We start from the raw sequence: 56,327 nt of genomic DNA, 5'->3' as shown, positions 1-56,327 counted from the left end.
GTCTTCCTCTACGCGGCGCCGTTCGCGCTGCTCGCCTTCCTGGTGACGCTGTTCATCAAGGAGGTCGCGCTCAAGAGCAACGCGACGGCGAAGGCGGACGTCAAGGACGCCAAGGACGCCAAGCTCGCCGAGGGCGCCAGGTAAAAGACCCCCGGCCGCGCTTCGAGCGGAGGCGCGGCCGGGTTCGGTACGGAGCGGCGGGCAGGGGACGGCCCGCCGCTCCGTCATTTCTGCGCATGCTCCGTCATTCCCGCGGGTCCTCGGCTTCTTCCGTACGGCTCCGCTCGACCATGACCTCGATGCCCGCCACCAGCACGTCGAGCGCGTAGTCGAAGTCCCGGTCCCAGATCTCGGTGACGCTGCCGTGTGACTGGCGCTCGTCGAGGATCTCGGTCATCTCCTCCAGGGCGTCCATGAAGTTCTCGTCCTCGCGGAACGCCTTCAGCGAGTCCAGGTAGTACTGGTCCTGCGACATCCCGGCCTGCTGCGCCACCCGGCTGAACTGGCCCTCGATCGTGCCGTAGCCGTAGACGAACTGGAAGACCGCCGACATCGCGCTCGGCTGGCGCGAGATCGGCAGTCCGGTCTCCCGGATCGCCTCCTGGATCCTCACGCCGACGGCGATCGCGTTCGGGCCGATGTTGAGGTACTGGCCGGCGATCGCCGACATCCAGGGGTGGCGCACCAGCATCCGCCGGTATTCGAGCGCGAGCGCCCGGATCCGCTCCCGCCAGCCGCCGGCGCCGGCCACCACGGCCAGGTCGATCTCGCCGTACACCGTGTCGATGGCGTACTCGATGATGTCGTCCTTGGTGTCCACGTACCAGTAGAGGGACATCGCGGTGACGTTCAGCTCGGTCGCGAGCCTGCGCATCGACAGCTTGGCCAGGCCCTCCTCGTCGAGCATCCGGATCGAGGTGGCGACGATCCGGTCCCGGTCGAGCCCGGCCGGGCCGCCGCCGCTGCGGGCGGCCCGGTTCTCCAGCCAGACGCTGGAACGCGCCGGGTTCTTGGCCCTGTCCGCTGCCTTCACCATGGTCGCGTTCCTCCGTCTGCTCAGTGCTTCCCGACCATGCTAGGCAGCCATCTCGTGCTGCTTCGCCCGCTCCTCCGCCCGCTCGGCCCGCTTGAGCAGGGCCGCGGCGACCAGACCGCCGGCGAAGACGGCGACCGCGCCGACCAGCTGGCTGGTCTGGAGACCGGACGCGAAGGCGTCGTGGATCTGGGCGCGCTCGACGTCGCTGCCCGCCGCGGCCAGGGCGGCCGGGAGGGAGGTCGCGGTGACGGTGACGAGCGCGGCGAAGCGGGCGTTGAGGACGGCGCCGAGGATGGCGACGCCGAGGCCGTTGCCGAACTCGGCGAGGGTGCCGTTGACGCCGGCGCCGACGCCGGCCTTCTCCGGCGGGATGGCGCTCATGATGGCGTTGGCCATGGCCGGGTTGGAGAGCGCGATGCCCGCGCCCATCAGGACCAGGCCGAGCAGCATGCCGCCGTACGAGCCGTCGGTGCCGCCGCCGAGCACGGCGATCGAGGTCAGACCGGCGGCGACGAGCGACAGACCGAGCGCCACGGCCGGCGGCGTACCGATCTTCATGACGAGCTTCGGGCCGATGCCGGAGAGGTTGAGCACGACGATGGTGAGCGCGAGCGGCGCCATCCGCAGACCGGCTTCCAGCGGCTCGTAACCGAGCACGAACTGCAGGTGCTGGGTGAGCAGGAAGAGCGAACCGCCCATGCCGAGCATCACCAGGATCGCGCCGGCGACCGCGCCCACGAACTTCTGGTTGCGGAAGAAGTGCATGTCCAGCATCGGGTACGGGATGCGCAGCTCCCACCACGCGAAGGCGGCGAGCACGGCGACGCCGATCGCGGCCGGGACGAGGACCTGCGCGGAGGTCCAGCCGTGGGTCGGGCCGGAGATGATCGCGTAGACGACCGAGGCCATGCCGATGGTGGAGAGCAGCGCGCCGAGCAGGTCCGGGCGCTCGCCCTGCGGGTTCTTCGACTCCGGGACCAGCTTGAGCACGGCGACCAGGCCGATGACCGCGACCGGCAGGTTGACGAGGAAGATCGCGCCCCACCAGAAGTGGTTGAGGATCGCGCCGCCGATCAGCGGGCCTGCGGCGAAGCCGAGGGAGCCGATGGTGGCCCAGACGGCGATGGCCTTGACCCGCTGCGAGTCGTCGAAGATCTGCATGACGACCGCGAGCGTGGTGGTCATCAACAGCGCCCCGCCGACGCCCATTCCGGCGCGCGCGGCGATCAACTGGGCGGTGGATCCGGCCAGTCCGGCGGTGAGCGAGCCGAGACCGAAGAGCGCGAGGCCGAGGGCCAGGAGCTTCTTGCGGCCGTAGCGGTCGGCGGCGTTGCCGGCGGTGAGCAGCAGGCCGGACTGGACGAGCGAGTACGCGTTGATCATCCACTGGATGTCGCTGGTGGACGCGTGGAGTTCGGCGGTGAGGGAGGGGATGGCGACGCTGAGGACGGTGTTGTCGAGCAGCACGGTGAGCTGGGCGAGGCAGATGACGCCGAGAATCAGCCAGCGCTGCGGGTGGCCGCCGGTGGCGGCCGGTTCGTTCGCGGCGGTCGACGCCGTCATGGCAACTCCTTATACGGTGTACGAGGCGAGTTCTCGTACACCGTATAGGAATCTCTCTTACGCTGTATAGGGGTTATTTTTTCGCGAGCTGCTTCCTGCTGGTCAGGTCGTAGAAGGTGGCGCTGCCGACGGTGACCTTCTCGAAGGTCGCCTCCACCCAGGAGGTGATCGCGCTCCCGCCGCCCATGCCGCCGCCGAAGCCGCCGCCGGACGCGATGAAGTAGTGGATCCTGCCCTCCGCCACGTACTGCTCGAACTGCGCGAGGGTCGGCGACGGGTCGCTGCCGTTGAAGCCGCCGATCGCCATCACCGGTTTCTCCGTGGCGAGTTGGTAACTGGCGGCGTTCTGGGAGCCGATGGCGGCGGCGACCCAGGTGTAGGAGTCGGCGTCGGCCATGAGCTTCCGCCTGGCCTCGGCGCTGACGGTCGAGCCGTTGAGGAGACCGTTCATTCCGCCGGGGGCGGTGTCACGGCCTACGGGAGCCTGGCCGCCGGCGCCTCCGGGCCCGCCGGGAGCCTGGCCGCCCACGGGCGGCTGCCCCATGCCCTGGCCGCCCGTCGGAGGCTGCCCCGCGCCCTGACCGCCCGCGCCCTGACCGCCGCCCGGGCCCGGCCCGTACGTGACGAACATGCGGCCCCTGCCCTTCATCCCGGCACCGACCGGGCCGCGCAGGCCGCCCGGGCCCGCCGTCACGATCGAGCCCTGGTGCCCCTCCGCGAGCGTGGTGAGGGTGTACGCGAAGGGGCCCGCGAGACCGGCCGCGACGGCGAGGCCCGCCGCCGCGAAGCCGAGGCGACGGTCGGTCCGGCCCGCGAAGAGCAGCCCGAGGGCCGCCACGCAGCCGCCGACGAGCACCGGCAGGCGCAGCCACGGCTGCCAGTCGGGCGTACGACCGAGGAGCACCCAGCCCCACACCGCCGTCACCGCGACCGCCGCCGCCAGGGTCGCGGAGGCGAGGAACCGGTTCCGCTCCTCCCACAGGACCGCCGCGCCCATGCCGATGAGAGCGGCCACGTACGGGGCCATGGCCACCGTGTAGTACTCGTGGAAGATGCCCGCCATGAAGCTGAACACGCCCGTCGTGAGCAGCAGCGAGCCGCCCCACACCAGGAACGCCGAGCGGGCCGTGTCCGTGCGCGCCGCGCGCCAGGTCACCACGAGCCCGGCGACGAGGAGGATCAGCGCGGCCGGGAGCAGCCAGGAGATCTGGCCGCCGAGCTGGTCGTTGAACATGCGCCCGAGGCCCGTCTCGCCCCAGCCGCCACCGGGCCCGCCCCCGGCGCCGCCACGCCCGGGCAGCTCCATGCCGGCCGGCAGGTCGACCGTCATCCGGCCGGGGCCCCCGCCCCTGCCGCCGCCGCCCACGCTGCCCACCTCGTCGCCGTTGAGCCGGCCGAGTCCGTTGTAGCCGAAGGTCAGCTCCAGGAAGCTGTTCTTCTGCGAGCCTCCGATGTACGGGCGGGAGGACGCCGGCCACAGCTCGACCAGCGCCACCCACCAGCCCGCCGACCCGAGGAGCGCGAGCCCGCCCAGGCCGAGCCGCCCGAGCCGCCGCGCCAGGCCGCCCGGCGCGAGCACCACGTACACCAGCGCGAGCGCCGGCAGGATCAGGAACGCCTGCAGGGTCTTGGTGAGGAACGCGAACCCGAGCGCCACCCCGGCCCGCACCAGCCACCGCCCCGCGCCCTCGTCGAGCTCCAGGGCGCGCAGCACGCAGTAGACGGCGACGGTCGTCAGGAGCGCGAGCAGCGCGTCCGGGTTGTTGAAGCGGAACATCAGCGCGGCGACCGGGGTGAGCGCGAGCACCACGCCCGCGAGCAGGCCGGCGCCCGCGCCGAAGCGGCGGCGGACCGCCGCGTACAGGACGGCGACCGTGGCGACGCCCATCAGCACCTCGGGGACGAGGATCTGCCAGGAGCCGAGCCCGAAGAGCCGGACGGACAGGGCCATCGGCCACAGCGCGGCGGGCGGCTTGTCGACGGTGATGGCGTTGGCCGCGTCGAGCGAGCCGAAGAAGAAGGCCTTCCAGCTCTGGCTGCCGGCCTGGACGGCCGCGGAGTAGAAGGAGTTGGCGTAGCCGCCGGCGTTCAGGTTCCAGAGGTAGAGGGCGGCGGTGGCGAGGAGCAGGCCCAGGAAGGCGGGCCGCACCCAGGGCGCGTCCTCGGGCCGGCCGCGCCAGAGGCGTCGGAGCCGTGCGTTGTCCGGCAAGTTCATCGAGTGGAGGTCCTTGCACGAGGGGAGCGCTCCGGGAAGACCCAGAGGCGGAAGAGGAGGAAGCGCACGACGGTCGCGGCGAGGTTGGCGACGATCAGCACGGCGAGTTCGGTGGAGTGCGCGGGCTCGCCGGTCGCCGCGCCGAGCGCCAGGAGCGAGCCGCTGGTCAGGGCGAGGCCGATGCCGAAGACGACGAGGCCCTGTGCCTGGTGGCGGGCGGCGCGGTCGCGGCCGCGGACGCCGAAGGTGAGGCGGCGGTTGGCGGCCGTGTTGGCCACGGCGGAGACGAGGAGGGCGGCGGCGTTGGCGAGTTGGGGGCCCGCGCCGAGCCGGAAGAGGGAGTAGAGGGCGAGGTAAAGGAGGGTGGAGAGGACGCCGACCACGCAGAAGCCGACCAGTTGGCGGGCGAGACCGCGGGGCACGCCCGTCAGTTCGCGGTCGCGCGGGTCGTCGCCGAAGGGCCGGGCCAGCCGGTCGAGCGGCAGCGACCCGGTCGCGAGCGCCCGCCCCACCCGCAGCACGCCCTTCAGGTCATCGGTGGCGGTACGGACGATGTGCACGGTCGAGTCCGGGTCGTCGACCCAGTCGACCGGCACCTCGTGGATCCGCAGCCCCGCCCGCTCGGCGAGCACCAGCATCTCGGTGTCGAAGAACCACCCCGAGTCCTCGACCATCGGCAGCAGCCGCTCGGCCACCTCCCGCCGGATCGCCTTGAAGCCGCACTGGGCGTCCGAGAAGCGGGCGGCGAGCGAGCCGCGCAGGATCAGGTTGTAGGCGCGGGAGACGAACTCCCGCTTCGGCCCGCGCACGACCCGCGAGGAGCGGGCGAGCCGGGAGCCGATCGCCAGGTCGGAGTGGCCGGAGATGAGCGGGGCGACGAGCGGCAGGAGCGCGTTGAGGTCGGTGGACAGGTCCACGTCCATGTACGCGAGGACCGGCGCGTCCGAGGCCGACCAGACCGTGCGGAGGGCCCGGCCGCGGCCCTTCTCCTCCAGCCGTACCGAGCGGACGGCGGCCGGGAGGCGGGCGGCGAGCGCCCGGGCCACGTCGGGGGTGGTGTCGGTTGAGGCGTTGTCGGCGACCGTGATGCGGAAGGCGTACGGGAAGGTGCGGGAGAGGTGGTCGTGGAGCCGCAGCACGCACGGCTCCAGGTCCTTCTCCTCGTTGTGGACGGGAATCACCACGTCGAGGACGGGCCGGCCGGCCGCGCCCACGGGGAGGTGCTCCCGCGCGGGAAGCGTTCGCATGACGGAGAGCCTCGGCGGGGCGGCTGTCATGACCGTGTGCTGAGGCTGTGGCAGGCCTGTGAGTTCAGCGGCTGCGCGGGAGCCTTACGGCCTGCTCGGGAGCTACCGCCGGCGCGGGAGCCTTACGGCGAAGACGGTGCGGCCGGGGGCGCTGTCGACGGTCACCTCGCCGCCGTGGGCGAGGGTGACGGCCCGGACGATGGCCAGGCCCAGGCCCGTACTGCCGGCGCTTCCGTCGGCCCGGGACCGTGAGGCGTCGCCGCGCGCGAACCTTTCGAAGACGGAGGGCAGGAGGCCGGCCGGGATGCCCGGTCCGTCGTCCTCGACCTCCACGACCGCGTGGCCCGGGGTCTCGCGCAGGCGGGCGGTGACGGTGGTGCCGGGCGGGGTGTGGGTGCGGGCGTTGGCGAGCAGGTTGACCAGGACCTGGTGGAGCCGGGCGCCGTCGGCGGGGATCTTCACCGCGGCGCCGCCGCCGGGGAGTTCGAGGCGCCAGTGGTGGTCGGGTCCGGCGGCGCGGGCGTCGGAGAGGGCGTCGACGACGAGCAGGGCGAGATCGGTGCTCTCGTACGAGAGCGGGCGTCCGTTGTCGAGCCGGGCGAGCAGCAGCAGGTCCTCCACCAGGCCCGTCATGCGGACGGCCTCGGACTCGATCCGCCCGAGCGCGTGCCGGGTGTCGGGCCCCTGCTCCTCCCGGCCGCGCCGGGTCAGCTCCGCGTACCCGCGGATCGAGGCCAGCGGCGTGCGCAGCTCGTGGCTGGCGTCCGCGACGAACTGGCGGACCCGGGTCTCGCTCCGCTGCCGCGCGTCGAGCGCCGCATGCACGTGGTCCAGCATGTGGTTGATCGCAGCGCCGACCTGCCCGACCTCCGTACGCGGATCCGCCTCGGCCTCCGGCACCCGGTGGTCGAGCGCCACCTCCCCGCTGTGCAGCGGCAGCCGGGCGACCTGCGCAGCCGTCGCCGCCACCCGCCGCAGCGGCCGCAGCGCGACCCGCACGAGCACCGTCCCGGCGAGCGAGGCGGCGAGCAGCCCGGCGGCGGTCACGCTCAGCTCGACGACGACGAGGGTGGAGAGGGAGTCCTGGAGGCCGGTGAGGGGGATCCCGATGAGGAAGTCGCCGTTCCTGCCGGTCCCGTACACGACCCGGTAGTCGCCGAGGCCGCCCGGCAGCGCCACGGTGTGCGGGTCGGCGTCGCGGGGCACGGCCGCGAGGGCGGCGAGCTGCCCGGCGTCGAGCTGCTGGCGTACGTACAGCGGCCCGTACACCCCTTCCGGCGGCGCCACGGAGACGTCCGCGGACGTCACCTCCCCGTCCTCCACCCGGGCGCCGACCGTCCCGAGCGGCGCGCCGGGCCCGATGACGAAGCCCAGCGGGGTCTCGGAGCGGCCGGGACCGTGACCGGGACCGGGCGCGGAGGACGGGGGGCCGGCGGCCCTGTTGGCGACCTCCTGCACCTGCCGGTCGACCTGCTCGTACAGGTACGACCGGAACGCGATCGTCGTGACCGTCCCGATGACGGCGCAGACGACCGCGATCAGGCCGACGGCGGAGAGGACGAGCCGGGTGCGCAGCGACCAGGGGCGCCGGGGGATCAGGCGCACGGCTCGCCTTACTCCGCCGCCTTGATCAGATAGCCGGCCCCGCGCCGGGTGTGGATCATCGGCTCGCGCCCGGCGTCGATCTTCCGCCGCAGGTAGGAGATGTAGAGCTCGACGACGTTCGCCTGGCCGCCGAAGTCGTACGACCACACCCGGTCCAGGATCTGCGCCTTGCTGAGCACCCGGCGCGGGTTGCGCATCAGATAGCGCAGCAGCTCGAACTCGGTGGCGGTGAGGTGGATCGAGTCGCCGCCCCGGGTCACCTCGTGGCTGTCCTCGTCCAGGGTGAGGTCGCCGACCGTGAGCAGCGACTCGCTGCGCGCCTGCGCGGCCCCGGAGCGCCGGATGAGCCCGCGCAGCCGGGCCACCACCTCCTCCAGGCTGAACGGCTTGGTGACGTAGTCGTCGCCGCCCGCCGTCAGCCCGGCGATCCGGTCCTCGACGGCGTCCTTCGCCGTCAGGAACAGCACCGGCACGTCGGGCAGCTCGCGCCGCAGCCGCCCGAGGACCGCGAGCCCGTCCATGTCGGGCAGCATCATGTCGAGCACGACGACGTCGGGCCGGAAGCTCCGCGCGGTCCGCAGCGCGCCGGCCCCGTCGCTCGCGCTGTGCACCTGCCAGCCCTCGTAGCGCAGGGCCATCGAGAGGAGCTCGGCGAGCGACGCCTCGTCGTCGACGACGAGGACGCGGACGGTGGAGGCATCGGCGGCGGTGCGCGCGGTGGTCCGCGACGTGGTGCGCGAGGTGGTCCGCGAGCGGGAAGTGGTCGCAGCAGTCATGCGACCAAGGTGTCCACGGCTAGTGAGACGTTCCTTTCGCTTCCCTGTGAATTTCCTGAGAAAGCGAGAAGAGGCGCACGGCGTTGTCGTGGCAGACCGCCCGGAGCCAGTCGTCGCCGAAGCCGAGCCGTTCGAGGGCGTGGAGCTGGTGGACGTACGGATAGGGGATGTTGGGGAAGTCGGTGCCGAGCAGGATCCGGCCGGCCTGTTCGCCGAGGACCTCCAGCCGCTTGAGTTCGCCCGCCGGGAAGGGCGCCAGCTCCTCGGCGAAGTCGGTGAAGGCCATGGTGGTGTCGAGGTGGACGCCCTCGTACCGCTCGGCGAGGTCCAGGAACTCCCCGTACTCCGGCATCCCCATGTGCGCGATGATCAGCCGCAGGCGGGGACGGCGGGCGAGGAGCGCCGCGACCGGCGCCGGGCCGGTGTACGCGCCGGGCGCGGGACCGGACCCGCAGTGGATGACGACGGGGGTCGCCGTCTCCTCGAGCAGCCCCCACACCTCGTCGAGGAGCGGGTCGCCCGGGTCGAAGCCGCCGACCTGGACGTGCACCTTGAAGACCCGGGCGCCCTCGTCGAGGGCCCGGCGGACGTAGCCGGCCGCCCCGGGCTCGGGGAAGAGGGTCGCGGTGTGCAGACAGCCGGGGGTGCGGGCGGCGAAGCCGGCGGCCCAGTCGTTGAGCCAGGCCGCCATGCCGGGCTTGTGCGGATAGACCATCGAGGTGAACGCGCTCACCCCGAACTCGCGCAGCAGCTCGACCCGGCGCTCCTCCTCCGCGCGGTAGGTGATGGGCCACGGGCGGCCGGTGAGCGGCCCGGCGGAGTCGAAGTAGGCCCACACCTTGTCGAGGACGTTCTGCGGCATGAAGTGGGTGTGGACGTCGACGAGCCCGGACAGCCCGAGGCGCCGGGCCCATGTGCGTACCTCGACGGCCTCACTCGCGGCCTCGCTCGCGGCCTCACTCGCGGACAAAGCTGTAGCTCCGCTCGACCTTCCCGATGTGCAGGCTGTACGCGTCGTACCACTCGGCGCGGCCGCGCCGCTGCGCGGCGGCGTGCTCCGGATTCTGCCGCCAGGCCATGAGGCCCTCCTCGTCGCGGAAGTAGGCGATCGTGATGCCGATGCCGCCGGGGGTGCGGGCGGACTCGTAGCCGAGGAAGCCGGGGATGTCCTTGACGATCTCGTTCAGACGGGCGGCGGTCTCGGCGTAGCCCTCGGGGGCGTCGGGCCGGATCGAGGTGAAGACAGCGGTGTAGTAAGGCGGTTCGATGCCCGCCACCAGGCTCTGGGTCATGTGATCAACCCTGCGGGGGCGGGGCGGCCGGTGTCCATGGGAGCCCGGCGAAGGGATCCAAGACTTTACGGTTCAGCGCTTCAGAACAGCGCTCCCTGGCTCTCGCCGCAGGCCAGTGGCACGGTCACGGCCTCGTCGGGCGCGGCACGGTGGAGGTCCCAGCCCGTGAGCAGCCGGGTGTCGAGGACGACGGTGCGCCCGGCGCGGTCGAGGAGATGCAGGTCGGGCCCGGCGGCGGCGAGGAGCCGGCCGGCGACGACTCCGCCGTCGACGAGTCCGGTGACCGCGGCGTCGTACGACGTGAGGGCGTCGAGCCCGAAGAGCCGCGCGTGGTCGTGGACCTCGCAGGGCAGCACCTCCAGGGTCTCCGCCCAGGCGGGGACGCCGGTCGCCCGCCCGTACAGCTCGCCGACCTCGCGCGCCCGCTCGGCGGCCGGCGGCAGGGTGTGCCGGACGGCGCGCTTGCGGGCGTACGGGACGCGGTCGGGCACGGCGAGCGCGTGCCGCAGCACCTCCTCCGTGCGCCGCGCGGCCATGAGCGGCCCGCGCCCGAGCCAGCTGAACGCGACCGCGCCCTGTTCGAGCAGCCGGGCGTCGCCGCGCTCCTCGGCGGTGATGCCGACCTTCACCATCCCGGGCCCCGACCAGGCGAGGTAGACGCGGTAGGGGCGGGGGTCGTCGGCGATCGTGTCGGCGGCCACGGAGTGGGCCCGGTCGAGCCGCGCGCACTCGGCGCACCGCCCGCCCGTACTGCGCGCGGGCACGACGGCGGCCGTCGGACAGACGTTGCCGCGGGCGCCGGCGCAGTGCCGCTCGCCCACCGCCCGGAAGGCGATCTCCCTTCCGTACGCGAGCGGGCTGACGCGACCGCCCGCCCAGCGCAGGGCGGGGGCGCCGTCGCGCCAGGAGACACCCTTGCTGCGCCACACGCCCATGCCGACCATGCGTCCAGTGTCGTACGCCCCACTGACAACGCGGAGGTTCAGGGGAGCACGTACAGCAGTCCTCCGTCGGCGCCACCGCTTCCCGCGTACCGCATGCAGCCGCGCTCGACGAGCGTGCGGACGCAGTCGCGGACGCGTTCGGCGGTGAGGCCGGTGCGGCGGGCGACCTCTTCGAGGCGGTAGCGGACGCCGCCGCGGACGAGCGCGGGGGCGAGATAGGCGGCGACGGCGTGGACGTCGGCGCCGACGACGAGGTTGCGGGCGCGCCAGGAGTCGAGGAGTTCCTGCGAGGTGAGGGCGGGGACACCGCGCTGGGCTGGGATCGACGGGATCGCGGGGAGCGGGATGCGCTGGAGCGACTCGGCGATCCGGTGGAGTTCCCGCCCGGCCTCGCGGAGGAGGGCGGTCTGCTCCTCGTCGAGCCGGAGGTTGCCCTCCTCCAGGCGCACGAGGACGTCGAGGAGGTGCTGCGGCAGGACGAACCCGGCGGCGCGGAGGGGCGAGAGCTCCAGACCGTACGAACCGTCGCGCTGCACGCCGGCGACGACTTCGGCGACCCAGGCCTTGAAGGGCGCGGCGGCGGGGCGGGCGGAGGCGTTGACGAGCTGGACGAGGCCTTCGAGGCAGACGACGCGGGTGGCGGCCTTCAGTCCGGCGTCGTCGCCGTCGCCGCCGCCGGTGGGCAGTTCGGCAACAGTGGTGTGGAGTGCGGGGGCGACATGGGCCCGGAGGGCCTGGCGGGCGCTGGCATAGCCGAGTTGGCGGGCGGCGTCCACGGCGGGGAACCAGTGCGTCCCGTCCGGCAGCGTGAGCCTGCGGAGCCGCGCTCCGGTGGCGGCGTACACGAAGTCGTCGACGTCGATGGCATCGGTGGCGTTCATCGGACTTCACCTCCGTCTGCACGTTAATCCGAAGGCATATTCAACTGACATGGGAATCAGTCCGGTTCACCCGAAGGTGTGGGAGCGATCCCAAGGATCTCCTCGGCCGACCACCGGCCCACGGCTCCCGGCAGCGCCGCGAGATAGCCGGCGATCTCGTCGGCGCTCCAGGCGCCGGCCTCCCGCAACCCGGCCACGAGCAGCCGCAGATACGCCTCCGAGGGCTCCCGGTGCTCCACCTCGTCCATCGCCCACGGCGCGGTGAACGTCAGCATCGGCAGCCCGTCGAGCTCCCCGGCGCACACCACCGTCTCGTACCGCCCGGTCCCGAACTCCACCCGCCCGCACGCCACGACCGCGGCCAGATCCAGCTCCCCGTCCCCTCCCCCTCCCGTTCCTCCTCCCACCTCCCGGTACATCTCCTGCGCGACGATGTCCGAGAACTGCCCGGCGGTCAGCAGATGCGCCCGCGCCCACACGACCCCGTCCGCCCCCGGGTCGTAGAACCCGCGCCCGCCGCCCCACACCGCCGACTCGGTCGCGAAGTACACCGCCCCCGGCACCACCACCGCCCTCGACTCCCGCGGCTCGCACCGGTCCCGGCACCTCGCCAGGTAGCGGCTGAGCCGCGCCCCGCACATGTTCGACCCGTAAGCGACGTACCAGACCTCGGCGACCATGCCGCCGGACGCTACCGCCTGGGGCGGCGGCGTCGGCGGCAGCCGTAGGAGGGTGGGCGTGGCGGCCGGTGGGCGAGCCCGCCGTCGCCGCCGACGGCAGCTCAGTCGAGGGTCATCACGCCCGGCGTGTAGCGCATGCCGTACCGCTCGCCGATGACGTTGACCTTCTCCAGGTCCATGGCGCCCTCGGCGGTGCGGACGGCGGGGCCGGCCGCGAAGAGGTCCTCCAGGAAGTGGTCCCAGCCGCCCGGCGTGGAGATCTGCAGCGTTCGCGCGGGAGGCTGGGAGGCGTTGCGCATGGCGTGCGGGACGCCGTGCGGCAGGAGCGCGCACATGCCGGGCGTCAGGCGGTACGTCGTCCCCTGGAAGTCGATCTCCATCTCGCCCTCCAGCACGTAGACGAACTCGTCCATCCTCTCGTGCACATGGGGCGGTATGTCGACGTCCAGCCGGTTCTCCAGGACGGCGAGCCGGCCCTCGCTGTCGGCGGTGCCGACCTTGATACCGAAGCCGGGCGGCAACGGGAAGCGGGTCTGCCGGGTCTCTTCGGGCTGCAGCAGGACGAAGCGGTCTGCGGACATGCGTGAGTCCTCCCTGTCGGCGCTGTCGGCGCTGTGGTGCCGATCGCGTGACCCCCACCGTACGCCTGAACCGGAGAAATTTCTCCGGTTCAGTGAGGGATGCGTGCCGCCTACGATCGTCGGATGACGACCGAGCCGCCCCTGCGAGCCGACGCCCAGCGCAACAGGGAGAAGATCCTCGCGGCCGCCCGCGCGCTCTTCCGGGAACAGGGCACCGCGGTCGCCCTCGACGACATCGCCCGCCGCGCCGGAGTGGGCCCCGGAACGCTGTACCGCCGCTTCCCCGACCGCGACGCACTGGTCCGGCAGGTCATCGTCGACGGCTTCGAGATCTGCCTGGCCGCGGTGGAGGCGGCCCGTGCGGAACCGGCCGATCCCACGGGCGCGTTGGAGCGCCTCTTCCGGCGCGTACTCGAACAGCGCGACCGTCTGGTGCTCCCGCTGATCGGCGGCCCCGTCGTGCGCGACCCCCGGGTCCAGGAACTCCAACACGCCATCCGTGACACGGTGGAGGACGTCCTGGCGACCGCCCGGTCGGCCGGCGCCGTACGGGACGACATCACACCGGAGGACCTGATCACCGCGGCCGCCATGGCCTGCCGCCCCATGCCCCATCTTCCGGACGACGTGAGCGCGGCACTCGCCGCCCGGCACGTCGCCGTCTACCTGCACGGCCTGCGCCCCGAAGGAGCCCGCCCCCTCCCCGCGGCCGCACCCACCCCCGACACCATCGGCCGCCACGTCGCCATGGAGCCGGACACGCCGTACCACCCCGCGACGGACTGAGGCCGGCGCCGCGGCCCACGCGGGTACGGGATACGCCGACAACGCGAGAGGCCCGGACTCTCGTCCGGGCCTCTCGACTCTGTGCACTCGGCAGGATTCGAACCTGCAACCTTCTGATCCGTAGTCAGATGCTCTATCCGTTAAGCTACGAGTGCTTGTTTTTAGTTTTTGTCTCCGTTTCCCGGCCCTTTCGGCCCGCTGTCCCGGCGACAGGAAGAACATTACATGAGTCCCGCCGTCATGTGAAATCCATTGGCCACACCCCCTCTGACCTGCGGAAACGCCTCACACGGCGGAGTCGCCCGGAGGGGCTGCGGGCCGAAGCGGAAGCGTCTTGCGCGGCGGAAACGGGCGGAAAGAGACCGGGGTCACACCACTGCCTCGTCCACAAGGGCAGTGCGGGAAAACGATCGAAGCCCCGGCCACAAGGGCCGGGGCTTCGATCGTTCTGCGGAGGCGGAGGGATTTGAACCCTCGATGGGCTTTAAGACCCAAACCGCATTAGCAGTGCGGCGCCATAGACCGGACTAGGCGACGCCTCCATGCACCCCGCGCGTACGCGAGTGGTGCGTGCAGATGATGACACAGACGAACCGTGTGCCACCAATCGCTTATCACCGTACTAGGCGCCGGGGGCCGAGGGCAAAGCCCTGGGCGGCCCGCGTGGCCCCGCTCGGCCGGCGCGTTCCGGTTGCGCAACGGAGCGGGGGCGGGAGCGTTAGGGAGGGAGGAACACCGCAGGGGCAGGCCGTGCCCCGCCACCCGACAGGAGTCCGCATGCTCAGCCCTCTTCTCCTCGCGACCGTCGCCGCCTCCGCCGTCGGGGTCGGGCCGTTGCCGCCTCTGCCGTTGCTCTCGGCGCCGGCCCCGGCGACCTCGCTGACGGTGAGCATCGAGCGCAGCGGGTACGCGGAGGCGGACGGGACGTTCCGGCTGGAGTGCGGGGGTAGCGAGGGGAGCGGGGGGACGGCGGCGCCGGGCGGGACGCATCCGGCGGCGGAGAACGCGTGCAAGCGGCTCGAGCAGCTGACGCGCGCCGGCGGGGGCGCGGACGATCCGTTCGCGGCGGTGCCGGAGGGGCAGATGTGCACGGAGCAGTACGGCGGCCCGGCCACCGCGCACATCACCGGGACCTGGCAGGGGCGGACCGTCGACGCCCGCTTCTCCCGCGTGAACGGCTGCGAGATCGACCGCTGGGAGAACCTCCGCCCCGTCCTTCCGCACGTCAAGGGGTGATCACCAAACCCGCACCCCGTGTCCCCAGGCGGAGGGCCGTCCTCCCTTAGACTCCCTCCGTGACAGGCCGGGGCCCCCGGCGGCAAGATAGGGGCCCGTCGGCCCCGTCACTGGCACCAGGCACCACGCACCAGGCACACGCACCAGGCAAGGGCTGCAGGCACATGCAGGCAGTGGGTTCAGGGAGGAAGCGTCTCGTGAGCAGCAGGCCATCCCGAGGCGCTGCTCGCCTCGCCGCCATACTCGACGCGCTCCCCGACGGCCTCGTCCTCGTCAACTGCAACGGCACGGTCGTCAACGCCAACACCATCGCGCTCGGCATGTTCGAGACCCCCGGCACCGCGCTCGTCGGGCGCGGGCTGCTCGATCTGCTGCCGGAGTTCGACTCGCGGCTCATCCCCGGTTCGATGCGCCGGCCCGACCCGGCCGACGACCGGGGCCGCACCCGCCCGAGCCGGATGGTCGCGCGCCGCACGGACGGCAGCGAGTTCCCGGTCGAGGTGACCAGCGCCAGCCTGGAGGACGGGCGCGAGGCGTACGACTCGTACAGCGGCTACACCGGCGACGAACTCCTCATGCTGGTCGTACGGGACCTCACCGGCACCGTCGACACCGAGGCCGAACTCGCCCGCTCCCAGCGCCAGACGGAGATGATCCTGCGCGCCGCGTCCGAGGGCGTCGTCGGCACGGACACCGAGGGCCGCGTGGTCCTCGTGAACCCGGCCTTCGCGCAGATCCTCGGCTACCGCGCCGGCGAGCTGGGCGGCGCCGAGCTGCACCCGCTGATCCTCGCCAAGCGCCCGGACGGCACCGAGTTCCCGTACGAGGAGTCCCCGCTCGCCGACACGCTCAAGTCCGGGCGCAAGCACCGCGTCCGCGGCCAGGTGCTGTGGGCGAAGAACGGCGACCGGGTGCCGGTCGACCTGACCACCGCGCCGGTACGGGACGGGGACCAGCTCGTCGGCGCCGTCATGACCTTCACCGACCGCAGGCAGTACGAGCAGCTGGTCGAGGAGCACGCCGCCGAGCTCGCCGACCGCGCCGAGCGGCACGCGACCGAGCTGGAGCAGCAGAAGGAGCGGTACGAGGCGCTCGCCGCCCGGCACGAGCAGCTGACCGCCGTGCTCGCCGAGTCGCTGCGCGGCCCCCTGGAGGAGCTGCGCACCGAGCTCGGCACGCTCGCCGCCGACGACGCCGGGCAGCTGTGGCCCGAGGCCAACCAGGTGTTGCACCATCTGGCCGCCGGCTACACCCGGATGACCACCCTCGTCGACAACGTCCTCGGCTACCAGCGCCTCGACTCCGGCGCCGAGGAGCTGGAGAAGGCCCCCGCCCTGCTCCACGCCGTCGTCACGGGCGGCATCGACGCGGCCGTCGAGCTGATCGGGCCCGGCCGGGCACAGTTCGCCGTGCACGCGCCGCCGATCGAGGCCGAGGTGGACGCGGTACGGCTCACCACCGCGCTCGCGCACCTCGTCGCGGACGTGGCCGGCGTCGACGCCACCGGCAAGAGCAAGGCCGCGCCGGGCGAGGCGTCCGGCGACTCCACGATCGTCGTCGCCGCCGCCCAGCGCGGTGACGTCGTACGGATCGAGGTCCGCGGCCCGTACCCGGGCGGCGACCCCGTCCACCAGCCCGTCGTACGCGGGATCGTCGCCGCGCACGGCGGTGTCGTGCAGACCCACGAGGTACCGGGGACGACCGGCGGCGCGTACGTCGTCGAGGTGCCCCTCGGCGCCGGACGCGGGACCGTCCCCGCGGAGCCGGCGCCGGAGCGGGAGAAGGCACGGCAGGCAGAAGGCGGCTCCGAGCAGCTCGCGCTGCCCGCCGTTGCCTCGCTGCCCGCGCAGGCGTCCTCCGACGCCACCCTCGGCAGCGGGCGCCGGCGCGCCCGCCGGGCCTCCACGGACGCGTTCCTGGAGAGCCCGCTCGCCCCGGAGAACGCCCAGCCGACCGGGCGGCGCCGCGGCCGCATGGACGACACCCCGGCCGCCGGTACGCCCCATGAGCTGATCCCCGCCCAGAACACCACCGGCACCGATCCCTCGGGGACCGGACGGCGCCGAGGCCGGCCCGCCGAGGGCGCCGTCGTGACCGCCGCCGAGGGCGCGCAGGCCCGGCCGGCGCTCGGCGCGGCCGTCCCGCCGCAGGGCGTGCCCGTCGAGACGGCGCCCGTGCCCGCCCCGGCGCTCGCGCTGCCCGCCGTCGCGTCGGCCCCGGCCGCCACCGAGGAGGGCGCGCAGCCCACCGGGCGGCGCCGCCGGGCGCTCGCGGCCGCCCAGGAACGCGCCGCCGCGCAGGAGGCCGGGCCGCGCACGCCGTTCGCGCTGGGGCCCGCCGAGGCCGACCGTGCCGCCGCGGTGCACGACGCCGTACGGACGGCGCCGGAGGACGACCACACGCCGCCGCAGCCGCACCCGCTGCCCACCGCCGCCACGACTGGCATGCCTGCCATGCCTGCCATGCCTGCCATGCCTGCCACGGCGACGGGGACGGCGACGGCGACGGCCGGCGGGACCGGTACCGGCTCGATTCCGCTCCCGCCGGAGGTTCCCGCGGCCGTCCCCGCGGCCCCCGTGACGCCCCCGGCTCCCGCTCCCGCAGCCCCGGCCGTCCCCGCGCCCAAGGACGGCACCGCCACCCAGGGACGCGCGTTCAGCGTCCGCACCCTCGGGCAGGGTGTGCCCCTCGCGCCGCCCGCGAGCCCCTCCGGCCGGCGTCGCAAGCTCGGCAACCCGGCCGAGGAGAACCGCCCCGAGCCCGCCGTGCAGGAACAGCCCAAGCCCGTACCGGCTCCGGCTCCGGTGCCGACACCGACGCCGGCTCCTGCTCCGGCTCCCACGCCCACGCCCACGCCCGCGCATGGGCCCGTTCCCGGACCTGTTCCCGGAACCGTCCCCGTACCCAAGCTGAGCCCGGCGCCCGCGCCGGAAGGCCGTGCGTACGCGATAGAGGCGCCCGCCGAGGGATCGGCGGAGGGGCCGGAGCCGCTGGACGGGCCGGGTGGGGCCGTGGAGGTGGCGAACCGGCCGCAGCCGCAGCCCGTGGACGACGAACTGCCCCCGGAGCCGCTGGACAACCCCCGCCGGCTGCTGGTCTGGCCCGCGCCGGACGTCGCCACACAGCAGGCGCTGAGCGACCGCGGCTACCGCCCCGTGATCGTGCACTCCCGCGAGGAGGTCGACGCGCAGATCGCCGCCTTCCCGGCCGCGCTCTTCGTCGACCCGCTGACCGGGCCCATCACCCGTACCGCGCTCCAGTCGCTGCGTCAGGCCGCCGTGGCGGCCGAGGTGCCGGTGCTGCTCGCGGCGGGCCTCGGGCAGGCGACGCGGGAGGCGGCGTACGGCGCCGACCCGGCCGTCCTGCTCAAGGCGCTCGCGCCCCGGGACAGCGAGCAGCACCCGTCCCGGGTCCTGCTGATCGAGGAGCACGACGACATCGCGCAGGCGCTCGCGGCGACCCTGGAGCGGCGCGGGATGCAGGTGGCGCGGGCGGCTGCCGACACGGACGCGGTCGCGCTCGCCCAGCAGCTGCGGCCGAACCTGGTGGTGATGGACCTGATGCAGGTGCGCCGCCGCCGGGCCGGGATCATCGACTGGCTGCGTGCGAACGGGCAGTTGAACCGCACCCCGCTCGTCGTCTACACGTCGTCGGACCTCGACGAGGCCGAGCTGCCGAAGCTGTCCTCGGGCGAGACGGTGCTCTTCCTCGCCGAGCGGTCGACCAGCACCGAGGTGCAGGCCCGGATCGTGGACCTGCTCGCGAAGATCGGCACCAACTGACCCTCGGGCGGGGCCTGTCGGTGCCGGTCACGCGGCGCGTCGGAGCGGGGTGTCAGAGCGGGGCGTCAGAGCTGCGCGGCGCGTCGCGTCAGAGCTGCGCGGCGCGCGGAGCTGCGCGTCAGAGCCGCGTGACGTCCAGCTCGCCGTCCGCGTACTGCTTGCGGATCACCTTCTTGTCGAACTTCCCGACGCTCGTCTTCGGAACGCTCGGCACGACCGTCCAGCGCTCCGGCAGCTGCCACTTCGCGATGCCGCCCTCGGCGGCGAGGAAGGCCCGCAGCTCCTCGTAGTCCGCGCTCGCGCCCTCCTTGAGGACGACGGTCGCGAGCGGCCGCTCGCCCCACTTCTCGTCCGGGACGGCGACGACGGCGGCCTCGGCGACGGCCGGGTGGCCCATGAGGGCGTTCTCCAGGTCGACGGAGGAGATCCACTCGCCGCCCGACTTGATGACGTCCTTGGCGCGGTCGGTGAGGGTGAGGTAGCCGTCGGCGCTGATGACGCCGACGTCGCCGGTCTTCAGCCAGCCGTCCGCGCTGAACTTGTCCTCGGGGCGGAACGGTTCGCCGTTCGCGCCGCCGTAGTAGGCGGCGGCGATCCAGTTGCCGCGGACCTCCAGCTCGCCCGCGGACTCGCCGTCCCAGGGCAGGACGTCGCCGCCGGCGCCGATCAGACGGGCCTCGACGCCGGCCGGGAAGCGGCCCTGCGTGACGCGATAGGCCCACGCCGCCTCCGGGGTGGTGGCGTCGGCCGGCGGGTGGGCCACGGTGCCGAGCGGAGAGGTCTCCGTCATGCCCCAGGCGTGGACGAGGCGGACGCCCAGCTTGTCGTACGCCTCCATGAGGGAGGGCGGACAGGCGGCGCCGCCGATGATGACGTCGGCCATCGAGCTGATGTCGCGCGGCCGGGCGGTGACCTCGGCGAGCAGCCCCTGCCAGATGGTGGGGACGGCGGCCGCCTGGGTCGGCTTCACGCGCTCGATCATCTCGGCGAGCGGGGCCGGCTGGAGGAAGCGGTCCGGCATCAGCATGTTGACGCCCGACATGAAGCTCGCGTGCGGCAGTCCCCAGGCGAGCACGTGGAACTGCGGGACGACGATGAGCGAGGTGTCCTTGGCGCTCAGGCCCATCGACTCCGTCATGTTGACCTGCATGGAGTGCAGGTAGATGGAGCGGTGGGAGTAGACGACGCCCTTCGGGTCGCCGGTGGTGCCGGAGGTGTAGCACAGGGCGGCCGCGGCGCGCTCGTCCAGCTCCGGCCAGGCGTACGTGGTCGGGCGGCCGGCGATCAGCTCCTCGTAGTCGTGGACGCGCGGCGTCACCCCGTCGAGGAGGGAGCGTTCGCCGGGGCCCGTGACGACGACGTGCTCGACGGTCGGAAGGTGCGGCAGCAGCGGGGCGAGCAGCGGCAGCAGCGAGCCGTTGACGATGACCACGCGGTCGGCGGCGTGGTTGACGATGTAGGCCAACTGCTCTGCGGGCAGGCGCAGGTTGAGGGTGTGGACGACCGCGCCCATGGCGGGGATGGCGAAGTACGCCTCGACGTGCTCGGCGTTGTTCCACATGAGGGTGGCGACCCGCTCGCCCTCGGCGACCCCGAGTTCGTCGCGCAGGGCGTTCGCCAGCTGTCCGGCGCGCGCGCCCGCCTCCGCGAAGGTGCGGCGCTGCGGCTCGGGCTCTCCCGTCCAGGTGGTGATGACGGACTTCCCGTGAATCCTCATCCCGTGATTCAGGATGCGGGTCACGGTCAGCGGTACGTCCTGCATCGTGCTCAGCACGGCGTCCTCCCGGTGGGCGCGCTACGCGGCAGTAATGAACTGGGGTGCTGCCGATTCTGCTCACGTACCTCGCGGTATGTCACTACCCGGGAGTAGGCAATTTGCCAGTGATTACTGGCGTAACTGAGGGTAACGCGGTGAACTCAAGGGTTCTCCCGTAAGGGGGACGGAGCAGGTCACCGCACCGGGGCCAGCTCCGGGTCCTCGCGCAGTTTGCCGAGCGCCCGCGAGACGGCGCTCTTGACCGTGCCCACGGACACCCCGAGCACCTCGGCGGTCTGCGCCTCGCTCAGGTCCTCGTAGTACCTGAGGACGACCATCGCCCGCTGGCGGTCCGGAAGCTTCATCACGGCGCGCCACATCGCGTCGTGCAGCACCTGCCGCTCCGCCGGATCGCCCTCCGGCAGCCCGGCCGGCTCCGGCAGCTCGTCGCCGTACGCGTACTCGTCGACCTTGCGCTTGCGCCACTGCGAGGTACGCGTGTTCAGCAGCGCGCGGCGGACGTAGCCGTCCAGGGCGCGGTGGTCCTCGATGCGCTCCCAGGCCATGAAGGTCTTGGTGAGCGCCGTCTGGAGCAGGTCCTCGGCGTCGGCCGGGTTCGCGGTCAGGGAGCGCGCCGTGCGCAGGAGGACGGGGCCGCGGGCCCGTACGTACGACGTGAACGACGGGAACGCGGCCGTGGAGGCGCCGGCGCAGACGGGGCCAGACAGTGGCGGAGTCATGCCTCCACGCTAGGAGCGGGCGGGCGTCCCGGGGATCGCCCGCAGGTCCCGAACCGCACTCCCCCTCAGGTTGTAGGGGTGGGGGCCGCCTCACCTCCTCTGGAAGGAGCCGGACCGGATCCGAGTCAGGGTCACGACGTCAGGGCCCCGGCATCAGGGGCGCGCGCCGAGCGGGGGTCGGGGGCGGGGGGCGTGGGCCGGGGCGGTTCAGAGTTGCGGGATGATGCGGGCTACCGGGGCGTCGACGACGCTGCGGTCGATCGTCATCCGCCTGCCGCCGTACGTCTCGGTGACGTTGCCCGCGTACTGGTGGATCCGCGCGTGCGGCTGCCAGGCCGAAGGGCTCAGCACGCTCTCCGTGTCGAGCGCGGGTCCGCCGCGCCAGCGCGCGAACCACATCACCGACGGCAGGTCCGCCACGCCCGCCACCCGCTGCCGCTCCATGTCGCGGACGCCGGTGTCGGCGCTGCTGTAGAAGCCGGGTACGTAGCCGAGCCGGCGCACCTCGCGGTCCCACGCCCGGACGAAGCGGAGGGTGGTCGCGAGGCAGGCGGCGTCGCCCGGGCGGTACGCCTCGATGTCCAGGTAGAGCGGGCTCGCCCGGTCGATGCCGAGGGCCCTGGCGGCGTTCACCGCGTCGCCGGCCTCCTGGGTGCCCTGCCGCCAGGGCGTGCGCCCGATCGCGTACTTCCGCTTGGCCGCGGAGTTCACGCACGGCGCCTGCGAGCCGACGAACAGCGGCAGGAGCCGGTAGCCGAGCGCGTGGACGGTGTCGACCCAGCCCCGGCTGAGTTCACGCTGGGCGGGGCAGCCCCGGCCGCGGCCGCCGAAGTACACCCCGACGGCCCGGTACGGCGAGGCCCGCCAGGCCCGCATCACGGCGGTGGACGGCGCCTCGCAGGTGTCGAAGGCGCTGCCGGAGAAGAGACGGACGGCGGGCGCGGGGGCCGGGGCGACGGGCGCCCGGGGCGGCGCCGGGATGCCATGGGCGGGGGCCGGGGCGGTGAGGAGGGCGGCGAGCACGACGACGGCGAGCGCGGCGGCAGTGGCGAGCGCGGCACGGACGGGCGGGCGCCGCCGGCCCGGCGGGCGCCGGTGACCGGGCGGACGCCCGTGGCCGGGCCGGCGCAGGTGACCCGGCCGGCGCAGGTGGCCCGGCGGGGCGCTCTTCACGGCGGTCAGGGCAGTCACGTCGGTCACGTCGGTCACCGCGGTCGAGCGACTCAAGCGGCTCAGGCGACTCAAGCGACTCAAGCGACTCCAAGGACTCAAGGGGCTCATGGCGTGAGTGAAGAGCCCTCCGCCGCGACCGGCCACCGCTCAGGCCGTCGCCTCAGCCGTCCGTGCCCAGGATCAACCCGGACGTGGGAACCCCGGTGCCGGCCGTCACCAGTGCCCGCGCGGCGCCCGGCACCTGGTTCACGGAGGTGCCGCGCAGCTGCCGTACCGCCTCCGCGATCCCGTTCATGCCGTGCAGGTACGCCTCGCCGAGCTGACCGCCGTGGGTGTTCAGAGGCAGCGCGTCCGCCGCGACGAAGTCGGCCGCCTCGCCCGGCCCGCAGAAGCCGAACTCCTCCAGCTGCATGAGGACGAAGGGGGTGAAGTGGTCGTAGAGGATGCCGACGTCGATGTCGCCGGGCGCGAGCCCCGAGCCGCGCCACAGCTGGCGGGCCACCACGCCCATCTCGGGCAGCCCGGTCAGCTCGTCCCGGTAGAAGCTGGTCATCGCCTCCTGGTTGCGGCCCGCGCCCTGGGCGGCCGACACGATCACGGCGGGCGGGCGCGCGAGGTCGCGGGCGCGCTCGGTGGACGTGACGACGATCGCCTGGCCGCCGTCCGTCTCCTGGCAGCAGTCGAGCAGCCGCAGCGGCTCGGCGATCCAGCGGGAGGCGGCGTGGTCGGCGAGGGTGATCGGCTTGCCGAAGAAGTACGCGGCCGGGTTGGTCGCGGCGTGGCGGCGGTCGGTCACGGCGACATGGCCGAAGGCGTCCGGCGTGAGCCCGTACGTGTGGAGGTAGCGCTGGGCGGTCATGGCGACCCAGGAGGCGGGGGTGAGCAGCCCGAACGGCAGCTGCCAGCCGAGCGCCGCGCCCTCGGCGGAGGGCTCGCGCCGCTCCACGCCGGAGCCGAAGCGGCGGCCCGAGCGCTCGTTGAACGCCCGGTAGCAGACGACGACCTCGGCGACGCCGGCGGCGACGGCGAGGGCGGCCTGCTGGACGGTGGCGCAGGCGGCGCCGCCGCCGTAGTGGACGCGCGAGAAGAAGGACAGCTCGCCGATGCCGGCGGCCTGGGCGACGGTGATCTCCGGGCTGGTGTCCATGGTGAAGGTGACCAGGCCGTCCACGTCGGCGGGCCGGAGCCCGGCGTCGTCGAGGGCCGCGTGCACGGCCTCCACGGCGAGGGTCAGCTCGCTGCGGCCGGAGTCCTTGGAGAACTCGGTGGCGCCGATGCCGGCGATGGCGGCGCGGCCGCCGAGCGCGTCGGGGGAGCGGAGGCTCACCGGGGGACCTCCACCGTGACCGTGCCGGTGACGTGGTGGCCGAGGCTGTTGGCCCCGACGACCTTGATCTGGACCGTGTCGCCGTCGGAAGCCGTGGCGACCTGTGTGACGGTGCCGGTCAACGTCATCGTGTCTCCGGGGTAGTTGGGGGCGCCGAGGCGGATGGCGACCTTGCGCAGGACGGCGCGGGGGCCGAAGTGGTCGGTGATGTAGCGGCCGACCAGGCCGTTGGTGGTGAGGATGTTCATGAAGATGTCGGGGGAGCCCTTGGCCCGCGCCAGCTCGGCGTCGTGATGGACGTCCTGGTAGTCGCGGGAGGCGATGGCGCCGGCGACGATCAGGGTGCGGGTGACGGGGACGGTGAGCGGCGGCAGCTCGTCTCCGGGCGCCGGCGAGTCGCCGGGCGCCAGCGGGCCTCCGGGTGCCCTTGCCTCTCCGGGCGCCGTTGCGTCCCCGGCCGGCAGCGTCGCGTCTCCAGGTGTCATCGCGTCTCTCCCTGTGCGAGCAGGTCGCCCAGTTCGGCGAGGAGTTCGGTGCCGCAGCCCAGATACGCGTCGAGCTGCCGGCCCCAGAGGAAGTGCCGGTGCACCGGGTGGTCGAGGTCGGCACCCAGGCCGCCGTGCAGGTGCTGCCCGGCGTGCACGACCCGCTTGCCGGCCTCCGAGGCCCACCAGGCGGCCGTCAGGGCGTGCTCGGCGACGGACAGCTCCTGGTCGTACCGCCAGGCCGCCTCGTAGGCGGTGACCCGGATGGACTCCGTGTCCATGTAGGCGTCGGCGGCGCGGAGTTGGACCGCCTGGTTCGAGGAGAGCGGGCGGCCGAACTGCTCGCGGACGGAGGTGTACGCGACCGCGCGCGCCAGCGAGCCGGCGCAGACGCCCGCCTGGAGCCCGGCGAAGGCGATCCGGGCGGCGGCGAGCACGTCCTCGTACGCCTCCGGCCCGGGGCCGCCGATCCGCTCCCCGGACGCCGGGTCGAGGACGGCCCGGCCGGCGGACCAGGGCGCGGTGAGCTCGACGGGTTCGACGGCGTCGCCGGTGACGGGGACGAGGTGGAGGGTCTTCCCCTCGTCCGGCACGAGGACGTGGGTGGCGTCCCGCAGCCAGGGCACCCAGGGGGCCCGGGGACTCTGGGGGCTCTGGGGGAACGCGCCGGTCACGACGGTCGTACCGGCCCGAAGGCCCGGCAGCAGCCGGGCGCGCTGCTCCTCCGTACCGTGCCGGGCGACGGCGAGCAGCCCGTACACCGCGCTCGCCGTGAACGGCACCTGCGCCGTCGTGCGCCCCTGCTCCTCGGCGAGCAGCACCAGGCCGAGCAGCCCGGTCTCCTCGACGGCCTCGACGAGACCGGCCGCGCACAGCGCCTTCCACAGCTCGGCGTCCGTGCCGGTGCCGGCGGCGGCGAGCCGCTCGTGGGTGGCGAGGTCGCCGAAGATCCGGGCGGCGAGGTCCCGGGCGGCCTGCTGCTCCTCGGTGGGATCGAAGTCCATGTCAGCCCTCCGACCCGGCGCGGAACACGGGCAGTTCGAGCTCCTCGTCCACGCGCAGGAACTCCAGCCGGACCGGCATGCCGATGCGGACCTTGTCGTACGGGACGCCGACGACGTTGCTGATCATCCGGACGCCCTCGGCGAGCTCGACGAGCGCGACGGCGTACGGGCCCGCCGCGTCAGCGGCATGATCGGACACAGTGAAGGCCGGGAAGGGCGGGTGGTGCATGACGACGTACGAGTAGACGGTGCCGTCGCCGCCCGCCTCGACGGTGTCCCAGGCGAGCGAGCCGCAGGCGTTGCAGCCGGGCAGCCAGGGGAAGCGGAGGGTCGCGCAGTCGGCGCAGCGCTGGATGAGCAGGCGGTGCTCGGCGACTCCCGCCCAGAAGCCGGCGTTGTCGCGGTTGACGACGGGCCGGGGCCGCCTCGGCTTCGGATCCTTCGTGGTCTTGGTGTCCTCCGTGCCCTTGGCATCCTCCGTGACCTTCGTGGTCTTGGCGGCCGGCGCGTACTTGAGGACGCGGAAGCGGTGGGTGCCGGCGAGTTCGCCGTCGGCGCGGATGTCCATGCGGGTGGTGATGAAGTGGCCGGTGCCGAGCCTGGTGGTCTTGCGGGGCGAGACCGACTCGATGACGGCGTCGAAGGTGATCGTGTCGCCGGGGCGCAGGGGGCGGAGGTACTCCTGCTCGCAGTCGGTGGCGACGATCGAGGTGCAGCCGGCGCCGTCGAGGAGGGCCGACAGCTCCTCGTACGCGCCGGACCGGCCGGTGCCGTCGGTGGGGTGGCCGGACAGTCCGCCCATGGTCCACGCCTGGAGCATCGTGGGCGGCGCGATGGCGTCGGAACCCTCGTACGCCGGGTTGGTGTCGCCCATGGCCTCGCACCAGTGCCGGATCATGGGCGCGTTGACCGGGTCCCTGCCGACGGACGCGGCGGAGGTGGTCCGCCCTTCGTACGCCTTGAGCCGCTCGTACAGGGAATCTTCCGCCTCGGGGTTCATCGCCGCCCCCTCCCCTTCATCCCGAGCCGCATCGTCGCGACGAGCTCGCGCTGCACCTCGCTCACGCCGCCGCCGAAGGTGTTGATCTGGGCGGCCCGGTTCATCCGCTCCAGTTCGCCGCCGTCGAAGACGCCGGGCGAGCCGGTGCGGACGAGTCCGGCGGGGCCCGCGATCTCCTGGCAGATGCGGTAGACCTCGACGGCCGACTCCGTACCGGCGAACTTCACCCCGCTGGCGTCCCCCGGCGCGAGCCGCCCCGCGCCCACGTCCCCGACCAGGCGCCAGTTGAGCAGCCGGGTCGCGGCGAGCCGGGCGTGCGCCTCGGCGGCCCGGATGCGCACCCAGGGCTCGTCGATCCGGCGCCGCCCGGTGGCCGGGTCGGGGGTACGGGCGGCGGCGAGGGCGGCCTCGTAGAAGTCCTCGGCCTGCATGCCGATGGCGGCGAGCGCGACCCGCTCGTGGTTGAGCTGGTTGGTGATGAGGCCCCAGCCGCCGTTCTCGGGGCCGACGAGGTTGCCGGCGGGGACGCGGACGGAGTCGTAGTAGGTGGCCGTGGTCATCAGGCCGCCGACGGTCTCGATCGGGGTCCAGGAGAAGCCGGGCGCGTCGGTGGGCACGAGGACGATGGAGATGCCGTGGTGGCGGGGGGTCGCGGGGTCGGGGTCGGTGCGGCAGGCGAGCCAGATCCAGTCGGCGTTGTGGGCGTTGGAGGTGAAGATCTTCTGCCCGTCGACCAGCCAGTCGTCCTGGTCCCTGACGGCCCTGGTCCTGAGCGAGGCGAGGTCGGTCCCGGCCTCGGGCTCGCTGTAACCGATCGCGAAGACGGTCTCGCCGCGCAGGATGCCGGGGAGGAAGCGGGCCTTCTGCTCGTCGGTGCCGTACTTCATCAGGGTCGGGCCGACGGTGTTGAGCGTGACCATGGAGACGGGGGCGCCGGCGCGGTAGGCCTCGTCGAAGAACACGAACTGCTCGTCGGGCCCGCGGCCCTGGCCGCCGTACTCCTCGGGCCAGCCGATGCCCAGCATGCCGTCGGCGCCGATGCGGCGCAGCAGCGCGCGCTGGGCGGCGGTGTCGGCGGGGGGCGGGGGGCCGTCGGGCATCAGGTCGCGGAAGTACGCGCGGAGCTCGGCGCGCAGCCGCAGCCGGCGTTCGGTCGGAGCGAGGTGCACGGTGTGGCCCTCTCGTCAGAACTCAGGTTTTCTGACTGTCCGTCAGATAATGGAGCCCTGTCAAGGTCACGGATGCCGGGCGCGAACGGGGAACACGGGAACGGCCCGCACGCCGGTACCGAAGTACCGTCGCACGGGCCGTCGTTCACCTCGCCGCCATCTCCCCCCGTCGGGCCGGTCACCACCACAGCGGATAGAAGTTGACCACCGCGTTGTCCTGGTCGATGCGCGTGAACGCGGAGCCGTTCACGCTCGCCGTGGTGTTCTGGTTGGAGGCGCCGGAGCCGGTCGCGACCTGCTGCGTGGTGGTCGAGTTGCCGAGGTTGCTGCCGCCCACGCCGCTGCCGAGGATGGTGGCGACGCTGGTGTTCGATCCGTTGTCCGCGAATCCTCCGTTGTCGGCCTGGGCCACCCCCGTGAAGAGCACGGCGGCGAGGGGCAGGGCGGCGGCAGCGGCGAGAACGCGGGCGGTACGGATGCTTGCCATGTCTTGTTCCTCCAGGAACTGAAGCTCTATAGCTGAGGCGCTGAACTACCTTCAGGATCCGGGCAGTTGGCCGACTGCCTCGGTCGTTGTGCTCGACGTCGCGAGACCAGAGTTGCCCACCGAATCCCCGGCGAACCACCCCGGAGTGCCCGATTCCCCCTCAAGCGTGAGGACAAGTCGATAAACCCTCTTGCCGTCAAGAAAGCCGCAGGTCGGGCGTGTCGCGACAGGGCGCGAGGCGGGGAGGCCGGGCGCCGCAAGAGGCGAAGCGTTTCGCCGGGTTTCCCCGCTTTCGCCTCTCGTCCCTCAGGTCGCCCCCACCTCTCCCGCCCCGATCGAACACGTGCACGACAGGCGCCCGCGTCTCAGTCGCCGGAGAAACCCCGGAAGTAGGCCTCCTCCTCGGTGACCTGCTTGACCGTGCCGTAGTCCGGCTCCTCGTCCGGCCCGATGACCTTGAAGATGTCGAGGATCGAGTGACATCGCCGGTTCCTCACCCCAAGGGAGGAGCGTGCCCGGCGCAGAACGGCCCGCACGAGCCGAGCTTTGTGAGCCGAGACGCCCCGTGCGCCGGTCCCGGCGGCGGCGAGTCTGCGGTGACGGGCGCGGCTCCGGATCTTGACTTGGGGAACCCACGAAACGTGGCCGGATCCCTCGAACAGAAAGGACGGAAGATGTCCGAACAGATGTTCATCGCGTGCACCATCAACAACCGCACCAAGGTCACCTTGAAGGTGGTGAAGTACGAGCTGTACTGGGGAAAGTGGGAGGACGTCGGCAACTTCCCGCCGATCGACATCCCGGCGGGGAAGGAGCTGCCCGCGTTCCACAGCAGCGGCCGCAAGGGCTCGTCGGGCGGCACGGAGGGGTACGTCATCTACCAGCTGGGAGACGACTCGCAGGCCACCTTCAAGGTCTACTGGGACGTCCCCTTCGGCAGCAAGCACAACACGGTGAAGGTGGAGCCGTCCGATGCGGACATCTCCGTCAACGTCAAGGGCTACGTCGGCGAGGGAGCCGGTGAGGCCATCACCCTGACGGTCCACGACGACCGCAACTAGGCGGCACTCGGTGGCGGTCCGCCTCTTCACCCGCGGACCGCCATACGCTTCCCGTAGTCCGCTGGATCGATCCGAGAGGACGGGGATGGATCGGCTGTCCTTCCGCTGCGCCGTCGACAACCGCACCGGCGTCGTCCTGAAACTCCAGGAGGACGAGCTGCTCTGGGGAGCGTGGGAGTCCGACAGCCACCCGCTGCGCGAGCTGCCCGATCAGGCCGAGACGCTCGCCCTGGCCGGTGTCTCCCGGAGTCCGGGGACCGGGAGCACGGAAGGTTACGTCGTCTACCGGCTGGACGACGACCTTCAGGCCAGGATCAGGATCCACTGGGACGTCACCTGGGACGGCTCCAACGACCTGAAAGTCGAGTCGGCCGACTCTCGGATCACCGTCAACGTGGCGGGCTGGATCGGAAACGCGGCCGAGGAGTCCGTGCTGCTGACGGTCCACGACGACCGCTGACGAGGCAGGGCAAGACGGAGTGAACGCGGAGGGCGGGCCCCGGAATCCAGGGCCCGCCCTCTGACGTGCTACTTCTCTGACCTGCAAGCGGTGGGTGTGGGATTTGAACCCACGGTGACTCTCGCCACGACGGTTTTCAAGACCGTTCCCTTAGGCCGCTCGGGCAACCCACCCTTGCTCTCCGCGCCGACCGGCGGCCGAGCGGCTACAGCCTACCGGCTGGCGGACGCGGTCAGCTGTCGCCCGTGCGTTCGCCGAGGGTGACCGTGGCGGTCGCGGTCTTACCGGCGCGGACATAGGTGATCTTGACGGTGTCGCCGGGCTTGTGGGTCCAGATCTCGCTGATGAGGGTCGGGCCGCTGTCGATCTGGCGGTCGTCGAAGGCGGTGATGGTGTCGCCGGGCTTGAGGCCGGCCTTGGCGGCCGGGCCGTTCGGGGTGACGGCGGCGGTGCCGCCGGTGCCCTGGTCGGCGATGGTGGCGCCCTCGCCCTTCTCCTGCATGTTCACCGTGGCGCCGATGACCGGGTAGACCGGCTTGCCCGTCTTGATCAGCTGCTCGGCCACGTTCTTGGCCTGGTTGACCGGGATGGCGAAGCCGAGGCCGATCGAGCCCGCCTGGGACTGGCCGTAGCCGCTGCCCGCCGACTGGATCGCCGAGTTGATGCCGATCACCGCGCCGCTCGCGTCGAGCAGCGGGCCGCCGGAGTTGCCCGGGTTGATCGAGGCGTCGGTCTGCAGCGCGCTCATGTACGAGTTCTTGCCGCCGGAGCCGTCGCCGGAGGCCACCGGGCGGTTCTTGGCGCTGATGATGCCGGTGGTGACCGTGTTCGACAGACCGAAGGGCGCGCCGATCGCGATCGTCGAGTCGCCCACCGCGACCTTCTCCGAGTCGCCGAGCGGCAGCGGGGTCAGGTCGGACGGCGCGTTCTTCAGCTTGATCACGGCCACGTCGTAGCCCTGCGCGCGGCCGACGACCTCGGCGTCGTACGTCTTGCCGTTGGAGAAGGTGGCGGAGAGCGTGCCGCCGTCCGCCGCGGAGGCCACCACGTGGTTGTTGGTGACGATGTGGCCTTCCTTGTCGTAGACGAAGCCGGTGCCCGTGCCGCCCTCGCCGTCGATGCCGCCGGACTTCGCCTGGATGGTGACGACGCTCGGCAGCGCCTTGGCGGCGACCGCGGCGACCGTGCCCGGGTCGCGCTTGAAGGAGGAGGGGGCCTCGCCGGACGAGACCGTCGTCGAGCTCGTGGAGTCGCCGTCGCGCTGGGACGCCGCCCAGTAGCCGATGCCGCCGCCGACACCGCCGGCGACCAGGGCCGCGACGAGGACCGCGGCCACCAGGCCGCCGGTCCGCCTGCGCGGGGGCTGGGGAGCGGCGGCCGGCTGGGGCACTCCCCAGGCCGGCGTCACGGGCGGGGCGGGCGGCCAGCCACCGGCGGCGGCCGGGGAGGAGGCCGGTGCCGGGGCCGGGGCCGCCGCCGGGGTGGGGCTCGGGGCCGTCACCGGCTCCTGGACCGCCGTCACCGGCTCGGTGGGCGGCTCGGCAGGCTGCTCCGCCGGAGGCGTGGCGGGCTGCTTGGCGAGCGGCTCGGTCGGCTGCTCCGCCGGAGGCGTGGCGGGCGGGGTGGGCGGGGCGGGAGGAGTCGCGGGGGCGGACGGGGCAGTCTGGTCCGCCGGAACCGCCGTGCCCTCGTTCTCGGTGCTCACAGCTCTCTCCTCGTACACTGCGCGGTCAGGTCGTCAATCGTGCTGCGGTCAGCTTTTCCCACAGCACGTCAGGCCACTGTAAGCCGGAGCTGTGCGTCTGCACCCGATTGTTTACTTGGGGGCAAACCGGACAGCCGTACCATGACGCGGTGACCCACGCACCCCAGCCGCCGAGCCGCCCGCTCCCCGTCCAGGTGGTCGCCCACCGCGGCGCCTCCGAAGACGCTCCCGAGCACACCCTGGCCGCCTACGTGAAGGCCATCGAGGACGGGGCCGACGCCCTGGAGTGCGACGTCCGGCTCACCGCCGACGGCCATCTCGTCCTCGTCCACGACCGGCGCGTCAACCGCACCTCCAACGGCCGCGGCGCCGTCTCCGCCCTCGAGCTCGCCGATCTCGCCGCACTCGACTTCGGTACGTGGAAGGGGCGCGACGAGTCCGGCGAGGTCCCCGACTGGGGCGACCCGGAGGCCACCTCCGTCCTCACCCTCGAACGGCTCCTGGAGCTGGTCTCCGACGCCGGCCGGCGGATCGACCTGGCCATCGAGACCAAGCACCCCACCCGCTGGGCCGGACAGGTGGAGGAGAAGCTGCTCCAGCTGCTCGACCGCTTCGGGCTCGCCAAGCCGGCCGCGCCCGAGGAGTCGCCGGTCCGCGTCATGAGCTTCTCGGCGCGTTCGCTGCACCGCGTCGCCGCGGCCTCGCCGACGCTGCCGACGGTCTCGCTCTCCCAGTTCGTCACGCCCCGGCTGCGCTCCGGCGGGCTGCCGGCGGGCGCGCGGATCGCCGGGCCCTCGATCCGGATCGTGCGGCACAACCCGACCGTGATCCTGCGGCTCCAGAAGGCCGGCCACCGGGTCCACGTGTGGACCGTGGACGATCCGGAGGACGTGGAGCTGTGCGTACGGCTCGGAATCGACGCCATCATCACGAACCGGCCGAAGCAGGTCCTCGCACAGCTCGGCCGCGCATAGGCACGTAAAAGCGGTGCCGGCGCGGCCGCTTGAGCCCCCCGGCGCGGCCACTTGAGCCCCTTCTGCCCCGGCTGTCACACGGGTGCGGGGTGTGCACCGGCGCGTTCGGAACGTACGCGATCGTCACGAGTGCGTCACCGGAGGGGTACTGGCCGGTTTCCGGTCCAGGCCATTGGGGCATTCACCTCGTGGCGTGGGGCAAAGGAGGTCTCGGGGGTGGCGTTGGTGGTGGCACAGGAGGTGCCCACGTCGTCGAGCATGGCCGTACCTCATGGTCCTGCGGGCGTGGGTGAGGCGCGACACCGGATGCGGGAGCAGCTGATCCGCAACGGGATGTCCGAATCGGTCGTCGACGACGCGGTGCTGATCCTTTCCGAACTGCTGAGCAATGCCTGTCGGCACGGCAGACCGCTGGGCCCCGGCGCGGACGTGGGCGACGGTGACGTACGGGCCGCCTGGAGCGTCGACAGACGCGGCGGCCTCATGGTCGAGGTGACGGACGGCGGCGGCCCGACCCGCCCGGTTCCGGCCACCCCGTCGGTCACCGCCCGCGGCGGCCGCGGGCTGAACATCATCAGCGCGCTCGCCCAGGACTGGGGCGTCCGCGACAGCGCGACGGGCGAGGTCACCGTCTGGGCCCTCGTCACCGAGGGCGAGGGCCACCGCCGCGAGGACTTCGCGACACGGGTCGGCGGCGGCACCGGTCTGGGCTTCCTGGACGCGTACGACGACCTGGACTGACGACGGGGGCGCCGGCGGGGCGCCTTCGGGAGCCGCAGTCGCTGGGACACAGGGACGGGGCCGGGCGTACGGGACGGCGCTCGGCCCCGTCCCGTACGCCCCGCCCCGCTCGTACCGGGCGGGCCCGCCCCGTCCCGTGGTGCCTGGGCCCCGTTGCGGACCCCGGGCGGCTAGGCTCGCGGCCATTACTGGATCGCCGCGATCGGGAGAAAGACCCACCATGGCCAAGAAGCGCCCCCAGACGAAGCCCGGCAAGGCCGGGCAGGCACAGGTCACGAGCGGGGAGATCCCGGTCGTCGGCGCGCGCGAGCCGTGCCCCTGTGGTTCGGGTCGCCGTTACAAGGCGTGTCACGGGCGGGCCGCCTCGCACGCCGTGACCGAGCTGGTGCAGCGCCCGTTCGAGGGGCTGCCGGGCGAGTGCGACTGGGTCGCGCTGCGCGAGCTGGTGCCGGCCGCGACCGTGCCGCTGACGCTGAAGGACGGGCTGCCGGAGGGCGTGCCGTCCGTGACGCTGGCGACCGTGCTGCCGATGGCGTGGCCGGCGCTGCGCCGCGACGACGGCTCGGTGCTGCTCGCGCTGCAGAACGAGTCGTCCACCGGTGACCTGGCCCGCGACCTCGCCGACACCCTGCAGCGCGCCCTGGTGGCCGAGCCGGGCACGCCGGTCGCCGCGCGGCGCGTCGAGGCGGAGGGTCCGCGGCTGCAGGAGCTGCTCGACCCGAACAGCGATTTTGCGCCGGAGGTGCACTCGGGATTCGAATTCTGGATTCCGGAGACGGCGGACAATTCCAACCCCGAGGTCGCCGCCTCCCTGGAGCGGGCCAACGGCGCCGCCATCCCCACCGTGAAGCTGGCCGGCGTCGACGCCGCCTACTGGTGCGAGGTCCCGGAGAAGAACCACCTGCGCTGGGTCATGCCGCACCCGGAGGAGAAGCTGCTCGACGCGCTCGCCCGGCTGCAGGCCGCCGGCACCACCTCGCTCGGCCCGGACACCCGGCTCGTGGGCTCCTTCCGGGCCCACGGCCTGATGGTTCCGGTGTGGGACCTGCCGAGCACGATGACGGCGGAGGACTGCGAGAAGCCGGCCGCCGAGTTCGCCGAGCGGCTCGCCGCGGCGCTGGCGAGCGACGCTCCCCTCACCGTCGAGGAGCGTCGCGCGCGCGGCGGCCTCACCAACCGTCAGGTGACGCTCAGCTGATACCCCAGGTGGTATCCGTGACTGACAGACCGACCAGTCGGTGACGTCGGCCACAAGATCTCGCCGGAAGGGCCAAATCCCTGTCCGAATAACCGAGATCGAATTTGCGAACGGCCAATCTCTTGTTACCGTTCTGGAAGCCCGGTCGCTGGTGCATCCCCCGTCGCCAGCGATCGGGCCTTTCCATGCCCTGGATCCGGTCCCGGATCCGTACGAGGCTCAACTACCCTCCGGCTCCGCCGCGTTGCTCCCCGAGCGCAGCAGCAGCGGCGTGCTGTCGCCCTCCCCGGACCCCGCGAATTCCGCCACCGCCGAATAGTCCGCGTGAGCCTGGTCATCGGAGGAAGCCGGGTCATCCGAGGGAGCCGCGTGAGCCGGGTCATCAGACGGATCCGCGCGATCCGACGGATCCGTGAAGGGCCGTCCCGTCCGGCGCTCCCTCGGCGTCTCGCACGTCCCCGGCTCGTCCCGCGCCTCGACCGCGCACCGCACCTGTACGGTCCGCCCGGCGGGCGCCATCAGGGTGAGCACGGCGTCGAGCGGCTGACCCGTCGCGTTGCGGTAGTACGTACGCGCCCAGGTGTCGGCCCCCTCGGACACCACGCACGTCTGGGCCTCCACGCCGTCGGGAGAGGCGAGTTCGGGGCCGCAGCGGGTGGCGGGGGAGGAGACCGCGGTACGGGCCGGGGCCAGGCCGAGGTCAGCGAGCAGGCCGTCCTTCGGCCCGGCGTGCGCCCCGGCGTGGTTCTTCGCCGCCGACTCGCCGTCCGTCGCCACCGACTCGTCCGCCGGCGTCCCCGACGGGCCGGCCGTCGCCGCGATCGGTACCAGGACGGCGATCGACACGACGGCCCCGAGGGCCAGTACCCGCAGCTGCGCCGGTCTCACGCGGACGCGCCCTTCTGTCGAGAGATCCCCCGAAGATCCTCCGGCGAAGATATCCGCGGCCGGCGGGCTCCCGGCCGGCCGCGCGCCCGATTCCCCTGGATGCCCCGGCCCTCCACACCCGTACGAGTGAAGGCTCGGTGCACGAGTCCATACGCGGGTCCGTACACGGGTGAGTGCACGAGTCGGTGCACGAGTCCGTACGCGGGTCGGCGCACCGGTCAGTACGCGAGCCTGCTGCCGCCGCCCGGCGTGCTGGTGCTCGCCTCGACGAGCGCGTCCACGACCGCCTCGACGTCCGGCAGCCACGGCCGCGCGGAGCCTTCGAGCGGCGCCCGCTCCCAGCGGACCTGGCCGGTCCCGGTGACCGAGGGCGGCAGCGGCAGATAGCCGCCGTCGCCGTGGAAGCGCAGCGAGCCGGGCACGCTGTCCTTCGCGTAGAGGAGCTCGCCGAGCCGTTCGAGGCCGTACGGGGCGACGAGCAGGGCCATCCGGTCGGGCGTGGCCACGACCGGGCCGAGCCGCATGCCCTGCGCGTCGAGCGCGGCGAGGGCGCGGGCGCCCGCGGCGGCCGGCAGGCTCACCGCGCACGGGGCGCGGCCGCCGGTGGCGAGCAGGACCGGGGCGTCGGGGCGGCCACCGAACCACCAGCGGATCATGCGGGCGTCGGTCGTGGCCGCGAGGAGGCCGGGGTCGAAGGGGTGGGCGCCGGGTACGACGCACTCGGGGTCGGGACACGCACAGCTCGCGACGGCGGCGGTACCCGCGTCCGTACGCGCTCCGCCCGACCGCAGCCCCACGCCCGGCAGCACCGGCCAGCCCCAGGCGGTGGCGTACAGCAGCGCCGCGTCGAGCTGACCAGGGACGGTCTTCGCCACGCCCTCCATGCCCGCACCGCGCCTGCCGCGCCGGAACCGGAGCCTGCGTCGCCTTCCGGGGATCTCGCGCATGAGCGCTCGTCCTTTCCGTTGAACGCCAGAATCCACATCACACACGCGCACACATCACACCATGTGCACGTCTCTTCACTGTGCGTACGAGCTGCGCCCGAGCTCCGTGGGCAGTCCTGCCGGAACACGTTCCCCGCCACTCGGGGATAGGGGTGCGGCCTGCGGTGATGAGGACGCCCGGGTTCCGCGTCCGTATTCAGGGGCGTCGTCAACTGCCCCTGCCCGTCACCGATTACGTACCCGTCACGCTCAGAATGACGCGCTTTCAAACGACGCCAGTCGACCGCAAATGGTGCACACCGGGGGTAATTTTCGGCCAACTTCCCCTAGTCTTCAACCCTCTCGCACCGCCCCACGGACACCAGAAGTCCCATGGTGACAATGCTGGACATCGATCTACATGTGCGTGTAGATGTGGATCGATGGATAGCGGCGCAGAATGACTTGGGGGTTTGCGATGCTATTGCAGAAAATGCGCAGGTCGGAAAGCCGTCTGCCATGACTACACCCCGCGCGCCGAAAGTGGCCGGAATCGATTCCACCGTTCCCTCTCCCCCGCACACTGCGGCACCCCTCGGCGCGCCGCTCTCCGCCCAGGTCTCCGCCGTGCCCCCCGGGACGCCGCTGCAGGACCGCCTGGCCGGCTGGGTCTCGGACCTCACCCTCCTCCAGGAACTCACCGAGTCCCTGATCAGGACCGCCACGCTCGACGAGGCGCTGCACGAGCTGCTGCGCGCCGGCGCCGCCCTGGTCGGGGCGCGCCGCGGGATGGCCGTGCTCGAACCGGCCGACGGCCTCGGCCCCGCCAGCACCGTCGGCCTCGGCCTCGCCCACGCCGAGCTCGGCACCATCGAGACCGTGCCGCGCAGCGTCACCTCGCACGGCCGCATCCTCGACGGCCTCGACCCGCTGACCGAGGGCTCGCTGCCCCGCCCCGTCGCCGTCCCCGACCTGCGCTCCGAGGAGGACCTCGACCCGCGGCTCCGCGAGGTCGCCGCCCGCCTCGGCTACGCCGCCAGCTACGCCCTGCCGCTCGCCACGGCGGAGGCCGGGAAGCTCGGCGCGGTCGTCTGGCTGTACGACGAGCCCGCCGAGCCCGCCGAACGCCAGCGCCACCTCATCGGGCTCTACGGCCGCTTCGCCACCGAGCACCTCGCCCGCCTGCTGGAGGTCGAGCGCGCCCGCGTGCGGGTCGCCACCGTCGCCGAGGAACTGCTGCCCAGCCGGCTCCCCCGGGTCCCCGGCGTGCAGCTCGCCGCCCGGCACCGCACCGGCCCGCGGGGCGGCGGCGACTGGTACGACGCGCTGCCGCTGCCCGAGGGCGCCCTCGGGCTCGCCGTCGGCTCCGTCACCGGCAGCGGGCCGAGCGCCCTGGCCGCCATGGGCAGGCTGCGCGCCTCGCTCCGCGCGTACGCCGTGATGGAGGGCGAGGACCCGGTCGCCGTCCTGTCCGACCTGGAGCTGCTGCTCCGCCTCACCGAGCCCGCCCGATCGGCAACCGCGCTCTTCGCCTACTGCGAGCCGGCCGCGCGCCGGATCGTCCTCGCCGGCGCCGGGCACGCCCCGCCGCTGGTCGTCGGCGAGCACCGCACCGAGTACGTGGAGACCTCACTGTCGGCGCCGCTCGGCATGCTGGCCTGCTGGGAGGCGCCCAGCGTGGAGCTGTCACCCGCACCCGGAGAAACGGTGCTGCTGTACACCGACGGGCTGCTGCGCCGCACCGGTGACGCCATGGACCGGGCCTTCGCACGGCTGCACGCGGCCGCCGCGAGCGTGCCGAGGGCGGACCGGGCCGACCCGGGCGCGGTCGCCGACCACGTGCTGCGGACCCTGCTCCCGGACGGCCCGGACGGCCCGGACACGGCCGCCGGCGACGGCGAGGACGTGGTGCTGCTGGCGGCGCGCTTCGAGTGAGCGCCGAGTGAGAAGTGCCACCCGGCGACTTACCGGAAGCGGACCTTCCGCCTCTGGAACGCCTCCGCACGAACGTACGATGGTGATGGTTCAGTGTCGTACCAAAGGAGGCAGAACCGTGGCCGATGAGCTCACGACGGAGACCCCGGAGACCCCGGAAGGTTCCGAAGAGCAGGCGATCAAGCAGCGGAAGAACGGTCTGTACCAGGACGTGTCCGACGAGCTCGCCGACAACATGAAGTCCGGCTGGGCCGACACCGAGCTGCACGACCTCGCCCCGATCGCCCAGGCCGCGCACACCGCCGCCCGCCGCGCCGCGCTCTCCGCCCGCTTCCCGGGCGAGCGCCTGGTGATCCCGGCCGGCAACCTGAAGACCCGGTCCAACGACACCGAGTACTCCTTCCGCGCCTCCACCGAGTACGCGTACCTCACCGGCGACCAGACGCAGGACGGCGTGCTCGTCCTGGAGCCCACCGCCGGGGGCCACACCGCCACGATCTACCTGCTGCCGCGCTCGAACCGCGAGAACGGCGAGTTCTGGCTCGACGGCCAGGGCGAGCTGTGGGTCGGCCGCCGCCACTCCCTCGCCGAGGCGGAGCAGCTGCTCGGCCTGCCCGCGAAGGACGTCCGCGAGCTGCCCGCGGCCCTGACCGCGGCCACCGGCCCGGTCCGCGCCGTCCGCGGCCACGACGCCGGCATCGAGGCCGCCCTCGCCGACAAGGTCACCGCCGAGCGCGACGAGGAGCTGCGGATCTTCCTGTCCGAGGCCCGCCTCGTGAAGGACGCCTTCGAGATCGCCGAGCTGGAGAAGGCGTGCGCCTCGACCGCGCGCGGCTTCGAGGACGTCGTCAAGGTCCTCGACAAGGCGCAGGCGACCAGCGAGCGCTACATCGAGGGCACCTTCTTCCTGCGCGCCCGCGTCGAGGGCAACGACGTCGGCTACGGCACCATCGCCGCCGCCGGCCCGCACGCCTGCACCCTGCACTGGGTCCGCAACGACGGCCCGGTCCGCTCCGGCGACCTGCTGCTGCTCGACGCCGGCGTGGAGACCACCGAGCTCTACACCGCCGACGTCACCCGCACCCTGCCGGTCAACGGCCGCTTCACGGACGTCCAGCGCAAGATCTACGACGCCGTGTACGAGGCCCAGGAGGCCGGCATCGCCGCCGTGAAGCCCGGCGCCGCCTACCGCGACTTCCACGACGCCGCCCAGCGCGTGCTCGCCGAGAAGCTCGTCGAGTGGGGCCTCGTCGAGGGCCCGGTCGACCGCGTCCTGGAGCTCGGCCTGCAGCGCCGCTGGACCCTGCACGGCACCGGTCACATGCTCGGCATGGACGTCCACGACTGCGCCGCCGCGCGCACCGAGGCGTACGTCGACACGACCCTGGAGCCCGGCATGTGCCTGACCGTCGAGCCGGGTCTCTACTTCCAGGCCGACGACATCAGCGTGCCGGAGGAGTACCGGGGCATCGGCGTCCGCATCGAGGACGACATCCTCGTCACGGACTCCGGCAACCGGAACCTGTCGGACCAGCTGCCGCGCCGCTCCGACGAGGTCGAGGCGTGGATGGCCGCCCTGCAGGGCTAACATCCCACCGCGTCAGGAGCCCCCGCCGACACCGTCGGCGGGGGCTCCCGCGGTTCTGTCTACGCCAGCGCGAGCGGCGCGTCCGGGCGCCATTTGAGGAGCTTGTCGAAGCTGACCAGCGCACCGCCCCGGCCCGTGCGGCCGACGTGCACGTGGTCGGCGAGCTCCTCGATCAGCCGCAGCCCGCGGCCGTGTTCGGCGTACGTGTCGGCCGGCGGCACCGGTGCGGGGCCCGGGAAGCCGGGGCCGGAGTCGGCCACCTCGATGCGGCAGGTCTCACCGTCCAGGTAGGCGGTGACGCGATACGCCTCCGAGGCCGGACCGAACCGGCCGCCGGCGGCGCCACCGTGCTCGACGGCGTTCGCGCACGCCTCCGTCAGGGCCACCGACAAGTCGTAGGAGACGTCCGGGTCGACACCCGCCGTCTCCATCGTGCCGAGCAGCAGCCGGCGGGCGAGTGGCACGCTCGCGGCTTCGCGCCGCAGATGCAGGGACCACCAGATGCTCATGCTCCAGCCTCCTGTGCGCCACGACATACCGATACGTATTGCCGTGCGGCGCGGTCCGTAAGCCCCCTGCCACCGCGACAGCGCCCGTTCGGCGGATGCGGGAATCGGTGTGCCGGTGTAATGCGCGCCGCTCGGTGCCGGTCGGAGTCCGCCGAGATGCCGTCCGAAGGCGCACAAGGGTGACCTTCCGGACCTGCCGTATGGGCCGGGTGGGCCTGGTGCGATGATGGGCCCGCCATGTCTGCCCCCGCGCTCGCACCACGCATGCTGAGGGCCGCGGTGTTCACCGCGGTCTGCGTCGTGCTGGCCGCGCTCGGCCACGCGCTGGCCGCCTGCGCGGGGATCGCGCTGTGGTCGCTGGTCGCCGGCTTCCTCGGCGTCTTCGGCTTCACGGTGCTCGCCGCGGGACGCGAGCGATCGCTGTCCTTCATCGTCGGCGCGCTCACGGCCGGACAGCTCGGCCTGCACGCCCTGTTCGGGCTCGGGCAGCGACCGCTGGCCCTGGGCCCGCAGTCCGACAACGCGCTCGTCAACCTCGCCGCCAAGCTGGTCTGCGGGCGCGGCGCTTCCGCGCTGAGCCCCGCCGACGCGGCCCGGATCGTCAGCGACGCCGGGCTCACCCCGGCCGCCCCGGTCACGGCCGGGGCGCACGCGCACATGGCGGGCATGAGCGGAATGCCGACTCCCGTCGCGCCCGCCGAACTGGTGCCCGGCCTCCCGATGCTGCTCGGCCACCTCCTCGCCGCGCTCGCCACCGGCTGGCTGCTGCGCCGCGGCGACCTGGCCCTCGGCCGGCTCGTCCGGCTGTCGACGGAGGGCGTCGCCGAGTTCGCCGAATGCGCGCTCGTACGCTCGCTGCGCGCCGCGCTGTTCCTCGTACGGGCCCTGCTCGCCGGCCTGCCGGGCGCTCCGGCCACCGGGCCGCGCGGGCCCGCCCGTACCGCCTTCGACTCCTCGCCGCCGCCGGTGGCCGAGGCACTTCAGCACACGGTGATCAGGCGCGGCCCGCCGGCCGCCGCCCGCTGCGTCCTCGCAGCCTGACGCGGGCCGCTCCAGCCACGGAGGAATTCGGGGGGGCGGGTCCGCAGCCGTCCGCGTCCGCACGCGGACCGCGCACGCCTGTCTTCCGACCGTTCCCACCTTTTCCATGAGCTGGAGTGTCTCTGCCATGAACGTTTCCCGTGCCTTCCTGCCCCGTACGTTCGTCTCCCGTGCCGCCGTCGCCACCGGTGTCGCCGCCTCCTCCGTCCTGCTGCTCTCCGGCACCGCCTTCGCGCACGTCACCGTGCAGCCGCAGGGCCAGGCCGCCCAGGGCGGCTACGCGACCGTCAACCTGAAGGTGCCGAACGAGAGCGACACCGCCTCCACCGTCAAGGTCGAGCTCTCCTTCCCGACCGACCACCCGCTCGCCTCCGTGATGCCGCAGCCGGTCCCGGGCTGGAAGATCGAGGTCGCCAAGGCGAAGCTCGCCAAGCCGCTGGAGATGGAGGGCAGCAAGATCAACGAGGCCGTCTCCAAGGTGACCTGGACGGCGGACGGCTCGAAGATCGGCCCCGGCCAGTTCCAGCAGTTCCCGCTCTCCCTCGGCCAGCTGCCCGAGGACACCGACCGGATCGTCCTGAAGGCCGTGCAGACCTACGACAACAACGAGGTCGCGCGCTGGATCGAGGAGCCCAAGGACGGCGCCGCCGAGCCCGAGAACCCGGCGCCGGTCCTGAAGCTGTCCGCCGCGACCGGCGAGGGCGACGACGACCACCACGGCGGTGCCGCCAAGGGCGCCGACGACAAGGGCGACGAGCACGGCGACAAGGCCGGCGAGCACAACGAGGCCGCCGCCTCCTCGACCGACAACGCGGCCCGGGTGCTCGGCGTCGTCGGCATCGTCGTCGGGCTCGCCGGAGTCGCCTTCGGCGTCCTGGCCGGGCGCCGTCGCTCGGCCTGACGCACGGCCCCGCGCACACCCCCTCTCCCGAAAGACACACCATGTCCGACACCAAGTCCGACACCAAGTCCGGCGCCGAGTCCGGCACCACCACGGACGGCGGCCGCCCCGGCCGCCGTGCCCCGCTGATCGCCGCCGCGGTGGCGATCGTCGCGGCGATCGGCATCACGGCCGCCGTCGGCCTGAACGGCGGCGAGAACCCGGACGGCACGTCCGGCAGCAACGCGCCGGTCGCCGAGGTCTCCGGCGGCACCGACAACACGAAGGCCGCCACCGTCCTCGACCGGCCGTTCACCAAGCCCGACCTGGTCCTGACGGACACCAAGGGCCAGAAGTACGACCTCCGCGAGCGCACCAAGGGCAAGCCGACGCTCATCTACTTCGGCTACACCCACTGCCCCGACGTGTGCCCGCTGACGATGAGCAACATCGCCATCGCACGCAAGCAGCTCCCCAAGGCCGACCAGGACAAGCTCCAGGTCGTCTTCGTCACCACCGACCCGGAGCGGGACACCGCCGCCGAGCTCGGCAAGTGGCTGCCCGCCGCCGGCGACCCGTCGTTCACCGGTCTGACCGGCGACTTCTCGGCCATCCAGGCCGGGGCGCGCTCGATCGGCATCGGCATCGACCCGCCGACGAAGGAGAAGGACGGCACGGTCGTCTCCATGCACGGCGCGCAGGTGATCGCGTTCTCGCCGACGACCGACCAGGGCTACGTCCTGTACGGCGAGTCCACCACCGCCGACGACTACGCCAAGGACCTGCCCAAGATCGTCAAGGGGGAGAACCCGTGACCCGCCGCACCACCACCCTGTCCGCCTCCGTCTCGGCCGTGGCGCTCGCCGCCGCGCTCGCGCTGACCGGGTGTTCGTCCTCGTCCTCGGACGCCGAGACCGACTCGGCCAAGAGCGGACCCGAGCTGAAGGTGAGCGGCGCGTTCATGCCGCAGCCGGTGATGGACATGGCCGGCGGCTTCCTCACCATCACCAACGACGGGAACACCGCCGACAAGCTCACCTCCGTCACCAGCTCGCTCTCGGACGACATCACGATCCACGAGTCCAAGAACCAGAAGATGCAGGAGGTGAAGTCCTTCGACATCCCGGCGAACGGTGAGCTCAAGCTCGAACGCGGTGGCAGCCACATCATGTTCATGGAGCTGAAGAAGCAGCCCAAGCAGGGCGAGAAGGTCGGCATCGAGCTCCACTTCGAGAAGTCGGCGCCCATCAAGGTCGAGCTTCCCGTCGAGGCCCCCAACCACAACCCGAAGCAGCACTGAGCCCTCTGAGGCAGTGACAGGAATTCCAGGAAGGGAGTGACAGAACCCGTGACCACCACCGCCCCGCGCCTCGGACCGGCCCTCGCCCGGCTGCTGCTCGTCGCCGCCGCGCTCCTCGGCGCCCTGCTCGCCACGGCCGGCCCCGCGTCCGCGCACGCGGCGCTGACCGGCAGCGACCCGCAGGACGGGGCGGTGGTCGCCACCGCCCCCAAGGAGGTCGACCTCACCTTCTCCGAACAGGTCGCCATGAGCGGCGACTCCATCCGGGTCCTCGACCCGGCGGGGAAGCGGGCCGACACGGGCGAGATCCGCGACCGGTGCAGCGGTTCGACCGTCCGCTACGGGGTCGAGCTGCTGCCCGGGCTGCCCGACGGCACCTACACCGTGGCATGGCAGACGGTCTCCGCCGACAGCCACCCCGTCTCCGGCGCCTTCACCTTCTCGATCGGCGCCCCGTCGAAGACCTCCGTCGCCCTGCCGGACACTCCGGTGGGCGGCGGGGTCGTCGGCGCGCTGTACGGGATCGCGCGCTACCTCTCGTACGCCGCCTTCGTCGTCCTCGTCGGCGGCGGCGCGTTCGTGCTCGCCTGCTGGCCGCGCGGTGCGGCCGTACGACCGGTGCAGAAGCTCGTGGTGGGCGGCTGGCTCACGCTGACCGGGTCCACGCTCGCGCTGCTGCTGCTCCGTCACCCGTACACCCGGACCGGGAAGCTCGCCGACGTCTTCGACCTGGGCGGGCTGCGGGCCGTCCTGGAGACGAAGACCGGGGCGGCGCTCTCCTCGCGGCTGCTGCTGCTCGGCGCGGCGGCGCTGTTCGTGGCCGTGCTCTTCGGCGCGTACGCCAGGAAGGTGGAGGAGCGGGACCCCGGGAACGAGGACGACGAGCGCGACGAGGAGGGGCGCCGGGACCTCACCTTCGGGCTCGCGCTCGGCGGCGTCGTCGTCGCCGCCGGCATCGCCGGGACCTGGGCGCTCGCCGAGCACGCCTCCACCGGGCTGCAGCCGGGCGTCGCGATGCCCGTCGACATCCTGCACCTGCTGGCCGTGGCCGTCTGGCTGGGCGGTCTGACCGCGCTGCTCGTCGCGCTGTACCGGGCGCCGTCGGTCGAGCGGTCGGCCGTCGAGCGCTACTCGAAGGTGGCGTTCGGCTCGGTCGTCGTCCTCGCCGCCACCGGGATCTACCAGTCCTGGCGGCAGGTCGGCACCTGGTCGGCGCTCACCGACACCCGGTACGGACAGCTCCTCCTGGTCAAGATCGGCCTGGTCGCCGTGCTCGTGGCCATCGGCTGGGTGTCGCGACGCTGGGTGCGGCGGCTCGCCGAGGCGCCCGCTTCCGAGCGGGCGGAGGAGGCCGCTTCCGAGCGGGCGGAGGAGGCCGAGGAGCCTTCGGGAGCCGAGGCCGCCTCGATCGTCGAGGTCAACGAGGAGCGGGCCGCGCAGCTCGCGCGGCAGCGGGCCGCCGTCGCCACCGCCCGGCGGAAGAAGGCGCGCGACGCGGACCCCGAGCGGGCCGGTCTGCGCCGCTCGGTGCTCACCGAGGCCGCCGTCGCCGTCGTGCTGCTCGCCGTCACGACCGTGCTGACCGCCACCGAGCCCGCCCGCACGGCGGAGGAGACGGGCCGGGGCCGGGCCGCGGCCGGGTCCACCGCCGTCCCCAACCGCCCGATCGACGTCCGGCTGCCCTTCGACACGGGCGGCGTCGACGGCAAGGGCACCGTGCAGGTCACCCTCGACCCGGGCCGTACGGGCGCCAACGCGCTGCACATCTACGTACTGCGGCCGAACGGGCGGGGCCTGGACGTCCCCGAGGTGAAGGTCGCCTTCACCCTAAAGGAGAAGAACATCGGCCCGCTGCCGGTGCTGCCCGACCGGGTCCAGACCGGACACTGGAGTGCGGCCGGCGTCCAGCTGCCGATGCCGGGCGAATGGACGATGCAGGTCACGGTCCGCACCTCCGACATCGACCAGACCACCATCGAGAAGAACGTGAAGATCGGCTGAGCCCCGTGAGCGACAACAATCTTGAGATCTCCCGGCGGCGGGTGCTCGGCACCGTGGGCGCGGCAGGCGCCGCCGGGCTGGTGATCGGCGCGGCCGGCGGTGCCGGGATCACCGCGGCAGTGTCCGAGGACGGCCCCGCCGGCGGCGCCGCGGGCCCGCAGGCACTCGCCTCCGTCGGCGCGACCGAGGTGATGTTTCACGGGAAACATCAAGCGGGGATCACCACTCCGCTTCAGGCCCGCGGCCATCTGATCGCCTTCGACCTCGTCCCCGGCGCCGGCCGCAAGGAGGCCGCCGCGCTGCTGCGCCGCTGGTCGGCCACGGCCAAGGCGCTGATGGCGGGCGGGACGGCGACCGACGACACCGGGATCGCGCTCGACGCGGGGCCGTCCTCCCTGACGGTGACCTTCGGCTTCGGCCGCACCTTCTTCGACCGCACCGGGCTCGCCGCGCGCCGCCCGGCGCAGCTGGACCCGTTGCCCGCCTTCTCGTCCGACGCGCTCGACCCGAAGCGTTCGGAGGGCGATCTGTGGGTGCAGATCGGCGCGGACGACGCCCTGGTCGCCTTCCACGCGCTGCGCGCGGTCCAGAAGGACGCGGCGGGCGCGGCCCGGGTGCGCTGGCAGATGAACGGCTTCAACCGGTCCGCCGGGGCCACGGCCAGGCCGATGACGGCCCGCAACCTGATGGGCCAGGTGGACGGCACGAACAACCCGAAGCCGTCCGAGCCCGACTTCGACCGCCGGATTTTCGTGCCCGGGTCCTCCTCGTCCGACTGGATGGCGGGCGGCTCGTACGCGGTGGTGCGGCGGATCCGGATGCTGCTCGACGACTGGGAGAAGCTCCCGCTCGACAAGCAGGAGAAGGTCATCGGCCGGCGGAAGGCTGACGGCGCACCGCTGAGCGGCGGGACCGAGACGACCAGACTCGACCTGAACAAGCTCGGCCCGGACGGCAAGGCCGTCATCCCGGACAACGCCCACGCCCGGATCTCCGCCCCCGAACAGAACGGCGGAGCGGCGATGCTGCGCCGCCCGTTCTCCTTCCACGACGGGATCGCTCCCGACGGCACGCCGGACGCCGGCCTGCTCTTCGTGTGCTGGCAGGCCGACCCGCTGCGCGGCTTCGTGCCGGTGCAGCGCAAGCTCGACCGGGGCGACGCGCTGTCCCCGTTCGTGCGGCACGAGTCGAGCGGTCTGTTCGCGGTGCCGGGCGGGCCGGCCGAGGGCGAGTACGTGGGCCAGCGGCTGCTTGAGGCGTAGTCGGCCTGCTCGCGGCGCGGCCGGGTTTCTCCCGTCGTAGCCGGCTTCTCAAGGCGCAGAACGCCGCCGCCCCGGCGGACCGGCTCCACTAGGGTGACCGTATGTCCGCCACCCGGTATACGTATCTCGGTCCCGAAGGCACTTTCACGGAGGCCGCGCTGCGTACGCTGCCCGAGGCCGCGACGCGGGAGCTCGTCCCGATGGTCTCGGTACCGGCCGCGCTCGACGCCGTGCGCAACGGTGAGGCGGCGGCGGCGCTCGTGCCCATCGAGAACTCGGTCGAGGGCGGCGTGACCGCCACGCTCGACGAGCTGGCCTCGGGCGAGCCGCTGATGATCTACCGCGAGGTGGTCCTGCCGATCGCCTTCGCCCTGCTCGTACGGCCGGGGACGAAGCTGTCGGAGATCAAGACGGTCACCGGCCATCCGGTCGCCCAGCCGCAGGTGCGGAACTGGCTGCGGTCGCATCTGCCGGAGGCGGTGTGGGAGTCGGCGGCCTCCAACGCGGACGGGGCCCGGCTCGTGCAGGAGGGCCGCTTCGACGCGGCCTTCGCGGGCGAGTTCGCGGCGGCGACGTACGGTCTCGAGCCGCTGGTGACCGAGATCCACGATGCCGAGAACGCGGAGACGCGGTTCGTGCTCGTGGGCCGCCCGGCGCGGCCGGCGGCGCCCACCGGGGCCGACAAGACCTCGGTGGTGCTGTGGCTCGGCGACGACCACCCGGGCGCCCTGCTCGAACTCCTCCAGGAGTTCGCGGTGCGCGGGGTCAACCTGATGCTGATCCAGTCGCGTCCGACGGGCGCGGGCATCGGCAACTACTGCTTCGCCGTCGACGCCGAGGGCCACATCTCGGACCGGCGGGTCGGCGAGGCGCTGATGGGCCTGAAGCGGATCTGCCCGCAGGTGCGCTTCCTGGGCTCGTACCCGCGCGCGGGCGTCGCGCCCGAGGACGTACGGCCGCTGCGGCGCGGGACGACGGACACCGAGTTCACGGCGGCGTCGGACTGGCTGGCCCGGGCCCAGGACGGCCGGGCCTGAGTTATCCACAGGCTTGCCCCGCAGCCTGGGGACAAGTCGACATGGCGGTCGCGACAGGTCGACAAATCGCCGTCATCCCAGGTCCGGGGCCCCACACTTTGGAGCGAGCAATTCCCACTCGAAGGAGTGGGAAAATGCCGTAAAGATCGACGGACGGCGCTCGTCCACAGATCTTTCGCACACCCTGTGGATAACTCACTCTCGCTGTGCAGAACTCCGAATGAGTAATTCACTGGAAAGTGAAGCAATTCGGGCAAAGCGACATGCAAACCCATATCGAGTAGGGCCGTACCTGCCGCACCGGTAGCCTGGTGGGGTGATTGACCTTCGCCTGCTCCGTGAGGACCCCGACCGTGTTCGCGCCTCCCAGCGCGCCCGTGGAGAGGACGTCGGCCTCGTCGACGCCCTGCTCTCCGCCGATGAGCGGCGCAGGTCGTCCGGCGTCCGCTTCGACGAACTCCGCTCCGAGCAGAAGTCGCTCGGCAAGCTGATCCCCAAGGCCTCCCCCGAGGAGCGCGCCGAGCTGCTGCAGAAGGCCGAGCAGCTCAAGTCCGACGTAAAGGCCGCCGAGGCCGAGCAGAACGAGGCCGACGAGACGGCCCGCGCGCTGCTGCTCCAGCTCGGCAACATCGTCCACCAGGACGTGCCGGTCGGCGGCGAGGAGGACTTCGTCGTCCTCGAGACGCACGGCACCATCCGCGACTTCGCCGCCGAGGGCTTCGAGCCCAAGGACCACCTGGAGCTCGGCGAGGCGCTCGGCGCCATCGACGTCGAGCGCGGCGCCAAGGTCTCCGGCTCGCGCTTCTACTACCTGACCGGCGTCGGCGCGCTCCTGGAGCTCGCCCTGGTCAACGCGGCGATCGCGCAGGCCACCGAGGCCGGCTTCATCCCGATGCTCACCCCGGCCCTGGTCCGCCCGCGCGCCATGGAGGGCACCGGCTTCCTCGGCCAGGCCGCCGAGAACGTGTACCACCTGGAGAAGGACGACTTCTACCTGGTCGGCACGTCCGAGGTGCCGCTCGCCGCGTACCACATGGACGAGATCATCGAGGCCGACAAGCTGCCGCTGCGCTACGCCGGCTTCTCGCCGTGCTTCCGCCGCGAGGCCGGCACGTACGGCAAGGACACCCGCGGCATCTTCCGCGTCCACCAGTTCGACAAGGTCGAGATGTTCTCGTACGTCGCTCCGGAGGACGCCGAGGCCGAGCACAAGCGGCTCCTGGAGTGGGAGAAGCAGTGGCTCAACTCCCTTGAGCTGCCCTTCCAGGTCATCGACGTCGCCACCGGCGACCTCGGCGCGTCGGCCTCGCGCAAGTTCGACTGCGAGGCGTGGATCCCGACCCAGGGCAAGTACCGCGAGCTGACCTCGGCGTCCAACTGCGACGGCTTCCAGGCCCGCCGCCTCTCCGTGCGCATGCGCGAGGAGAAGGACGGCAAGAAGACCGTGCAGCCGCTGGCCACCCTGAACGGCACGCTGTGCGCCGTCCCGCGCACCATCGTGGCGATCCTGGAGAACCACCAGCTGGCCGACGGCTCGGTGCGGGTGCCCGAGGTGCTGCGCCCCTACCTCGGCGGCCGCGAGGTCCTGGAGCCGGTCTCCAAGTGAGCACGTTCCCGGTGAGCACGTTCCCCTACCGCCTGGTCGCGACGGACCTCGACGGCACGCTGCTGCGGGCCGACGAGTCCGTCTCCGAGCGGACGCGCGCGGCGCTCGTCGCGGCGAGCGAGGCCGGAGCGGCGCACATCATCGTGACCGGGCGGGGGGTGCCCTGGACCCGGCACATCCTCGACGACCTCGGCTACGAGGGGATCGCGGTGTGCGGGCAGGGCGCGCAGGTCTACCACGCCGGTGAGGACCGGCTGCTGACCTCGCTCACGCTCGACCGGCAGCTCGCCGGCCTCGCCCTCTCCAAGATCGAGGCGGAGGTCGGGCCGCTGGCCCTGGCCGCGAGCCGCGACGGTCTGGAGGGCGAGGTCCTGATCGGCCCCGGCTACCGGAACCAGGAAGGGCCGCTGCCGTACGTCCCGTACGAGGACCCGGCCGAGCTGTGGGCGGCGCCGCTGACCAAGCTCTACATCCAGCACCCGACGCTGACCGACGACGAGCTGACCCTGATCGCCCGGGAGACCGTCGGCGGGCTCGTCGACGTCGTCCTGGCCGGCCCGGGCATCGTGGAGATCGTCCCGCTCGGCCTCACCAAGGCCACCGGCCTCTCGATCGCCGCGCGCCGGCTCGGCGTGAAGGCCGCGGAGACCATCGCCTTCGGCGACATGCCCAACGACATTCCGATGTTCGGCTGGGCGGCCCGGGGCGTGGCGATGGCCAACGCGCACGTGGAGCTGAAGGCGGTCGCCGACGAGGTGACCGGCTCGAACGAGGAGGACGGCATCGCCGTCGTCCTGGAGCGTCTGCTCCGGTCCTGAGAAGAGCGAGGAGAAGCGGGGCGGCCCGCGCGGTTCGCCTCCGCGCGCTCGAAGCGGCCGCCCCGTTTCGTACCCCTAGTGTGCGCCGGGCTCCCCGCCGCCCACCAGCGGTTTTCGCCCCGGCCCGGGCCCCGGCCCCGGTCCCGCGGCACGGGTGAGCGGCCAGAAGGCCAGGCCGATGACGAGCGAGATCGCGTGCCCGAGGTCCGTGTACGTGCGGTTGGTGACCAGCGGCACGGCGAAGAAGGCCACCGCCCCGGCGAGGTAGAGCCAGCGCCAGGGGCGCGGCAGCCGGTAGGTGAGGATGCCGGCCGAGGCCGCGAGACCGTAACTCACCCCGATGTCGACGACGTGCGCCATGCTGCGCGGCACGTGCTGGTCCCGGATGGCGAGGAGGACCACCTCCTGGCTGATGAGGGTGGCCGCGACGTGCGCGGTGGCGACGACGACCAGCCATTTCACGGTGCCGAGCCAGCGCTCGACGGGCGCGTGCAGGACCTCGAAGAGGACGACGTAGAGGAGCAGGCTCTCCGGGTTCTCGATCCAGAATGCGCTGCTGAGCAGCGCGCGCAACGGATGGTGGGAGAGCTCGAAGAGATTGCTGCTGTTCCGGTGCAGCAGATAGCGCTCGAGCCGGTCCGGGGAAAGCGCGATGACCAGGCTGGTGATGGCGATGACGGCCAGCCAGAGGTGCGTACCGGGTGACGAACGCACCCACGACCTGATCGGCCGTGACGGTTCGCCACCCGGTGACACCGGGAATCGGCTTGAGGTTTTGCTCGGCACATATCAGTGCCTATCACCCCGAGCTGGGTGATTTATGAGCGAAACCTTCTCCTCTGGGAGAAACCTCAGAAATTGATCATGTGTCCGGCAATACCGTGGATCGCTTCCTTCACGGCCTCGCCCAGGGTCGGGTGCGCGTGCACGTTGCGCGCGACCTCGTGGACCGTGAGGTCCCACTGCTGCGCCAGGGTCAGCTCGGGCAGCAGTTCGGTGACGTCCGGGCCGATCAGGTGGGCGCCGATGATCTCGCCGTACTTGGCGTCGGCGACGATCTTCACGAAGCCGGTCGAGTCGCCGAGGCCGTGCGCCTTGCCGTTCGCCATGAACGGGAACTTGGAGACCTTGACGTCGTAGCCCTTCTCGCGCGCCTGGGCCTCGGTGTAGCCGAAGCTCGCGATCTGCGGCTGGCAGTAGGTGGCGCGGGGGATCATCGGGTAGTCGAGCTCCATCGTCTCGGCGTCCGCGATGGTCTCGGCGGCGATGACGCCCATGGCCTCGGCGGTGTGCGCGAGCATCAGCTTCGCGGTCACGTCACCGATGGCGTAGATGTGCGGCACGGAGGTGCGGCAGCGGCCGTCGACGTCGATGGCGCCGCGCTCGGTGAGGGCGACACCGGTGTTCTCCAGGCCGTAGCCGGAGACGTTCGGCGCGAAGCCGATGGCCTGCAGGACCTTGTCGGCCTCCAGGATCTTCTGCGAGCCGTCCTTGCCGGTGACGGTGACGCGGACCTGCGGGCCGGACTCGTCGATGGCGTCGACACGGGTCGAGGTGAGGACGTCGATGCCGAGCTTGCGGTACTGCTTCGCGAGCTCCTTGGACACCTCCTCGTCCTCCAGCGGGGCCATCCGGTCGAGGAACTCGACGATGGTGACCTTGGTGCCGTAGTTGTTCAGGACGTACGCGAACTCGATGCCGATCGCGCCGGCGCCGGCGATGATGATCGACTGCGGGGCGTCCTCGGCGAGGATCTGCTCCTCGTACGACACGACGCGGTCGCTGAGGGCGGTGCCGGGCAGCAGACGCGCGGTGGCGCCGGTGGCGATGATGCAGTTGTCGAAGGTGATCGTCTGCGTGGTGCCGTCGGCCTTCGCCACCTGGAGGGTGTTCGCGTCGAGGAAGGTGCCCCGGCCGTCGAACTCGGTGATGCCGTTCTTCTTCATGAGGAAGTGGACGCCCTTGACGCGGCCGTCCGCGACCGTGCGGCTGCGGCGGAACGCCTCGCCGTAGTCGAAGGAGACCGTGCCGTCGACCTTGATGCCGAAGGTCTTGGCCTCGTGGTTGAAGATGTGGGCGAGCTCGGCGTTGCGCAGCAGCGCCTTGGTGGGGATGCAGCCGACGTTCAGGCAGACACCGCCCCAGTACTTCTCCTCGACGACCGCGACCCGCTTGCCCAGCTGGGCGGCGCGGATGGCGGCGACGTAGCCGCCGGGGCCAGCTCCGAGTACGACGACGTCGAAGCGGTCTGACATGACTGACTCCCGAGGGTGGTGAGGGTGTTCGGCACACGTACGAGCCCACAGTAGTCCGGTCGCTGTGGGCCGGCCGGGGAGGCGAGCGACGTCACTTGTAGGATGACTGGGCAACCGGGCGAATGTCCTCGAAGGCGGGAGCGACGATGGCACTGAAGGCGGCGGGACGGACCTCGCTGGTGGACTCCGTGGTCGAGCAGTTGCGGGCGCAGCTCGCGGCCGGCGAGTGGGCGGTCGGGGACCGGATTCCCACCGAGCACGAGCTGGCGGCGCTCCTCGGCGTCGGCCGCAACACGGTCCGCGAGGCCGTCCGGGTCCTCGTCCACGCCGGGCTGCTCGAGTCCCGTCAGGGCAACGGCACCTTCGTCAGGTCCACCGCCGACCCGGCCGCCGTCCTGGGCGCCGTGCGGCACGCGGGCGCCGGTGACGTCCTGGAGCTGCGCGCCGCCCTGGAGGCTGAGGCGGCGCGGCTCGCGGCCGTGCGGCGCGACACCCACGACCTGCTGCGGCTGCGCGCGGCCCTGACCACGCTGCGCGAAGAGGGCGACCGGAACGCGGACGCCGACCTCGCCTTCCACCTGGCGGTCGTCGAGGCCACCCACAACACCGCCTTCCGCGAGGTCTACCGCTTCTTCTCCACCCAGGTGCACGAGGTGCTGGTCGAGGCGCTGTGCGACGCGGCGATGCCGGCGGTCGACATCGACCTGCACGAGGCCGTCGTCGTGGCCATCGAGAACGGCGACGCGGAGGCGGCGGAGGCGGGGGCGCGGGAGCTGCTGCGGGTGCCGATGGAAACGCACGCGGCGCTGGACGCGGCGCTGGCCGACGCGGCCGAGGGTGATGCCCGGTGACGGCCGGTTCGTCGACGACGCTTCACGTGGACGCGGGGGCAGGGGCCCATTCTTCCGCGGGCGGTGCGGGCGGGGCCGCCGGTGCGGGCAGTGCCGCTGGTGCGGGCGGTGCCGCCAGTGCCGCCGTTGCGGTCGGCGCGGCTGGTGCGGCCGCTGCCGCCGGCGCCGCCGGTGCGGCTGGTGCGGCCGGCGCGGGCGCCCGGCGGGCGCTGCTCGCGCACCCGGCGCTGCTCCTCGTCGGCATCGTGCTGGCCTCGCTCAACATGCGGGCCGCCCTCGCGAGCGTGTCGCCGCTGGTGAGCGAGCTGGCGGAGACGTATGGACTGTCGGCGGCGGCCAGTTCCCTGGTGACCTCGGTGCCGGTGCTCTTCCTGGGCCTCGGCGCGCTCGTGGCGCCCTGGCTCGGCCGTCGCTTCGGCGCCGAGCGGGTCCTCCTCGCGGCCCTCCTGCTGCTCGGCGCGGGCATCCTGGTGCGGATCCTCCCGACGGCGGCCGCGCTCTACGCGGGCGGTGTCCTGGTCGGCACGGCGATCGCCCTGCTCAACGTCCTGATGCCGGGCCTGATCAAGCGTGACTTCCCGGACCGGGCCGCCTCCATGACCTCCGTCTACACGGGCGCCATGATCGCGGGCGCCACCCTCGTCGCCGCCTCCTCGGTGCCCCTGGAGCGGGTCCTCGGCGGCTGGCAGGCGTCGCTGGGCGTCTGGTCGCTGCTGGCGGTCGTGGCGGCGCTCGCCTGGCTGCCGCAGCTGCTGATCGCCCGGGGGCGTACGGGGCACGAGGTGCGGGCCGTTCCGGCCGCTTCCGTGGCCGCGCGGCCGGTGAGTGTGTGGCGGTCGGCGCTGGCCTGGCAGGTCACGCTCTTCATGGGACTTCAGTCGCTGTGGACGTACGTGCTGATCGCCTGGATGCCGACGATCTTCACGGACCACGGGATGAGCCGCTCCACCGCCGGTGTCGTCTTCGCCTTCAACAACCTGATGCAGGTGGTCGGCGCCTTCGCCGTGCCGCTGCTCGCGGGCCGGATGCGCAGCCAGCGCCCGCTGATCGTGCTGGTCACCTCGCTGGTGGCGGCCGGTTACGCGGGCCTCATGGCGGCCCCGGTCGAGGGCGCCTGGCTCTGGTCGGCGCTGCTCGGCGTCGGGCAGGGCGGGGCGGTGGGCCTCGCGCTCACCCTGATCGTGCTGCGCACGGGCGACGCGGCGACGGCCGCCCGGCTCTCCGGCATGGCCCAGACCGTCGGCTATCTCCTGGCCGCCGCCGGCCCGCTGGCCGCGGGCGCCCTGCACCAGGCGAGCGGCTCCTGGACGCTGCCGCTGGCCGTGGTGCTCGGCGTGTGCGCGACGGCGCTCGCGCTGGGACTGCTCGCGGCCCGGAACCGTACGGTCTAGACGGACCCCGTCCGTCCTCCCGTACTGCTCCGGGCCGGCAAGGCCGTACGACTCCGGGGCTCGTACGGCTCCGCATGGGCGGCCCCGTACGCCTCCGAGCCGCGTGCCCGGGTCGGTCTACTCCTCGCCCGCCAGCGTCATCGTCCGCAGCTTGGCGCCCGCGAACCAGGTCGCGCCGACCGTCACCGCGACGAGGAGCACCATCGCCGTCGGCAGCGCCACCTCGGAGGTGATCAGGGCGTCGCCGGTGACCTTCTCGGCGAGTGCGAGCGCCCACTGCTGGACGCTGAGGGTCTTGGCACCGGAGATCAGGGAGCCGAACAGTGCCTCCCAGACCAGGGCGTAGACCAGGCCGATGACGACGGCGTGCCGGCTGACCGTGCCGAGCAGCAGGAACAGCGCGCTGTAGGCGATGGAGGCCACCAGGGCCGCCACGGTGTAGGCGACCGCCACCTGCTGGCCGTTGCCGTTGAGGACGAAGCCGGCGATCAGGGTCGGCACGGCGGAGAAGACCATGGTGACGGCGACGGCCACGGTCAGCTTGGTGACGATGATCGTCGACCGCTTCACCGGCTTGGCGAGCAGATAGACGATCGAGCCGTCGTCGATCTCCGGCCCGATCGCTCCGGTGCCGGCGATCACGCCGATCAGCGGCACCATCGTGGCGAGCGCGAAGCCGCCGAGGAAGTTGGCGGCGACCTGGTCGTCGGCGCCGTTGAACATCCGGACCGCCGCGGCGATCACGATCAGCAGGGCGGGCAGCGCGAAGAGGATCAGCGCACGCCGGCGGCCGAGGAGGGCCCGGTAGGTGAGCCGGGCGACGGTGGGGTGATACATCGGTCGGGCTCCTTTCAGGCCGTTACGAGGTACGAGAAGACGGATTCGAGGGACTCGTCCGAGGGCGAGACCGTGTGCAGCCTGATGCCCTGCTCCTTGGCGACCTTCGGGAGCAGCGCGGTGAACCGGCCGAAGTCCACGGCCTGGATGCGCAGCGCGCCCTCCGTGAGGTCGACCTCGATGCCGGCCGTCGACGGGTCGGCGATGAGCGCCGCCGCGAGCGCCCGGTCGTCGCTGGAGCGGACGAGATAGCGGTGCGGCCGGTCGGTCATCAGCCGGCGGATGCGCCGGAAGTCGCCGGAGGCGGCGTGCCGTCCGGCCACGATCACCTCGATGTGCGAGGCGAGCTGCTCGACCTCCTCCAGGATGTGCGAGGAGAACAGCACCGTGCGGCCGTCGGCGCCCATCCGGCGCAGCAGGTCCATCAACTGCATGCGCTGGCGCGGGTCCATGCCGTTGAACGGCTCGTCGAGCAGCAGCACCGACGGCTCGTGGACGAGGGCCGAGGCCATCTTCACGCGCTGCCGCATGCCCTTGCTGTACGTGGCGATCTTGCGGTCCTGCGCGTACTCCATCTCCACCGTGGCGAGGGCCTTCCGGGCCTCCGCGTCGCCGAGGCCCTGCAACTCGGCGTTGGCGACGACGAATTCGCGGCCGGTGAGGAAGTCGTACATCGCCTCCCGCTCGGGCACGACGCCGATCTCCTTGTAGACCGACTCGTTGCGCCAGATCGTCTCCCCGTCGAGGGTGACGGTGCCGGTGGAGGGGGCGAGGAAGCCGCCCATCATGTTGATGAGGGTGGACTTGCCGGCGCCGTTGGGACCGAGCAGTCCGGTGACGCCCGGGCCGATGGTCATGGTGACGTCGTTGACGGCCACCACGTTGCCGAACCAGCGCGAGGCGTGGTCGATGTTCAGGACCGTCATGTCACAGCCCGACCTTTCGGTAGCGGCGCATCAGCACACCGTACGAACCGGCGATGAGCGCGAGGACGACCAGCAGGTAGATCGCGCCGACGGCGGCGCCGGGCGCCGCGCCCTCACCGCCGGGGAAGGAGGTCGGCGCGCCGAGAAACGCCGCCTGCACGCCACCGATGAGGGTGATCGGCGAGAAGAGGCCGATCCACTTGACGGCACTGATGTTGTCGGTGCCGTAGGCGATGCCCTGGAGGGTGGTGACCGCTCCGTACGAGATCACCAGCGTGGCGATGACGGCGGCGACGCCGAAGCCGCGGCGCGGGGTGAGGGCCGCCATGACGAGCCCGAGACCACCGAAGAGGAGGGACAGCAGGGCCACGG

General features: G+C 72.6%; 53 protein-coding genes and 3 tRNA genes (2 of these 56 cut by a window edge). 22 read left to right on the top strand and 34 right to left on the bottom strand.

The genetic code is table 11. The features are described 5' to 3' along the window. Positions 1-144, top strand: the end of a protein-coding gene (locus tag ACIRSU_RS22015) for an MDR family MFS transporter (protein WP_403794634.1). Its footprint begins 1,482 nt before the window's first position; the window shows 144 of its 1,626 coding nt (coding positions 1,483-1,626); its start codon lies beyond the left edge, outside the window; its stop codon occupies positions 142-144. A 100-nt stretch (positions 145-244) separates the two neighbouring features. Here the strand turns inward: ACIRSU_RS22015 and ACIRSU_RS22010 are convergent, their stop codons facing one another. From ACIRSU_RS22010 to ACIRSU_RS21955, 12 genes are all read right to left on the bottom strand, one after another. Then, on the bottom strand, positions 245-1,036 hold the full coding sequence (locus ACIRSU_RS22010; RefSeq protein WP_403794631.1) for a TetR/AcrR family transcriptional regulator: 792 nt from the start codon (positions 1,034-1,036) through the stop codon (positions 245-247). A gap of 39 nt (positions 1,037-1,075) precedes the next feature. Next, positions 1,076-2,599 (bottom strand): MFS transporter, encoded by a 1,524-nt coding sequence (locus tag ACIRSU_RS22005; RefSeq protein WP_403794628.1) that lies wholly within the window; start codon positions 2,597-2,599, stop codon positions 1,076-1,078. 73 nt (positions 2,600-2,672) lie between these two features. After that, complete coding sequence (locus tag ACIRSU_RS22000) at positions 2,673-4,814, bottom strand: ArnT family glycosyltransferase (RefSeq protein WP_403794625.1); 2,142 nt, start codon at positions 4,812-4,814, stop codon at positions 2,673-2,675. Continuing rightward, a complete protein-coding gene (locus ACIRSU_RS21995; protein ID WP_403794622.1) occupies positions 4,811-6,061 on the bottom strand; it encodes a glycosyltransferase in 1,251 nt (416 codons plus the stop codon). Before ACIRSU_RS21995 ends, ACIRSU_RS22000 begins: the two co-directional genes overlap by 4 nt. Before the next feature lie 102 nt (positions 6,062-6,163). Further along, the gene (locus tag ACIRSU_RS21990; RefSeq protein WP_403794619.1) at positions 6,164-7,666 is read right to left on the bottom strand and encodes a sensor histidine kinase; all 1,503 of its coding nucleotides are present in this window, start codon (positions 7,664-7,666) and stop codon (positions 6,164-6,166) included. A gap of 8 nt (positions 7,667-7,674) precedes the next feature. Next, positions 7,675-8,442, bottom strand: coding sequence for a response regulator transcription factor (locus tag ACIRSU_RS21985; protein WP_403794616.1), 768 nt, complete (start codon positions 8,440-8,442; stop codon positions 7,675-7,677). A 19-nt stretch (positions 8,443-8,461) separates the two neighbouring features. Then, positions 8,462-9,412 carry an amidohydrolase family protein gene (locus ACIRSU_RS21980; RefSeq protein WP_403794613.1) on the bottom strand — a complete coding sequence of 317 codons (951 nt, stop codon included), beginning with the start codon at positions 9,410-9,412 and terminating at the stop codon, positions 8,462-8,464. Next, positions 9,399-9,734, bottom strand: coding sequence for an antibiotic biosynthesis monooxygenase family protein (locus ACIRSU_RS21975; protein WP_403794611.1), 336 nt, complete (start codon positions 9,732-9,734; stop codon positions 9,399-9,401). Before ACIRSU_RS21975 ends, ACIRSU_RS21980 begins: the two co-directional genes overlap by 14 nt. Before the next feature lie 80 nt (positions 9,735-9,814). Then, positions 9,815-10,669 (bottom strand): DUF2797 domain-containing protein, encoded by an 855-nt coding sequence (locus ACIRSU_RS21970; protein ID WP_403794956.1) that lies wholly within the window; start codon positions 10,667-10,669, stop codon positions 9,815-9,817. Positions 10,670-10,716: 47 nt separating this feature from the next. After that, positions 10,717-11,559, bottom strand: a complete 843-nt coding sequence (locus tag ACIRSU_RS21965; protein ID WP_403794608.1) for a Bro-N domain-containing protein — start codon at positions 11,557-11,559, stop codon at positions 10,717-10,719. A 56-nt stretch (positions 11,560-11,615) separates the two neighbouring features. Next, positions 11,616-12,239, bottom strand: a complete 624-nt coding sequence (locus tag ACIRSU_RS21960) for a histone deacetylase (protein ID WP_403794605.1) — start codon at positions 12,237-12,239, stop codon at positions 11,616-11,618. Between the two features lie 101 nt (positions 12,240-12,340). Further along, positions 12,341-12,820: a cupin domain-containing protein gene (locus tag ACIRSU_RS21955; protein ID WP_403794602.1), complete on the bottom strand. Its 480-nt coding sequence runs from the start codon at positions 12,818-12,820 to the stop codon at positions 12,341-12,343. 123 nt (positions 12,821-12,943) lie between these two features. Between ACIRSU_RS21955 and ACIRSU_RS21950 the strand changes: the two genes are divergently transcribed. Next, a complete protein-coding gene (locus tag ACIRSU_RS21950) occupies positions 12,944-13,606 on the top strand; it encodes a TetR/AcrR family transcriptional regulator (RefSeq protein ID WP_403794599.1) in 663 nt (220 codons plus the stop codon). 82 nt (positions 13,607-13,688) lie between these two features. Here ACIRSU_RS21950 and ACIRSU_RS21945 read toward each other — a convergent pair. Continuing rightward, positions 13,689-13,761 (bottom strand) — tRNA-Arg (locus ACIRSU_RS21945). A gap of 296 nt (positions 13,762-14,057) precedes the next feature. Next, a tRNA-Ser gene (locus ACIRSU_RS21940) sits at positions 14,058-14,148 on the bottom strand. A 235-nt stretch (positions 14,149-14,383) separates the two neighbouring features. Between ACIRSU_RS21940 and ACIRSU_RS21935 the strand changes: the two genes are divergently transcribed. Together ACIRSU_RS21935 and ACIRSU_RS21930 are read left to right on the top strand one after the other, a co-directional pair. Next, on the top strand, positions 14,384-14,842 hold the full coding sequence (locus ACIRSU_RS21935) for an SSI family serine proteinase inhibitor (RefSeq protein ID WP_403794597.1): 459 nt from the start codon (positions 14,384-14,386) through the stop codon (positions 14,840-14,842). Between the two features lie 197 nt (positions 14,843-15,039). Then, positions 15,040-18,624, top strand: coding sequence for a PAS domain S-box protein (locus ACIRSU_RS21930; protein WP_403794594.1), 3,585 nt, complete (start codon positions 15,040-15,042; stop codon positions 18,622-18,624). A gap of 118 nt (positions 18,625-18,742) precedes the next feature. Here ACIRSU_RS21930 and ACIRSU_RS21925 read toward each other — a convergent pair whose 3' ends face one another. The 10 genes from ACIRSU_RS21925 to ACIRSU_RS21880 form a co-directional block, all read right to left on the bottom strand. Further along, positions 18,743-20,398: a long-chain fatty acid--CoA ligase gene (locus tag ACIRSU_RS21925; protein ID WP_403794591.1), complete on the bottom strand. Its 1,656-nt coding sequence runs from the start codon at positions 20,396-20,398 to the stop codon at positions 18,743-18,745. 176 nt (positions 20,399-20,574) lie between these two features. Then, positions 20,575-21,108: a SigE family RNA polymerase sigma factor gene (locus ACIRSU_RS21920; RefSeq protein ID WP_403794953.1), complete on the bottom strand. Its 534-nt coding sequence runs from the start codon at positions 21,106-21,108 to the stop codon at positions 20,575-20,577. Between the two features lie 219 nt (positions 21,109-21,327). After that, the gene (locus ACIRSU_RS21915) at positions 21,328-22,143 is read right to left on the bottom strand and encodes a DUF1906 domain-containing protein (protein WP_403794950.1); all 816 of its coding nucleotides are present in this window, start codon (positions 22,141-22,143) and stop codon (positions 21,328-21,330) included. 310 nt (positions 22,144-22,453) lie between these two features. After that, entirely contained in the window at positions 22,454-23,620 is a 1,167-nt protein-coding gene (locus tag ACIRSU_RS21910; RefSeq protein WP_403794588.1) for a lipid-transfer protein, read from the bottom strand. After that, positions 23,617-24,105, bottom strand: coding sequence for a MaoC family dehydratase (locus ACIRSU_RS21905; RefSeq protein WP_403794585.1), 489 nt, complete (start codon positions 24,103-24,105; stop codon positions 23,617-23,619). Before ACIRSU_RS21905 ends, ACIRSU_RS21910 begins: the two co-directional genes overlap by 4 nt. Further along, positions 24,102-25,109, bottom strand: a complete 1,008-nt coding sequence (locus tag ACIRSU_RS21900) for an acyl-CoA dehydrogenase family protein (protein WP_403794582.1) — start codon at positions 25,107-25,109, stop codon at positions 24,102-24,104. The genes ACIRSU_RS21905 and ACIRSU_RS21900 overlap by 4 nt, the downstream gene beginning before the upstream one ends. Position 25,110: 1 nt before the next feature. Next, on the bottom strand, positions 25,111-26,109 hold the full coding sequence (locus tag ACIRSU_RS21895) for a bifunctional MaoC family dehydratase N-terminal/OB-fold nucleic acid binding domain-containing protein (protein WP_403794579.1): 999 nt from the start codon (positions 26,107-26,109) through the stop codon (positions 25,111-25,113). Further along, a complete protein-coding gene (locus ACIRSU_RS21890; protein WP_403794576.1) occupies positions 26,106-27,278 on the bottom strand; it encodes an acyl-CoA dehydrogenase family protein in 1,173 nt (390 codons plus the stop codon). The genes ACIRSU_RS21895 and ACIRSU_RS21890 overlap by 4 nt, the downstream gene beginning before the upstream one ends. A 178-nt stretch (positions 27,279-27,456) precedes the next feature. After that, a complete protein-coding gene (locus ACIRSU_RS21885; RefSeq protein WP_403794573.1) occupies positions 27,457-27,765 on the bottom strand; it encodes a hypothetical protein in 309 nt (102 codons plus the stop codon). Between the two features lie 365 nt (positions 27,766-28,130). After that, positions 28,131-28,262, bottom strand: coding sequence for a hypothetical protein (locus tag ACIRSU_RS21880; RefSeq protein ID WP_403794570.1), 132 nt, complete (start codon positions 28,260-28,262; stop codon positions 28,131-28,133). A gap of 177 nt (positions 28,263-28,439) precedes the next feature. Between ACIRSU_RS21880 and ACIRSU_RS21875 the strand changes: the two genes are divergently transcribed. Next, positions 28,440-28,826 (top strand): aegerolysin family protein, encoded by a 387-nt coding sequence (locus tag ACIRSU_RS21875; RefSeq protein WP_403794567.1) that lies wholly within the window; start codon positions 28,440-28,442, stop codon positions 28,824-28,826. An 85-nt stretch (positions 28,827-28,911) separates the two neighbouring features. Further along, complete coding sequence (locus ACIRSU_RS21870; RefSeq protein ID WP_403794564.1) at positions 28,912-29,286, top strand: hypothetical protein; 375 nt, start codon at positions 28,912-28,914, stop codon at positions 29,284-29,286. An 88-nt stretch (positions 29,287-29,374) separates the two neighbouring features. Here the strand turns inward: ACIRSU_RS21870 and ACIRSU_RS21865 are convergent. After that, positions 29,375-29,459 (bottom strand) — tRNA-Ser (locus ACIRSU_RS21865). Positions 29,460-29,518: 59 nt separating this feature from the next. Beyond that, the gene (locus ACIRSU_RS21860; protein ID WP_403794561.1) at positions 29,519-30,991 is read right to left on the bottom strand and encodes a S1C family serine protease; all 1,473 of its coding nucleotides are present in this window, start codon (positions 30,989-30,991) and stop codon (positions 29,519-29,521) included. A gap of 149 nt (positions 30,992-31,140) precedes the next feature. Here ACIRSU_RS21860 and ACIRSU_RS21855 point away from each other — a divergent pair, with 149 nt between their 5' ends. From ACIRSU_RS21855 to ACIRSU_RS21845, 3 genes are all read left to right on the top strand, one after another. Beyond that, complete coding sequence (locus ACIRSU_RS21855) at positions 31,141-31,965, top strand: glycerophosphodiester phosphodiesterase (RefSeq protein WP_403794558.1); 825 nt, start codon at positions 31,141-31,143, stop codon at positions 31,963-31,965. 129 nt (positions 31,966-32,094) lie between these two features. Further along, positions 32,095-32,706, top strand: coding sequence for an ATP-binding protein (locus tag ACIRSU_RS21850; RefSeq protein ID WP_403794556.1), 612 nt, complete (start codon positions 32,095-32,097; stop codon positions 32,704-32,706). 220 nt (positions 32,707-32,926) lie between these two features. Beyond that, entirely contained in the window at positions 32,927-33,904 is a 978-nt protein-coding gene (locus ACIRSU_RS21845; protein ID WP_403794553.1) for a DUF5926 family protein, read from the top strand. 219 nt (positions 33,905-34,123) lie between these two features. Here ACIRSU_RS21845 and ACIRSU_RS21840 read toward each other — a convergent pair whose 3' ends face one another. Further along, complete coding sequence (locus ACIRSU_RS21840) at positions 34,124-34,792, bottom strand: hypothetical protein (protein ID WP_403794550.1); 669 nt, start codon at positions 34,790-34,792, stop codon at positions 34,124-34,126. A 218-nt stretch (positions 34,793-35,010) separates the two neighbouring features. Continuing rightward, a complete protein-coding gene (locus ACIRSU_RS21835) occupies positions 35,011-35,739 on the bottom strand; it encodes a bifunctional DNA primase/polymerase (protein ID WP_403794548.1) in 729 nt (242 codons plus the stop codon). A gap of 381 nt (positions 35,740-36,120) precedes the next feature. Between ACIRSU_RS21835 and ACIRSU_RS21830 the strand changes: the two genes are divergently transcribed. Both ACIRSU_RS21830 and ACIRSU_RS21825 read left to right on the top strand, forming a co-directional pair. Next, positions 36,121-37,653: a PP2C family protein-serine/threonine phosphatase gene (locus tag ACIRSU_RS21830; RefSeq protein WP_403794545.1), complete on the top strand. Its 1,533-nt coding sequence runs from the start codon at positions 36,121-36,123 to the stop codon at positions 37,651-37,653. A gap of 118 nt (positions 37,654-37,771) precedes the next feature. Then, on the top strand, positions 37,772-39,241 hold the full coding sequence (locus ACIRSU_RS21825; protein WP_403794542.1) for an aminopeptidase P family protein: 1,470 nt from the start codon (positions 37,772-37,774) through the stop codon (positions 39,239-39,241). A 59-nt stretch (positions 39,242-39,300) separates the two neighbouring features. On the opposite strand, the gene ACIRSU_RS21820 is transcribed toward ACIRSU_RS21825, so the two are convergent. Continuing rightward, on the bottom strand, positions 39,301-39,750 hold the full coding sequence (locus ACIRSU_RS21820) for an ATP-binding protein (RefSeq protein WP_403794539.1): 450 nt from the start codon (positions 39,748-39,750) through the stop codon (positions 39,301-39,303). Positions 39,751-39,987: 237 nt separating this feature from the next. Between ACIRSU_RS21820 and ACIRSU_RS21815 the strand changes: the two genes are divergently transcribed. From ACIRSU_RS21815 to ACIRSU_RS21775, 9 genes are all read left to right on the top strand, one after another. Further along, entirely contained in the window at positions 39,988-40,791 is an 804-nt protein-coding gene (locus tag ACIRSU_RS21815; RefSeq protein WP_403794536.1) for a hypothetical protein, read from the top strand. A gap of 127 nt (positions 40,792-40,918) precedes the next feature. Beyond that, entirely contained in the window at positions 40,919-41,692 is a 774-nt protein-coding gene (locus ACIRSU_RS21810) for a YcnI family protein (RefSeq protein WP_403794533.1), read from the top strand. 41 nt (positions 41,693-41,733) lie between these two features. Beyond that, complete coding sequence (locus tag ACIRSU_RS21805; RefSeq protein ID WP_403794530.1) at positions 41,734-42,486, top strand: SCO family protein; 753 nt, start codon at positions 41,734-41,736, stop codon at positions 42,484-42,486. Then, complete coding sequence (locus ACIRSU_RS21800) at positions 42,483-42,971, top strand: copper chaperone PCu(A)C (RefSeq protein ID WP_403794527.1); 489 nt, start codon at positions 42,483-42,485, stop codon at positions 42,969-42,971. Before ACIRSU_RS21805 ends, ACIRSU_RS21800 begins: the two co-directional genes overlap by 4 nt. A 48-nt stretch (positions 42,972-43,019) precedes the next feature. Continuing rightward, positions 43,020-44,972, top strand: a complete 1,953-nt coding sequence (locus ACIRSU_RS21795) for a copper resistance CopC/CopD family protein (RefSeq protein ID WP_403794524.1) — start codon at positions 43,020-43,022, stop codon at positions 44,970-44,972. Further along, positions 44,897-46,234, top strand: a complete 1,338-nt coding sequence (efeB, locus tag ACIRSU_RS21790) for an iron uptake transporter deferrochelatase/peroxidase subunit (protein WP_403794521.1) — start codon at positions 44,897-44,899, stop codon at positions 46,232-46,234. The genes ACIRSU_RS21795 and efeB overlap by 76 nt, the downstream gene beginning before the upstream one ends. 101 nt (positions 46,235-46,335) lie before the next feature. Beyond that, positions 46,336-47,271, top strand: a complete 936-nt coding sequence (gene pheA, locus ACIRSU_RS21785; protein WP_403794518.1) for a prephenate dehydratase — start codon at positions 46,336-46,338, stop codon at positions 47,269-47,271. A 316-nt stretch (positions 47,272-47,587) separates the two neighbouring features. Then, complete coding sequence (gene serS, locus ACIRSU_RS21780; RefSeq protein ID WP_403794515.1) at positions 47,588-48,877, top strand: serine--tRNA ligase; 1,290 nt, start codon at positions 47,588-47,590, stop codon at positions 48,875-48,877. Positions 48,878-48,888: 11 nt separating this feature from the next. Further along, positions 48,889-49,695 (top strand): HAD family hydrolase, encoded by an 807-nt coding sequence (locus ACIRSU_RS21775; RefSeq protein WP_403794512.1) that lies wholly within the window; start codon positions 48,889-48,891, stop codon positions 49,693-49,695. Between the two features lie 75 nt (positions 49,696-49,770). Here ACIRSU_RS21775 and ACIRSU_RS21770 read toward each other — a convergent pair whose 3' ends face one another. Then, positions 49,771-50,481 carry a rhomboid-like protein gene (locus tag ACIRSU_RS21770; RefSeq protein ID WP_403794509.1) on the bottom strand — a complete coding sequence of 237 codons (711 nt, stop codon included), beginning with the start codon at positions 50,479-50,481 and terminating at the stop codon, positions 49,771-49,773. Positions 50,482-50,546: 65 nt separating this feature from the next. Continuing rightward, positions 50,547-51,950 carry a dihydrolipoyl dehydrogenase gene (gene lpdA, locus ACIRSU_RS21765; RefSeq protein ID WP_403794507.1) on the bottom strand — a complete coding sequence of 468 codons (1,404 nt, stop codon included), beginning with the start codon at positions 51,948-51,950 and terminating at the stop codon, positions 50,547-50,549. 146 nt (positions 51,951-52,096) lie between these two features. Here lpdA and ACIRSU_RS21760 point away from each other — a divergent pair, with 146 nt between their 5' ends. Together ACIRSU_RS21760 and ACIRSU_RS21755 are read left to right on the top strand one after the other, a co-directional pair. Then, positions 52,097-52,801 (top strand): FadR/GntR family transcriptional regulator, encoded by a 705-nt coding sequence (locus tag ACIRSU_RS21760; protein ID WP_403794504.1) that lies wholly within the window; start codon positions 52,097-52,099, stop codon positions 52,799-52,801. A gap of 209 nt (positions 52,802-53,010) precedes the next feature. After that, positions 53,011-54,192: a CynX/NimT family MFS transporter gene (locus tag ACIRSU_RS21755; protein ID WP_403794947.1), complete on the top strand. Its 1,182-nt coding sequence runs from the start codon at positions 53,011-53,013 to the stop codon at positions 54,190-54,192. A gap of 117 nt (positions 54,193-54,309) precedes the next feature. On the opposite strand, the gene ACIRSU_RS21750 is transcribed toward ACIRSU_RS21755, so the two are convergent. The 3 genes in view from ACIRSU_RS21750 to ACIRSU_RS21740 are tightly spaced (at most 14 nt apart) and all read right to left on the bottom strand, a layout consistent with a single transcriptional unit that may run on beyond the window. After that, entirely contained in the window at positions 54,310-55,029 is a 720-nt protein-coding gene (locus ACIRSU_RS21750) for an ABC transporter permease (RefSeq protein ID WP_403794502.1), read from the bottom strand. Between the two features lie 14 nt (positions 55,030-55,043). Then, the gene (locus ACIRSU_RS21745) at positions 55,044-55,955 is read right to left on the bottom strand and encodes an ABC transporter ATP-binding protein (RefSeq protein WP_403794500.1); all 912 of its coding nucleotides are present in this window, start codon (positions 55,953-55,955) and stop codon (positions 55,044-55,046) included. Between the two features lies 1 nt (position 55,956). Continuing rightward, positions 55,957-56,327: the 3' end of an ABC transporter permease gene (locus ACIRSU_RS21740; RefSeq protein ID WP_403794497.1), read on the bottom strand. 559 nt of this gene lie beyond the right edge of the window; the window shows 371 of its 930 coding nt (coding positions 560-930); its start codon lies off the right edge, out of view; its stop codon occupies positions 55,957-55,959.

It is taken from the genome of Streptomyces sp. NPDC101160 (assembly GCF_044768205.1).
In the GTDB taxonomy this organism is placed as follows: Bacteria; Actinomycetota; Actinomycetes; order Streptomycetales; family Streptomycetaceae; genus Streptomyces.
This window is presented reverse-complemented; position numbering and strand designations above follow the sequence as displayed.

Excerpts from the sequence above, each read along its gene's own strand:
- ACIRSU_RS22010 (WP_403794631.1), bottom strand. The coding sequence starts at position 1,036 with ATGGTGAAGGCAGCGGACAGGGCCAAGAACCCGGCGCGTTCCAGCGTC.
- ACIRSU_RS22005 (WP_403794628.1), bottom strand. The coding sequence starts at position 2,599 with ATGACGGCGTCGACCGCCGCGAACGAACCGGCCGCCACCGGCGGCCAC.
- ACIRSU_RS22000 (WP_403794625.1), bottom strand. The coding sequence starts at position 4,814 with ATGAACTTGCCGGACAACGCACGGCTCCGACGCCTCTGGCGCGGCCGG.
- ACIRSU_RS21995 (WP_403794622.1), bottom strand. The coding sequence starts at position 6,061 with ATGCGAACGCTTCCCGCGCGGGAGCACCTCCCCGTGGGCGCGGCCGGC.
- ACIRSU_RS21985 (WP_403794616.1), bottom strand. The coding sequence starts at position 8,442 with ATGACTGCTGCGACCACTTCCCGCTCGCGGACCACCTCGCGCACCACG.
- ACIRSU_RS21975 (WP_403794611.1), bottom strand. The coding sequence starts at position 9,734 with ATGACCCAGAGCCTGGTGGCGGGCATCGAACCGCCTTACTACACCGCT.
- ACIRSU_RS21970 (WP_403794956.1), bottom strand. The coding sequence starts at position 10,669 with ATGGGCGTGTGGCGCAGCAAGGGTGTCTCCTGGCGCGACGGCGCCCCC.
- ACIRSU_RS21965 (WP_403794608.1), bottom strand. The coding sequence starts at position 11,559 with ATGAACGCCACCGATGCCATCGACGTCGACGACTTCGTGTACGCCGCC.
- ACIRSU_RS21960 (WP_403794605.1), bottom strand. The coding sequence starts at position 12,239 with ATGGTCGCCGAGGTCTGGTACGTCGCTTACGGGTCGAACATGTGCGGG.
- ACIRSU_RS21955 (WP_403794602.1), bottom strand. The coding sequence starts at position 12,820 with ATGTCCGCAGACCGCTTCGTCCTGCTGCAGCCCGAAGAGACCCGGCAG.
- ACIRSU_RS21950 (WP_403794599.1), top strand. The coding sequence starts at position 12,944 with ATGACGACCGAGCCGCCCCTGCGAGCCGACGCCCAGCGCAACAGGGAG.
- ACIRSU_RS21935 (WP_403794597.1), top strand. The coding sequence starts at position 14,384 with ATGCTCAGCCCTCTTCTCCTCGCGACCGTCGCCGCCTCCGCCGTCGGG.
- ACIRSU_RS21905 (WP_403794585.1), bottom strand. The coding sequence starts at position 24,105 with ATGACACCTGGAGACGCGACGCTGCCGGCCGGGGACGCAACGGCGCCC.
- ACIRSU_RS21900 (WP_403794582.1), bottom strand. The coding sequence starts at position 25,109 with ATGGACTTCGATCCCACCGAGGAGCAGCAGGCCGCCCGGGACCTCGCC.
- ACIRSU_RS21895 (WP_403794579.1), bottom strand. The coding sequence starts at position 26,109 with ATGAACCCCGAGGCGGAAGATTCCCTGTACGAGCGGCTCAAGGCGTAC.
- ACIRSU_RS21885 (WP_403794573.1), bottom strand. The coding sequence starts at position 27,765 with ATGGCAAGCATCCGTACCGCCCGCGTTCTCGCCGCTGCCGCCGCCCTG.
- ACIRSU_RS21875 (WP_403794567.1), top strand. The coding sequence starts at position 28,440 with ATGTCCGAACAGATGTTCATCGCGTGCACCATCAACAACCGCACCAAG.
- ACIRSU_RS21870 (WP_403794564.1), top strand. The coding sequence starts at position 28,912 with ATGGATCGGCTGTCCTTCCGCTGCGCCGTCGACAACCGCACCGGCGTC.
- ACIRSU_RS21845 (WP_403794553.1), top strand. The coding sequence starts at position 32,927 with ATGGCCAAGAAGCGCCCCCAGACGAAGCCCGGCAAGGCCGGGCAGGCA.
- ACIRSU_RS21835 (WP_403794548.1), bottom strand. The coding sequence starts at position 35,739 with ATGCGCGAGATCCCCGGAAGGCGACGCAGGCTCCGGTTCCGGCGCGGC.
- ACIRSU_RS21830 (WP_403794545.1), top strand. The coding sequence starts at position 36,121 with ATGCTGGACATCGATCTACATGTGCGTGTAGATGTGGATCGATGGATA.
- ACIRSU_RS21820 (WP_403794539.1), bottom strand. The coding sequence starts at position 39,750 with ATGAGCATCTGGTGGTCCCTGCATCTGCGGCGCGAAGCCGCGAGCGTG.
- ACIRSU_RS21815 (WP_403794536.1), top strand. The coding sequence starts at position 39,988 with ATGTCTGCCCCCGCGCTCGCACCACGCATGCTGAGGGCCGCGGTGTTC.
- ACIRSU_RS21810 (WP_403794533.1), top strand. The coding sequence starts at position 40,919 with ATGAACGTTTCCCGTGCCTTCCTGCCCCGTACGTTCGTCTCCCGTGCC.
- ACIRSU_RS21805 (WP_403794530.1), top strand. The coding sequence starts at position 41,734 with ATGTCCGACACCAAGTCCGACACCAAGTCCGGCGCCGAGTCCGGCACC.
- efeB (WP_403794521.1), top strand. The coding sequence starts at position 44,897 with ATGGACGATGCAGGTCACGGTCCGCACCTCCGACATCGACCAGACCAC.
- pheA (WP_403794518.1), top strand. The coding sequence starts at position 46,336 with ATGTCCGCCACCCGGTATACGTATCTCGGTCCCGAAGGCACTTTCACG.
- lpdA (WP_403794507.1), bottom strand. The coding sequence starts at position 51,950 with ATGTCAGACCGCTTCGACGTCGTCGTACTCGGAGCTGGCCCCGGCGGC.
- ACIRSU_RS21760 (WP_403794504.1), top strand. The coding sequence starts at position 52,097 with ATGGCACTGAAGGCGGCGGGACGGACCTCGCTGGTGGACTCCGTGGTC.
- ACIRSU_RS21750 (WP_403794502.1), bottom strand. The coding sequence starts at position 55,029 with ATGTATCACCCCACCGTCGCCCGGCTCACCTACCGGGCCCTCCTCGGC.
- ACIRSU_RS21745 (WP_403794500.1), bottom strand. The coding sequence starts at position 55,955 with ATGACGGTCCTGAACATCGACCACGCCTCGCGCTGGTTCGGCAACGTG.